Below are 55,699 nucleotides of genomic sequence, written 5' to 3' on the forward strand. Positions count from 1 at the left end.
CCCGCCACGGCGACCCGCTCGGCGCCACCTCGACTCGCCCCAACACCGTCACAGCGCGATCCTCCGTCCGCGCCCCCGTTCGGTTCGAGAGGCTCGCCGAAGTTCAGTCAACTAGCCGCGCGCTGGTGTTCCGCGACGGCGGCCCGGGCAGGGACAACGTGGTGCTGCTGTCACGCAGCGGCAAGGATTTGGCCCGGTACTTCCCCGAGGTACTCGACTCCGTGCGCGACGAACTCGCGCCCCGCTGTGTCCTCGACGGCGAGATCGTCGTCCCCCGGGAGATAGCCGGACGGACACGGCTGGACTGGGAGTCGCTGAGCCAGCGCATCCACCCCGCCGAGTCCCGGGTGCGGATGCTGGCCGAGCAGACCCCGGCGCATTTCATCGGGTTCGACGCGCTGGCCGTCGGGGACAGCTCGCTGATGAAGGAACCGTTCCGGACCCGCCGCGAAGCGCTCGTCGACGCCGTCAACGAAAAGCAGTGGTGCCACGTCACGCGCACCACCGAGGATCCCGCTCTGGGCGCGCAGTGGCTGCAGGAGTTCGAGGGCGCCGGCCTCGACGGCGTGATCGCCAAACGCCTCGACGGGCCCTACCTGCCGGGCAAGCGCGAGATGGTCAAGGTCAAGCACCACCGCGACGCCGACTGCGTCGCCATCGGCTACCGGATCCACAAGAGCGGAGAGGGAATCGGCTCGATCCTGCTCGGCCTGCACCGTGACGACGGTGAACTCCAGATGGTCGGCGGTGCCGCCTCGTTCACGGCGAAGGCGCGGTTGAAGCTGCTGGCCGACCTCGAGCCGCTGCGCATCGGCGACGACGTGCGCGACGGTGAACCCAGCCGGTGGAACTCCGCTGCCGACAAGCGCTGGATCCCGGTGCGGCCCGAGCGGGTCTGCGAGGTGGCCTACGACCAGATGGAAGGCAACTCCGCCAACGGCCGCCGGTTCCGGCACGCCGTGAAGTTCCTGCGGTGGCGGCCCGATCGTGATCCGGCCAGCTGCACCTTCGATCAGCTCGACGTCCCGCTCAACTATGACCTCAACGACGTGCTGGAAAGGTCCTGACATGCCAAGCCCGGCAACCGAAATCGACGTCGACGGGGTCAAAGTCCGGCTCACCAGCCCGGACAAGCCGTACTTCCCGAAGCTCGGAAAGGACGGCACCAAGGGCAAGCTCTTCGAGTACTACCTGGCCGTCGCCGACCGGATGGTGGCACTGCTGCGCGACCGCCCCGTACATCTGCAGCGGTTCCCCGACGGCATCGACGGCGAGGAGATCTACCAGAAGCGGGTGCCGCAGAAGCACCCCGACTACCTCCACACCTGCACCGTCACCTTCCCGTCCGGCCGCACCGCCGACGCGCTGAAGATCACCCACCCGTCGGCGATCGCGTGGGCCGCCCAGATGGGCACGGTGACGCTGCACCCGTGGCAGGTGCGCTGCCCCGACATCGAGCATCCCGATGAGCTGCGTATCGACCTCGACCCACAGCCGGGCACCGGCTTCATCGAAGCCCGCAGCGTCGCGGTGGACGTGCTCAAGCCGCTGCTCGACGAACTCGGTCTGGTCGGCTTTCCGAAGACCTCCGGCGGTCGCGGCGTGCACGTGTTCCTGCGCATCGCGACCGACTGGGACTTCATCGCGGTGCGTCGCGCGGGCATCGCGTTGGCCCGCGAGATCGAGCGGCGCGCCCCGGACGCGGTGACGACGTCGTGGTGGAAGGAAGAGCGGGGCGCGCGGCTGTTCGTCGATTACAACCAGAACGCGCGCGACCGTACATTCGCGTCGGCGTACTCGGCGCGCAAGACCCCGATCGCGACGGTGTCCACACCCCTGACCTGGGAGGAACTGCGGACCGCCGAACCCGACGACTACACGATCCTCACGGTGCCGGATTTCGTGGCGGGTCGCCCCGACCCGTGGGCGGGCATCGACGACACCGCGCAATCGATCGACACGCTGCTGGAGATGGTGAAGGCCGATGAGGAGCGCGGGCTCGGTGACCTGCCGTACCCGCCGAGCTACCCGAAGATGCCCGGTGAGCCGCCACGAGTGCAGCCCAGCAAGAAAGTGGCTGCCAACTGGGATGAGGACGGCAACCGCGTCGGGGAGTAGAGCCGCCGGATACCCTGCTCTGCATGCCGATCGCGACCCTCCGGAAACTGCTCGCCGCTTTGGCGATCGTCGGGATCCTCCTCAGCGGTATCGGCGTCGCGACGATGATGATCTTCGGCAGCCGCGGTCAGCAGCAGGAGGCGGTGACCCCGGTGCGCAAGCCGCCGACCCCGCCACCGCCGTCGGTGCCCACCGACAAGGAGTTCCTGATCGGCGTGGTCGTCACCGCGCAGAACTGCGATCCGGCCGGGCCGTGCTTCTACACGTACACCATCGACCCGAAATACGTTGGGCTGCATCCGTTCCCGGAGTCGCCGTTCACCGTCGAGTACGAAGTGCTTGGTGGGCATCAGCCGCAGCCGGGCAAGTTCACCGTGGCCGGCGACCAGGCCGAGATCCTCAAGGACGTCGTTTTGGAAGGCCCACCCGGAGCGCAGCTGTCGGCGCGGGTCCTGCGGGTCTTCGAGGAGCCGCCGGCCCCCGCCGCCGAACCGCCACCCGGCCCCGCCGCCGAACCGGTGCCTGCGCCATGACGCAGCCGCAGCGCAGCCGGTGGATGCGCAATTTCCATCCCTCGCCCACCGCCCGCATCCGCCTGGTCTGCTTTCCACACGCCGGGGGCTCGGCGAGCTATTACTTCCCGCTGTCGTCGGCGTTGACGCCCGAATTCGACGTGTTCGGCGTGCAGTACCCGGGCCGCCAGGACCGCTACAGTGAGCCATTCGTCGAGACCATCGACGAGCTCGCCGACCAGGCCCATGCCGCGCTGAGCGCACTCCCGGACGCCCCGCTGGCGTTCTTCGGACACAGCATGGGCGCAGTGCTGGCGTTCGAGGTCGCGCGCCGCTGTGAGACCCTGTCCGGCCGGCAGGTGGTGACGGTCTTCGCATCCGGCTCGCGGGCGCCCAGCCGTTACGGCGACGAACGCAACGCCAAGAGCGACACCGACCTCGTCGGCGTGATGCGCGAACTCGGCGGCACCGATCCGCGGGTCCTGGAGAACCCCGAGCTGCTCGCGACGTTCCTGCCCGCGTTCCGCAACGACTATCGGGCGCTGCAGGCCTACCACCGCGGCACTGACATCGGCATCAGCGCGCCGATCGTGGTGATGACGGCGACCGACGACCCGAAGACCAGTGAGACCGATGCCCGGGCGTGGCACGAGCACACGTCAGGCGGCGGCGAGGTCCACACCTTCACCGGGGGTCACTTCTATCTGGAGAAGCAGCCGCAGCGGGTCATCGAGGTCGTCTCCGCGACGCTGCGCTCCGTGGGTTAGCTACGCGCTTACCGCGGTGCGGCTTGCATCGGCTCCACGGGACGCCTGGTCGCCAGCACCGAACCGGCGAGGATCATCGCCAGACCGAGCAGGTGCCGCGCCGTCAGCGGCTCGTTCAGCACGATGACGCCCGCGGCGAGCGCGACGGCCGGGTTGACGTAGGTGATGACCAGCGCGCGAGGCGCCCCGACCTCCCGGATCAACGCGAAGAACAGGATGAACGCCAACGACGTGCAGACCACCGCGAGCAGTGCGACCGCTGTCAGCACTCGCATGCTCGGGATCTCGGCCGGCCAGGTCGCGGCTGCCGGCCCGACATAGATGAGCGCGGCCAGTCCGAGGCAGGCCGCCGTCAGCGGCATCGCCGGCACCTCAGCGAGATAGCGGGCGGCGATCAACGGCGCGATCGCGTAACACACCGCCACCAGCAGCACTTCCGTGACCGGCCATGCGCTGCCGCCGGCGAGCTCCGGACCGGCCAGCACCGCGACGCCCGCCAGTCCGGTCCCCAGCCCCGCCAGTCGCTTGACCGTCAGGGGCTGATCGCCGCCGGTGAGCCTGTCGAGCAGGGCTGCCACGATCGGTGCGGCCGCGATCAGCAGTCCTGTCAGCGAGCTGGTGATGTGCCGCTCGGCGTCCGACAGCAGCAGCCACGCGGCGATGATCTCGAAGAACGCGAAGGCCACCACCGGCCTCCAGTGCGCCAGGACCGGCGCCCACGCACCGCGACGGAGCGTCAGTGGAATCAGTACCAGCGCGCCGACCGCGGTGCGCGCAAAGACGAGTACCGGTACCGAAAGCCCCTCCACCGCAACCTTTATCAGCAGGTAGGGGATACCCCAGATGACACCCATCGCGGTGAACAACAGCCATCCGCGAAGGCTCACCCAGACAGGTTAAGCGGTGGGAACCACCCCGCGCGGTGTCGGCAGCGGCAGATCGTTGTACGTGGCGATGCCCGGCGCCGCCGCGACGACGGCGGGGATCGCGTGGATCGGCGGCATCGCGGTCATGATGTGGCCGAGCACGAAGAAGTCCTCGAGCGTCTTGGCGTTCTCGATCATGTCCTGCGGGGGCAGGAAACCGACCTGCATGTTGACCGTGGGCCGCCCGTCGATGGTGATCTTCCAGCCGTCCCCGTCGAGCTGCCAGTCCGGATCCAGCGTCTGGCCCTTCTTCCACCGGACGTTGATGTCGATCACCGTCTTGCCGTTGGCGATCCCCTGCCAGCTGGCATACACCCCGGCGACGTGACCGGCCGGGATCGTCCACGACGCCATCACCAGATCCTCTGTGGTCTGGGCGTATTCGGACACACACTTGATCTCGTCGAGCTCGATGGCCAGCGCGTCGGCGACCAACTGCACCGCTTCGGCGAACACGGCCGTGCCGTTGGCGGCCATCGGCTGCAGGTTCGGATCGTCGATCGCGGTGCCGAAACCGACGGGCCGCTCGGTGTCGGGGGAGTCGTAGAGGGTGGTGTCGGCCGACTCGGCGATGGTGATCTTGTCGATGCGGTCGCACGCGGTGCCGGCCACGATGGCGAGCAGCTCGGCGAAGCCCGGGCTGACGCCGGAACCGAACAGCGTCGAGCCGCCGCGCTGGCAGGCGTCGGCCAGCTTGTCGCGGCCGTCGCCGAGGTTGCGTCCGGTGATGAAGGACGCCGACGCAACCACGTTGACGCCCGCCTCCAGGATCCGCACAAGCTCGTCGACGTCGATCCACATCGGGTTGTAGACGACGACGTCGGGCTTGAGGGCGAGCAGGGCGTCGACGTTGTTGGTGGCGGTCACCCCCACCGGTTCGATGCCGGCGAGCTCACCGGCATCACGGCCGACCTTGTCGTCCGACCAGGCATAACAGCCGACCAACTCGAGGGTCGGATTGCCGGCTATCGCCGCGACCGAGGACTTTCCGACGTTTCCCGTCGTCCACTGGACGACCCGATATGAGGCAGTGTTGGGCACTCGCTCAGCATAGGGTTCGCGGAGGGTGGACCGGCCCGATTCGGGCCAAATCAGACGGTCGGGGTGAGGACCGCCTTGCCGTCTCGGGTAACCCCCGTGCTGTCGACCCACGTCAGGTCGAGGACGTCGCCGGTGTAGTGCCTGTCGAGCACCGAGGTCAGCGTGTTGGTCGAATCCAGCGGGGTGCCGTCGAGCTCGATGAGGATGTCACCCGCGCGCAACCCGGCCAGGTCGGCCGGCCCGCCCACCATGACTTCCTGGATCAGGACGCCCGGCTCGTCACGCGGCGCGGTACGGACGCCGACGCCGAGCAATGTGGGTGGACCGATGTGGACGCTGTCCGAGCGGATGCCGCCGCGGATCTGGCCGGCCACGCCCATCGCGTCGTTGATCGGGATCGCGAAGCCCTTACCGCCGGGACCCATCCGGAAGTTCACGGACGCCGCGGTGGTGATGCCGACCACCTGGCCGAGATCGTTGACCACGGGGCCGCCGGAATCACCTGCGCGCACCGGGGCGGCGAACTCGAAGAGGCCGGTCAGCTCATCGGAGGTGCCGGTCAGCGTGTCCTCGGCCTGCACGGTCCGCCCGAAACCCGTCAAGGTGCCTACCTCACGGGTCAGTGGCGCCTCGGTCCCCATCGCGTTACCGAGAGCGACCACGGGCTGGCCCGGGACGAGGGCGTAGGCGTCGCCGATGGGCGCCGCCGCAAGTCCGTTGGCGCCGATCAGCTGCAGGACCGCGACATCGCGTTTGCGGTCATATCCGACGAGCTGGGCGGGGTACGCGCGGCCGGCGACCGTTCCGGTGATGCGGTCGGCGCCCTGGACGACGTGGAAGTTGGTCAGCACCTGGCCCGCGGGGTCGAGCACGATCCCGGTACCGAGGCCCACCACCCCCTGATAGTCGACTTCGGTGTCGATGCGGACCACGGCGGGTTCCACCTGCACCGATGCCGCGACGGGATCGCCGGGCGCGGCGACCGCGGGCGTCAGGGGAGCGACCAGGGCAAGGACCGCAGCCAGCGCGATCGGCAGTATGCGGTGTCGGCGAATCATGCCCATACCCATCAATAGTGGCTGCGGCAACGGCTGCTGTCGATGTGAGGGCGGACGGTCAGTCTTCGACGGCGACGCCGCCGCGGGTCCGTTTGCGCCTGCCGAGCACCGCTCCCTTGCCGGTCGGGCGCCGATTCTGCAGTTTGCCGTCGCCGGATTCGGGAGTGTCGGATGCCGGGTCGTCCTCGGCCGTCGGCACGGGCTCCTCGGCGTCGGCGTCGGCGTCAGCGTCAGCGTCAGGAGTCACGCTCTCGGTCTCCGCGTCCGCAGTCTCGGTCTCCTCGACCTCGGCGTCCGCGGTCTCGGCGTCGGCGGTCTCGGTGTCCTCGGCGGCGTCGCTGCGCCCGCGTCGGCTCTTGCGTTTCTTGACCTTGAGCGGTTTCGGCGGCGGGGGAGGCAGCTCGGCGACGAAGGCCAGGTAGAACGCGAGGACGCCCAGCAGGGCGACCGCGGCGGCAGCGCCGTAGATCCCGAACAGCCACTGACCGGCGCTGTCCAGCGAGATCCAGATCTCGGCCACCGCAGCGCCGACGATCAACACGCCGCTCAGGACATGGAGCGCGATCGACGTCGTGCGCAGGTTCAGCGCCATCTGGGGCGTGCCGAACTCGGGACGACGGGTGCGCAGCAGGGTGAACACCACCGGAAGCGCCGCCAGGCCGATCAGCGCGCCGACGACGACGCGCAGCACCGTGCCCAGGGTGGGGGAGGTGTCGCCGACCAGCTCGGGGGTGCGCGGGAGGACGAAGAAGAAATAGAGGACGCCGGCGGCGATGGAGAACGACGCGTGCCAGATCACCGCAACGGTGCGGCCCATACTCCTCCTCGATCGTGGTGCCCGAGGTGCGACCATGCGAGTGGTCAGCCGGTCGCACCTCGGGCGAGTGCGGAGGATAGGGGATTTGAACCCCTGAGGGCTATTAACCCAACCCGCGTTCCAGGCGAGCGCCATAGGCCACTAGGCGAATCCTCCGTCGGCAATGGTAACCGACCCGCCCGGCGGTCCCATAAAGCTCCCGGCGAGCTCCTCGCCGCCGCCCCGGAACCCGGGGGTATTACACTCGCCGTGGACCCCGCGCGGCGTCCATCCTGTGAACTCCCCCAGGGCCGGAAGGCAGCAAGGGTCAATGGGCTCTGGCGGGTGCGCGGGGTCCCCTTACGTTCATCCGGAAGAACGGTGAAAGGCGAGCGGTGTCGTTTCATTCGCTGGGCCGCGACGAATTGCGTGCTCAGCACGACGAGCAGCAGCGCAACTACGCGGAGCTGCAGGCCAAGAACCTCCGCCTCGACCTGACCCGCGGCAAGCCGTCACCCGACCAGCTGGACCTGTCCAACGGCCTGCTGGAACTCCCCGGCGCGGACGCGTTCCGCGACGCCGAGGGCACCGACACCCGCAACTACGGCGGCCTGCACGGTCTGCCCGAGCTCAGGACGATCTTCAGCGAGCTGCTCGGGATTCCGGTGCCGAACCTGATCGCCGGCAACAACGCCAGCCTGGAGTTCATGCACGACGTCGTCGTGTACTCGCTGCTGCACGGCGGCGTCGACTCGCCCCGGCCGTGGATCGACGATCTCCGGAACGGCGCGGGCGTCAAGTTCCTGTGCCCGGCACCCGGCTATGACCGTCACTTCGCGATCACCGAGAGCCTCGGCATCGAGATGGTGCCGGTGCCGCTGCGCGAGGACGGACCGGACGTCGACCTGATCGAGGAGCTCGTCGCCGTCGACCCGGCGATCAAGGGCATGTGGTGTGTGCCCGTCTACTCCAACCCCACCGGGACCACCTATGCATGGGAGACGGTGCGTCGACTCGTCCAAATGGAAACGGCGGCAACCGATTTCCGGCTGATGTGGGACAACGCCTACGCCGTGCACACGCTGACCCACGACTTCGTCAAGCAGGTCGACATTCTCGGCCTGGCCGCAGCGGCCAATCACGCCAACCGGCCGCTGGTCTTCGCGTCCACGTCGAAGATCACCTTCGCCGGTGCCGGCGTCAGCTTCTTCGGCGGTTCGCTGGGCAACATCGCCTGGTATCTGCAGCACGCAGGCAAGAAGTCGATCGGTCCCGACAAGGTGAACCAGCTGCGGCACGCGCGGTTCTTCGGCGACGCCGACGGCGTACGGCTGCACATGCAGCGTCACCAGCAACTTCTGGCGCCCAAGTTCGCGCTCGCGCTGGAGATCCTCGAAGACCGGTTGGGCGACTCCAAGATCGCATCCTGGACCGAACCCAAGGGCGGCTACTTCATCAGCCTGGACGTGCTACCCGGCACCGCCAAGCGCACGGTGGCACTGGCCAAGGACGCGGGCATCGCGGTCACCGAGGCCGGCGCGTCGTTCCCGTACCGAAAAGACCCGGAGGACAAGAACATCCGGATCGCCCCCACCTTCCCTGCGCTCTCGGATCTGCGCGAGGCCATCGACGGACTGGCCACCTGTGCGCTGCTGTCGGCGACCGAGCAGCTGCTCGCTCTGCCGGCCGAGAAGTAGTCGGACACCCTGGGTAGCCTGCATCCGTGGCTCTCTACCGCAAGTACCGGCCGGCGACCTTCGCCGACGTCGTCGGCCAGGAACATGTCACCGAGCCGCTGTCGACGGCCCTCAACTCCGGCCGCATCAACCACGCCTACCTGTTCTCGGGTCCGCGCGGATGCGGCAAGACGTCGTCGGCCAGGATCCTCGCGCGCTCGCTGAACTGTGCCGAAGGCCCGACGGCCACGCCGTGCGGGGTGTGCGACTCCTGCGTGGCGCTGGCGCCGAACGGGCCCGGCAACGTCGACGTCGTCGAGCTCGACGCCGCCAGCCACGGCGGAGTCGACGACACCCGCGAACTTCGTGACCGTGCGTTCTACGCTCCCGCCCAGTCGCGCTATCGCATCTTCATCGTCGACGAAGCGCACATGGTCACCACGGCCGGCTTCAACGCGCTGCTCAAGATCGTCGAGGAGCCGCCCGAGCATCTGATCTTCGTGTTCGCCACCACCGAGCCGGAGAAGGTGCTGCCGACCATCCGGTCGCGCACGCACCACTACCCGTTCCGGCTGCTGGCGCCCAAGACCATGCGCACGCTGATCGAGAAGATCGTCGCCTCCGAGAGCGTCCGGGTCGACGACGCGGTGTATCCGCTCGTCATCCGTGCCGGCGGCGGTTCACCGCGTGACACCCTGTCCGTGCTCGACCAGCTGCTGGCCGGCGCCGAAGACGATCACGTCGCCTACCAGCGCGCGTTGTCACTCCTCGGCGCCACCGACGTCGCGCTGATCGACGAGGCGGTCGACGCGCTCGCGGCCGACGACGCGGCGGCACTGTTCGGCGCGGTGGAGGGGGTGGTCGACGCGGGGCACGATCCGCGCCGCTTCGCCACCGACCTCCTCGAACGGTTCCGCGATCTGATCGTGCTGCAGGCCGTGCCCGACGCGGCGGCCCGCGGCGTGGTCGACGGTCCCGAGGACGTGCTGGAGCGGATGCGCGAGCAGGCTGCCCGGCTCGGCACCGCGACACTGACCCGCTACGCCGAGGTTGTGCACGCCGGCCTCGGGGAGATGCGCGGGGCCACCGCGCCGCGGCTGTTGCTCGAAGTGGTGTGCGCGCGCCTGCTGCTGCCCTCGGCCAGTGACACCGAGGCCGCGCTGCTGCAGCGAGTGGAACGCATCGAGACCCGGCTGGACATGTCGATCCCGGCCAGCGACGAGATCTCCGCCAGCGCTCCGGCCGTTCCGCGCAAGCAGTTCGTCCGCAAGAGCGAGGCCGCTCCGCAGCCGGCACCGTCGGCTCAGGCGCCGGCTCCGGCACGGGCGCCCGAGCCGTCACCCGAGCCGACGCCGGTGCCTGCACGCGAGCCCGACCCGGTGCCCGAGCCGCCCCGCGAAGCCTCCAAACCCGTTGAACCCGAGCCTGTCCCACCCCCACTGCCACCGCCACCGCCGGTTCGGCCTCCGGCCGCACCGGTCGTGGAGGCGCCGGCCACCACACCCGCCGCAGCGGTCGCAACCGGTGAGCCGAGCGCGGCCGCCGTCCGCAGTATGTGGACGACCGTGCGGGAGAAGGTGCGCGAGCGCAGCCGCACCACCGAGGTGATGCTGGCCGGAGCGATCGTCCGGGCCGTCGAGGGTGACACCCTGCTTCTGAGCCATGAATCGGCGCCGCTGGCCAAGCGGCTGTCCGAGCAGCGCAACGCCGACGTCATCCGGGAGGCGCTCAAGGACGCACTCGGCGTCAACTGGAAGATCCGCTGCGACCCTGGCACCGCGCCCGCGTCCGCCGCGGCTCCCGCCCGCGAGCCGCAGCGGGGCCCGGCCGAGCCTCCGCCGCCGCCGGACATCGACGACGAGGAGAGCATGCTGGCCGAGGCAGGCAACTCGGATCCGGCGGCGCCGCGCCGCGATCCCGAGGAAGCGGCGCTGGAACTGTTGCAGAACGAACTGGGGGCGCGCCGCATCGACGGCTGAGCCGTAGGCCGGTCGCGCCTCAGGCTGCTTTCTTCTTCTCCCGCAGCACCAGAACGGGCAGCACGACGGTCGCCAGGGCTGTGACCAGCCAGACCACCACCGTGGCCGCGATCCACGACCCGACGCCGCGGATGCTGAGCCCGTTGGACAGCAGCGACGCGAGCAGCAGCGCCACGAACGTGGACACCAGGCCGATGCCGCCGAGGAAGGCCGACGCGTAGCGGCTGGCCATCTTCAGGAAGAACGGCGACAGAATCCCTTGTGCCACCGTGAAGATCACCACCGCGGTGACGAAGCCCAGCACCGACAGCGACACCCCCGGCACCAGCCAGCCGGCCACCAGTAGCCCGATCGCCGACGATCCGAGAAAGACCGCGACGCGCAGCAGAAAGCGGATCACACGGTGAGCATAGTTGCTACGCGGTCCACCAGGGCCGCAACGGCAAACCGCCGTCCCCGCCACGTTCGTCGAGCTTCACCGCCAGTACCTGATGCAGCTGAATGCTGTTCTGCTCGAAGCCGACCCGCGAGGCAGCCATGTACAGACCCCACACCTTGGCGGTGGGCAGGCCGACCTCTGCGACCGCTTCGTCCCAGTGCTGCACCAGATTCCGGCACCAGTCCCGAAGTGTCAGCGCATAGTGCCGGCGCAGGTTCTCTTCGTGCATCACCTCCAAACCGACGTCCTGGATCTCGGTGATGATCCGGCCCGATCCGGTCAGCTCCCCGTCCGGGAACACATACCGGTCGATGAATCCCCCGGCGGCGGGGCCGGTGCGATTGTTGTGCCGGGTGATGCAGTGGTTGAGCAGTAGGCCGCCCGGGCGCAACTTCGACTTGAGGAACCGGAAGTACGACGGATAGTTGGCGACCCCGATGTGCTCGGTGAGCCCCAGCGAAGACACGGCGTCGAACTGGGACTCGCGCACATCGCGGTAGTCGCTGTGGCGGACCTCGGCGAGGTCACCCAGGCCGTCCCGTTCGATGGCGGCGCGTGCCCACTGCGCCTGCTCCCTGGACAGCGTCACCCCGATCGCCTTGACGCCGTGACGGGCCGCGTAGCGCACCATTCCGCCCCACCCGCAACCCACGTCGAGAAGGCGGTCGCCCGGCTTGAGGCGCAGTTTCTCGAACACCAGCCGATATTTGTTCTCCTGCGCCTCCTCGAGGGTGGCGTCGGGATGCGGGTAGCAGGCGCAGGTGTAGGTCATCGACGGCCCGAGCACCCACTCGTAGAAGGTGTTGGAGACATCGTAATGGTGGTGGATCGCGTCGGCGTCACGGGTCTTGCTGTGCCGCAGTCCTTCTGCGATGCGCCGCCACCGCGGCAGCGCCTCCTGCGGCGGTGGCGCGATCGGTTTCAGGTGCTCGATCCCGATCGATCGGACGACCTGCGCCAGCACCCGGGCGGACGGTCGCTTGAAGTCCAGTTTCTGCACCAGTGCGTTGAGCAGGTCGTACGGGTCGCCAGGGTGCACCCCCTGCAACTGCAGGTCACCGGAGACGTAGGCCCGGGCCAGGCCGAGATCGCCGGGAGCCGTTGCGAGGTACGTGGTCCCGCGGGGGGTCAGCAGGTCCAGCCCGAGCGTGGCGTCGTCCGGGCCCGCGCTGCTGCCGTCGTACGCCGTGAACTTCAGAGGCAGTCGGCCCGAGGCGAAGACCTCCAAGACCTCCGCCAGGGTGAGCTTGCGGTCTCCGTGCAGGCCGGTGTCGGCCGCGCCGTCCCGAAATGTCGTCAACTGTGGCCTCCGTTCTTCGCGTCAACGCTCATTGCCGCCCCACTGCTTTGCCGTACAGGTCCAGGAAACGAGAGTCTGGGTCGTATGTCTTCTTCACCGTCTTGTACGTCTCCCCGCCATAGAGCGAATCAAACTCTTCCGGCGAGTAGTACGCATCGGAATACAGCGATTTGTGACCGTCGAGGTCGCTGACTTTCCGTTCGATCATCCTGTTGGTGTAGCCCTCCTCCGGGCCCACCGGCACCGACGACCAGAAACCCACGTTGACGTAGGTGTGGTGGGGTCGGATCGGATACAGGGGCCAATCGCGGTCGTCGCGGAGCCGCAACGGGCACAACCAGATCGGTTCGATGGGCACGGTGTCGAGAAACCACTGCAGAAACTCGACGGTCCGCTCGATGGGCACCTCGATGTCCTGGACCACCCGCTCGCGCGGGGGTCGGCCGTTGCGCTTCTCGATGCGATCGGCGATACCGAAACGCCGGTCGTAGCCGATCAGCTTCCAGTACACACTGCTGCGCCGGTACCGGCGCGGCCACCAGCGCCGGATCCGCGGGTTCTGCGCGCCGAATGCCCTTGAGCACCAGAACCAGTCGGTGTCCCAGCGCCACAGGTAGTCGTGGATGGTCAGCCGGTCGTGCTTCTCGGCGCCATCGGTCGGGCCGTCGTGCTGAATCGAGCGGTAGTAGATCTGCTTGCCCGTGTAGTCGCTGACCGGGCCCGGTGTCGCGGAGCGCTGCCCCACGCACAGGTAACTCTCCTCGGCACTGAACACGACGCCGTCGAGGTAGTCCACCGGTTCGCCGTTGAGGCCGCCGGTTTCGACGATGCGGTCCATCGCCTCGATGAGAGCCGACAGCGAATGGAAACGGAGGTGGCGCAGCGCGACGAACGGCTTCACCGGTTCCAGCTCGATCTTGAGCCGAACCGAATAGCCCAACGTGCCATAGGAATTCGGAAACGCCCGAAACAGGTCAGGGTTCTCGTCGGGGGAGGCGCGCACGACATCACCGGTGCCGGTGAGGACGTCCATCTCGAGAACCGATTCGTGTGGCAGGCCGTTGCGGAACGAGGCGGACTCGATCCCGAGTCCGGTGACCGCCCCGCCGAGGGTGATCGTCTTCAACTGCGGCACCACCAGCGGCGAAAGTCCATGCGGCAGCGTGGCCGCGACCAGGTCTTCGTAGGTGCACATCCCTGCCACATCGGCGGTGCGTGCCTCCGCGTCGACCGCGATCACGTTCGTCAACCCAGACGTGTCCAGACCCTTGGTCCTGGTTTTCGCGCGGGCACGGAAGAGGTTCGACGTGGGTTTGGCCAGCCGGACCGTGGCGTCTTGGGGAATCGCCCGATAGCTGGCGAGAAGCCGCTGCACGCCGTCGGCGTGAGCAGAACGTGCGTCGGTCGAAGGAACAGACACACATATACGCTAGTCCGAGGTTGCCCCTGATGCGACCGCTCGGAGCTTCTGTGACCGCCTCTTGACAAGGAGTTTGCACTGATGGGACAGGTCAGCGCGACCAGCACGGTCCTGATCGAAGCCGATCCGGCGACGGTGCTGGCAGCCGTCGCCGACTACCAGGCCATGCGCCCCAAGATCCTCTCCGCGCACTACAGCGGATACCGCGTCCTCGAGGGCGGGCAGGGCGCGGGCACCGTGGCCGAGTGGAAGCTGCAGGCCACCAAGTCGCGCTCGCGCAACGTGAAGGCCGACGTCGACGTCGCGGGTCGCACCGTCATCGAGAAGGACGCGAACTCGTCGATGGTGACCAACTGGACCGTCGCACCAGCAGGTCCGGGATCGTCGGTCACCGTCAAGACGTCCTGGCAGGGCGCCGGCGGCATCGGAGGATTCTTCGAGAAGACGTTCGCTCCGCTCGGGCTGCGCAAGATCCAGGCCGAGGTGCTCGGCAACCTCAAGCGCGAGGTGGAGGGCACCATCGGTATCGAAGGGACCCAGGGTTAGCGCTGGCTGCTGAGGAACGCCACGATGCCGCGCACGACGGCGTCGGCGTAACGCTGCCGCCCCTCCGGAGTCTTCATCAGCGCCGAATCCACCGGGCTCTTCATGTTGCCGAGCTCGACCAGGATCGACGGGAACTGCGCGAGGTTGAGCCCGGCGATGTCCGACCGCGGGTTCAGGCCCTGTTGGCCGATGTACGTCGCCGGCGGGATACCCGAACCGGCCAGCTGGTCGCGCATCACCTTGGCGAACTGCACCGACGGGCCCGCCTGCGCGGCGTTGAGCGGCGGCGACGAGTACAGCACGTGGAAACCCCGCCCGGTGGCCGGTCCGCCGTCGGCGTGAATCGAGACCACGGCGTTGGGGCTCAGCGCATTGGCCATCGCGGCCCGCTCGTCGACGCACGGGCCGAGGCCGGTGTCGTCCCCGCGGGACATCGCGGTGCGCACCCCCAGCGCGGTCAGCGCCTGCCGCACCCGCAGCGTGGTGTCCCAGGTGAACGTGTGCTCGGCGAATCCGTCCTCGGTCGAGGTGCCGCTGGCCTGGCAGTCCTTGGTGCCGCCGCGGCCGGTCGGGACCTGCCTGCTGATCGAGGCGTCGTTGGAACCGTTGTGGCCCGGGTCGAGGAAGACGATCATGCCTGCGATGTTGGCGGGCGCTGCCTGCGCAGGGCCGGCGGGGGTGGTCGCGACGAGCATCGCGGCCACCACGGCGGCCCCGACACGCAGGATTGCTGGCATGGGCACGGCGACACGGTAGCCCCGGTGCCGACTAGGCTGGAAGCCCGAAGTGCCGCTTCCGGGCGAGCGCAACCAAGTCGATACCCAGCTGTCATCTATTTGGATACCAACACGGACAGAGGAACAGTCATGCAACCCGGTGGCCAGCCCGATATGTCAGCCCTCCTCGCTCAGGCCCAGCAGGTGCAGCAGCAGCTGATGGAGGCCCAGGAGGCACTCGCCAACGCCGAGGTGAACGGCCAGGCCGGCGGCGGGCTGGTACAGGTCACCATGCGCGGCAGCGGTGAGGTGGTGGCGGTGCGGATCGACCCGAAGGTCGTCGACCCTTCCGATGTGGAGACGCTGCAGGACCTCATTGTCGGCGCGGTCGCCGACGCCGCCAAGCAGGTCACCATCCTGGCCCACGACCGGCTCGGGCCGCTGGCCGGCGGTATGGGTGGTCTCGGCCTGCCGGGGATGTGACTTCTTGTTCGAAGGACCCGTCCAGGATCTGATCGACGAGCTCGGCAAGCTGCCCGGCATCGGACCCAAGAGTGCGCAGCGGATCGCGTTCCACCTGCTGTCGGTCGAGCCGCCGGACATCGACCGGCTCACGGCGGTGCTGAACAAGGTTCGCGACGGCGTGACGTTCTGCGCGGTGTGCGGCAACGTCAGCGACGAGGAACGCTGCCGGATCTGCGGTGACGCGCGCCGGGACGCGTCGCTGATCTGTGTGGTCGAGGAACCCAAGGATGTCCAGGCGGTCGAGCGGACCCGGGAGTTCCGCGGGCGTTACCACGTGCTCGGCGGTGCGCTGGATCCGTTGTCCGGCATCGGACCCGACCAGCTGCGAATTCGCGAGCTGCTCAACAGGATCGGGGAACGGGTCGACGGCGTCGAGGTCGCCGAGGTCATCATCGCGACCGACCCGAACACCGAAGGTGAGGCCACCGCGACGTATCTGGTGCGGATGCTGCGCGACATCCCCGGGCTGACGGTCACCCGCATCGCGTCGGGACTGCCGATGGGCGGGGACCTGGAATTCGCCGACGAGCTCACGCTGGGGCGCGCGTTGGCGGGCCGCCGCGCGATGGCCTGATGCGCGGCTCGCCGCGGTGGCCTGATTCGCGGCTCGCCGCGGTGGTCTGATTCGCGGCTCGCCGCGGTGGCCTGATTCGCGGCTCGCCGCGGGCGCCCGGAAATGTCGGTGGGGCTTGGCACTATGCCGGGCATGGGCGAAGTCATTCTGGGCGGCGAGGCCGTCAGAGCTGGTGTGGTCACCCGGCACGAACTGGCACGCTGGTATACGCCGCTGTACCGCGGCGTGTTCGTCCGCAAGGGCGTTGAGGTCACCCTGCGTGACCGCGCTGTCGGCGCCTGGCTCGCAACCGGGCGCAAAGGGGTGATCGCCGGCCTGGCCGCGGCCGCCCTGCACGGGGCGGCGTGGATCGACGCCGACATCCCGATCGAGGTTGCCGGGGTGAAACGCCGCTCCCACGCGGGGCTGATCACCCGCTCCGAGGTGATCGCCACCGATGAGATCGTCCGCCGTGCAGGCCTTCCGGTCACGTCGCGGACGAGGACGGCGTTCGACCTCGGACGCCAGTTGGACCGGGCGGAGGCCCTGGCGCGTCTGGATGCACTGATGTGGAATCAGCCGTTCTCGATCGACGAGGTGGCGGAGCTGGCCGACCGGCGGCCGCGGGTCCCCGGGGTCGGCCAACTGCGTGACCTGCTGCCCCTGATCGACGGCGGGGCGGCGTCTCCGCGGCAGAGCAGGCTCCGATTGTGGTTGCTGGACTGCGGTTTTCCGCGACCGCAGACGCAGATCCCCGTCCTGGAGGGCTCGCGGCCGGTGGCGTTTCTGGACATGGGCTGGCCGGAGTACCAGGTGGCAGTGGAGTACGACGGTGATCACCACCGCAAGAATCGCGACCAGTACGTCAAGGACATCGCGCGCCTGCGGATGCTCGAGGCCCTGGGCTGGATCGTCATCCGGGTGATCGCCGAGGACCGGCCCGCCCACTGGCTCGAGCGGACCGAGGCGGCGCTGCAGAGCCGGGGCTGTCGGCTCGCCGCCACCGAGCTGCAGCTGTTCGTCAGGACGCTCGCCGCGTAGCTGTGGCCGCCCGCCCCAGCCGCACGGGCAGGTGCCGATAGCCGTGCAGGGTCACCAGGTCACGCGGCTCGGCCGGCGCAGTGAGGTGCAGGTCGGGATAGCGGGTGAACAACTCCCGCAGCGCGGTCGCGCCCTCGATACGCGCCAGCGCCGCGCCGAGACAGACGTGGATGCCGCTGGCGAACGCGAGATGGTCGCGGGCGTTCGCACGGGTGATGTCGAACGTCTGCGGGCGGTCGAACACTTTCGGGTCGCGGTTGGCGCCGCCCAACAGCATCACGATCACCGCCCCCTTGCGGATTCCCACACCCGCGATCTCGGTGTCGCGGTGCGCGGTTCGGGCCGTCATCTGCACCGGGCTGTCGTAGCGCAGGATCTCCTCCACCGCGGATGGCCACAATCCGGGGTCGTCGCGCAGCAGCGCCAACTGGTCGGGGTGGTCGAGCAGCGCGGCGATACCGTTTCCGATGAGGTTCACCGTCGTCTCCACCCCAGCACCGACGAGAAGCGCTGCATTCGAGATCAATTCACGTCCGGACAGACTGCCGTCGAGTGCCAGGCTGCTGAACGGCGTGCCGTCGGCGCCGTTCTGGTGAAGCCGGCGGAAATGCGCGCCGAGGTGGGTGTCGACGTCGACGAGTCCGTCGATCGCTGCGCGGAACGGCCGCCACCCGATACCGATGTCCAGCAGTGCGGCGCCGGTTTCGCCCCATCCGAGAATCCTCGCGCGGTCCTCGTCCGGGACACCGAGCATCCGCGAGATCACCGCGGCGGGCAGTTGCGCCGCATAATCGGCGATCAAGTCCACCTCCCGGCGGCGGCCGAGGTCGTCGAGCAGCTCGGCGGTGAGCTCACCGATCCTGGTGTCCAGCGCCGCGATCGATCTCGGGGTGAAGCTGCGGGAGACCAACTTCCGGTACTCGGTGTGCTGTGGCGGGTCGGTCATCAACATGGCGGGTGGTTCCACGGGGTTCGGCAGCCCCGGGTCGACGCGCCGTATGAGTCCGAGCAGTGCGTCGGGAAGTCCGGTCTCGGACGGGTCTGCCACACCGAAGTCGTTGTCGCGCAGCACTGTCCGGCACACATCGTAGTCCGCGGTCGCCCACACCACCGGGGTCCGCATCAACGGACCCGCGGCCCGGATCTCCTCGATGAGCGCCAGACGGTCACCACGCCCGAGGATGAGCCGAGCCAGCGGCTCCCCGCGTCGCGCCCGCACCGTGAGGAACGCCCGGGGCACGCCGTGCACGGTGGCCCAGCGCAGCCAGACGGCCGGCCGGGACCTCATGCGACGGTCTGGTTGTCGGGGCGAGGGCCGGCGTAGATGTCGACCATGTGCTGCTCGCCCCGATCCAGGGCCCGCACCCGCACCGACCTGCGCGCGGCGGCGTCCAGCAGCGCGCGCAGCCCAGGGTTGGCCGCCGCCAGATCGGCGCGCACCTGATCTGCCGACCGGTCGTCCTGCGCCGCCTGGTCCAGCTTGGCGGCCAGCATGTTGACCCATCGGTGCCGCAGAGACAGCAGCAGCCCCTCCTCGTCACCGAAGAGCCGCTGTACGTCGTCGGAGCCTGCTGCGGAGTTCAGCGCGCCGTCGGGGTCGGTGGTGGCGCGTTCCACCATGTCGGCCATGAACGCCATCCGCTCGTGCAACTGTGACCATGTCATGCTTCGACGCTACGAAGATCTGGGCCGCCGATCGTCGTGCCCGGGTCCGATCTTGAACTCCTACCGTGGTAGGACATCCGTTGCCTACCACGGACTGATGCCGCGGCCGCGGTCGCGCCGATAAGCTGGCCTGATGCTGGCTGCGGTGAGGCGCCAATTCCGGCGATACATGCGCAGGAAGAGCGAGATGATGCCCGGGGGCTTCTCGTGGCCGATCGTCGTGAGCATCGACGTGGCCCTGTTCATCGTCTCTGCGGTCGCCATCCTGCAACGCCCCGAGTCACAGTGGTGGATCGCAATCCTCGGCCTCGCCGTGGCGTACTCGCCGTACCTGGTGTTCTTCGCCGTCGACATCAGTGTGTCGCCGGCCGTCGAGGCGTTGGCGCTGGGACTGGCGTGGATGCTGGCCATTTCGATCTGGCTGTTCGGCATGTCGGCACCGATCGAGGGTGATTTCGCCCCGGTCCTGCTCGGACTGGTCACCGGGGTCATCGGCTCGATGACGTCGATGCGGGGCGGAATGCTGGCCGCCGTGACGGCGGCGGGCATACTCGGCGCCGCGGTCGCGATGGATCGTGTCGACACGCCCTGGCTGTACCTGAGCTTCATCGGGATCGGTTGGCTGGTCGGCTATCTGATGCGGATCCAGCAGGAGTTGCTCCTCGAACAGAGAGAGGCCCAGCAGAAGCTCGCCGAGCATGCGGCGGTCGACGAACGGCGGCGCATCGCGCGCGAGGTGCACGACGTGATCGCGCACTCGCTGACCGTGACCCTGCTGCATGTCACCGGGGCGCGTCGCGGTCTGCAGGAGGACCGCGACGTCGACGAGGCGGTGGAGGCACTGGAGCAGGCCGAACGACTGGGCCGCCAGGCCATGGCCGACATCCGACGCACCGTCGGATTGCTCGACGACGCCGTCGGCAAGGTCACCCCGGAGCCGGGTGTCGGTGACATCGCGATGCTGGTCGACGATTTCGTGCGCGCCGGGCTGGCGGTGAGGTTCGAGTCGAGCGGTCGGCACGACCGGATCTCCGGGGCTGCCGGTCTCGCGCTCTACCGCATCGCGCAGGAATCGCTGGCCAATATCGCCAAGCATGCGCCCGACGCAGTGTCGGAGTTGTCGCTGACGGTCTCGCCGTCCGAGGCGGTGCTGACCGTCACGAACCGGCTGCCGGTACCGGTCGCCGCGGCGAACTGTGCGGACGGGCGCGGGATGCGCGGGATGCGTCAGCGCGTCCAACAGCTCGGCGGCACGGTCAATGCCGGCCCGGACGGTGACGGCTGGGTGGTGCACGCGACGATCCCGCTCGACGACGAATCGTGCGTGTTGCGAGGGTGCGGCGGATGACCGACGGTGTGATCGCCGCGCTGCTGGTTGACGACCAGGAACTGGTCCGCTCGGGGCTGCGCCGGATCTTGCGCCGCAAGGACGGCATCGCCGTGGTGGGGGAGTGCGCCGACGGTGACGAGGTACCTGCCGCGGTCGCGGCGTACCGCCCTGACGTCGTGGTGATGGACCTCCGGATGAAGCGGGTCAACGGGATCGAGGCGACGCGCAGGCTCACCGCCGCCGGTGGGCCGCCCGTGCTGGCGCTGACCACGTTCAGCGACGAGGAGTTGTTGTCTGGTGTATTGCGGGCCGGCGCATCGGGTTTCGTGTTGAAGGATTCACCGGCCGAGGAACTGATCCGCGCGGTACGCGCTGTCGCCCGCGGTGACGGCTTCCTCGACCCGTCGGTCACCGCCCGCGTGCTCGACACCTACCGCACGGCGGCCGAGGAACCCGTCCCCGAGGCCGTCGACGACCTGACGCCACGGGAACTCGACGTGCTGCGGCTGATGGCCAAGGGCCGGTCGAATTCCGAGATCGCCGATGAGCTGGTGATCTCGGGCGTGACCGTCAAGAGCCACATCGGCCGGATCTTCCTCAAGCTGCGGTTGCGTGACCGGGCCGCGGCGATCGTGTATGCGTATCAGAAGGGGATCGTGGCGCCGCGCGCGTGATCAGACCCGACGCGGTGCGGCGAGGCGCTCCCGGCGCAGCTGGCTGACCTCCGGAAGGTGCAGTGGTGCAAGGGGACCCACCACCTTGGCGAGCAGGTGGTCGGCAAGCTGCGGATTGCGGGCCAGGCAGCACCCGTGCAGATAGGTCGCGACGATGCTGCCCTGCACGGCCCCGTCGAACCCGTCGCCCGCCCGGTTGCCCACCCCCTTGGTCACCCGCGCCAGCGGACGGGCATCCGGCCCCAGAACCGTTCCGCCGCGGTGGTTCTCGAAACCGGTCAGTGGATCCGTGAGGCCGTCGACCAGCGGTGTCCCCGCCACCTCACCGATGGCGCGCTCCGACTGCGGGGACGTCGTCACGTCAAGCACTCCGACCCCGTCGACGCGTTCCCCGGCCGAGGTCTCGTACCAGTGGCCCAGCACCTGGATCGCCGCACAGATCGCCAACACCGGCGCACCCCGCGAGATCGCCTGCTGCAGACCGGGGTAGCGGATCAGATGTTTGGTGGCCAGCCGCTGCGCATAGTCCTCCGCGCCGCCGAGCGTGTAGAGGTCCAGTTCGGCGGGCACCGGATCGTCCAGCGTGATCTCCACGATCTCGGCGTCGATTCCGCGCATCCGCAACCGTTGCCGCAGCACCACCGAGTTGCCGCCGTCACCGTAGGTGCCCATCACGTCGGGCAGTACCAGCCCGATCCGCACAGTTGATTCAGACACGGTCGAGCACTCGATTCAGTTGCAGGAACGCCGTGTAGTTGGCCAGCACCTCGACGTGCCCGGGGGGACAGGACGCGATGGCGGCCACCGTGTCGTGCACCAGGGTGTGTTCGACGCCTGCGTAGCCGAGCCGCACGGCGAGGTCGGTGCCGCGCTCGCCGGCCGCCACCACGGGCACCGACTCGAAATGCTCGAAGCGCACGTCCCACAGCCAGGACAGGTCCTCGCCGTCGGGAACCTGGCCGTTGACCGCGATGACCACCCCGGCCGCATCACGGTCCACCATCGACAGTGCTTCCTGCCAGCCGGCGGGGTTCTTGGCCAACAGGATCCGCGCGGTGTGCCCGCCGATCTGCACCGTGCGGTAGCGGCCCGCGACCTCGTCCACGGCGGACACCGCAGCGACCGCGGCAGCCGGGTCGGCGCCCAGGACCACGGCGGCGGCCACGGCCTGCGTGGCGTTGCCCCGGTTCACGGTGCCCGGCAGCGTCAGCGTCATCGGCAGCGTCAGCCCGTCGGGTCCGTGGATGTGGGTGTCGTCGAACCACCAGTCGGGGGTGGGCCGCTTGAAGTCACATCCGGTCGAATACCAGTGCGCCCCGTCGCGGACGATGATCTCGCCCGAGCGCGGGCAGCTGACCGAGTCGCTGGCCCAGCCGCCGCCTGCGGCCACCCACACCACGTCCGGGCTGTCGTAGGCCGCCGAGGTCATCAGCACGTCGTCACAGTTGGCCACGACGACCGCCGACGGATGCCGGGCCAGCCCGGCGCGCAGCGTGCGCTCGATGTGGTTGATCTCACCGACCCGGTCGAGCTGATCGCGGGACAGGTTCAGCAGGACGATCACCGCCGGTGACACCGCATCGCTGACGTGCGGGACGTGCATCTCGTCGACCTCGAGCGCGGCCAGCGGCGCGCCAGGGGCGGCGGCCAGCGCGGCGACCAGCCCGGCGTCCATGTTGGCGCCCTCGGCGTTGGTGGCCACCGGCCCGACCGTGGCCAGCGCGGCCGCGGTCATCCGCGTCGTCGTCGACTTGCCGTTGGTCCCGGTGATGACGACCGTGCGCCGGCCCCGGCCGAGCTGGCCCAGGATCGACCTGTCGAGCGTCATCGCCACCAGGCCGCCGATCATCGCGCCGGCGCCCCGCCCGGTGACGCGGGACGCCCAGCGTGCGCCTGCACCTGCGGCAAGGGCGATTCGTCCGCGCGGGGTGACCATTCCCGGCAGTTTAGAAGAGGGGCCGACACGCGGGGTGATGGAGCAAGGCATGTCAGCCCCCCGTGCCATTCTCGATGTGTGAGTTCAACCGCCGGAAGTCGCTGGGGCAGACCTGCCGACCAGCCCGGCGCGGGCTGGGCCGTGGTCGATGTCGAGACCTCGGGTTTCCGGCCAGGGCAGGCCCGCATCGTCAGCGTCGCGGCGCTGGCCCTCAGCGACGACGGCAACGTCGAGAAGAGCCTCTACAGCCTGCTCGATCCCGGTGTGGATCCCGGACCCACCCATGTGCACGGGTTGACCGCCGAGATGCTGGCCGGCCAACCCGCGTTCGGCGACGTCGTCGGCGACCTGATCGAGGTGCTGCGGGGCCGCACCCTGGTCGCCCACAACGTCGGTTTCGACTACTCGTTCCTGACCGCCGAAGCCGAGATGGTGCACGCCGAACTGCCCGTCGACACGGTGATGTGCACCGTCGAGCTGGCCCGCCGCCTCGATCTCGGCCTGGACAACCTGCGGCTGGAGACGTTGGCCGCGCACTGGGGCGTCACGCAGATGAAGCCGCACGATGCACTCGACGACGCGATGGTGTTGGCTCAGATCCTCAAGCCGGTGCTGGTGCGCGCTCAGGAGCGCCGCAAGTGGCTGCCGGTGCACCCGGTGAGCCGCCGCACGTGGCCCAACGGCCGCATCACCCACGACGAATTCCGGCCGCTCAAGGCGCTCGCCGCCAGGATGCCGTGCGCCTACGCCAACCCGGGAGTCTTCGTGGCCGGCAGACCGCTGGTGCAGGGCATGCGGGTGGCGCTGTCGGCAGAGGTCGGGCACACCCACGAGGAGCTCGTCGAGCGGATCCTGCATGCCGGGTTGGCGTTCACCGAGGTCGTGGACGGGCATACCTCGCTCGTCGTCTGCGACGATCCCGCGCCCGAGCAGGGCAAGGGGTATCAGGCCGGCGGTTTCGGGGTGCCGACGCTCGGCAGTGCCGAGTTCCTGCGGCACCTCGACACGGTGATCGGTGGGTCGGCGATCGAGGAGTTCGCCGACCAGGCGTCCGCCGGAGACCAGTTCACGTTGTTCTGAGCTCGGGTTCAGCCGTGCCTGGCACGCCACGTGCGCGGCGACTCACCGTGGCAGCTGCGGAACTGCCGGGTGAAGTAACCGGGATCGGTCATGCCGACGCGTCTGCCCACCTCCCCGACGGTCAGCTCGGTAGCGAGTAGCAGGGCACGTGCCTCGGCCATCCGGCGCTCGGCGATCCACGAGCCGACGGTACGGCCCGTGCGACGGCGGACGACCGTGGTGAGGTATCCCGCAGTCAGGCCGCACTCGCGGGCGACATCGCGCAGCGTCAGCGGTTCACCGAGCCGACGCTCGATGACGTCGAACACCTGGGCCAGCAGCGGTTCGTTGCTGCGCCGCAGATCGCCGACCACGTCATCGGAGAGACGGGCCAGCTCGATCAGCAGCACAGTCAGGTGCGCCAGCGCCGCTTGAGCGTAACCGTCGCGACGGTCGGTCAACTCCGCCTGCAGGGCGGCGACACCGGCGTCCCAGAACGGGCGCCGGGCGGCGGGGACCTCCAGTCGCAAGATGCCGTCGTGGTGTCCGTGCAGAAAGGGAGACAGCAGCGGATGCGCCCGCCAGGTCGGCCACGGTGAGCGTGCGCCCTCGCCAAGCGCAGCCGGGTCGAAGAACACCGCGACCGCCCCGGTCCGGTCGCCGCCCCGGCCCGGATCCACCGGCAGGCCCGCGGCCACCACATCGACCGACCCGGTCGCCGGTTGGTAGACGAGCACCGGGAACTCGTGGATGTGCGTGGTGCGCACCGGAGGTGCGTCCGGGCCGAGTTCCAGGACGGACACCGGCGCCTGCGGGCGACGGCGCGGATACGCGTACACCGGCGTTCCGTCGCGGCGGCCGGCGAAGACGGCTGTCTCGGACACGAGTCAAAGATAGTCCCGGTCTTGACGAATATCAGCCGACACCCGTTGTCCGCCAATGGTCAGCATGGATCACATGACAGAAAATCCTCCACATCCGGTGGCGCGCACCTGGGGTAATCGTCACGACTACCTGCCCGCCGCCGGTCGCGACTTCTTCCTGCCTGCCTACGACCTTCTGGTCCGGCTGTTGGGAACGTACCCGCTCTACGACGAACTGGTCACCCAGGCCGAGCTGGCCGGCGAGCTCGACGTCCTCGAAATCGGCTGTGGCACAGGGAACCTCACCGCGCGTGCACTGCGTGCGGCGCCGTCGGCCCGGATCACGGCCACCGACCCCGACCCCCGGGCGGTCACCAGGGCGCGGCGGAAGGCCGCCGGCGAAGGCCCCGTCCGGTTCGAGACCGCCTATGCCCAGGAGTTGCCGTTCGCCGACGCATCCTTCGATCGGGTGCTCTCGTCACTGATGCTGCATCACCTCGACGACGGCACGAAGGTGTCTGCCCTCGCCGAGGCGTGGCGCGTGCTGAGGCCGGGCGGCCGGCTGCACATCGTCGACGTCGGCGGTGCAGATCAACCCGAGGGCCTGATGTCGCGGCTCACCGGCCACCGCCATGCCGCGGCCGGCGCACGGCTGCCCCAACTCGTCGAGGCCGCCGGGTTCGACACCACTGTGGTCGCGACCCGCCGGCTTCGGGTGTTCGGGCCGGTGTCGTTCATCCGGGCGACGCGGCCGGGTGAGTGAGCGATGTCCTACAGTGCTCGACGTGTGCACTCGCGTGGTTTACCTAGGCACGAATGATCGTGTGGTCACCGGCCGTTCGATGGACTGGAAGGTTGAGATCGGCACCAACCTGTGGGTGCTGCCCCGCGGCATCCGCAGGGCCGGGCAGGCCGGACCCGACTCGCTGGAATGGACGGCCAAGTACGGCAGCGTGGTCGCCACCGCCTACGACATCTGCAGCACCGACGGCGTCAACGAGGCGGGGCTGGCCGCCAACCTGCTGTGGCTGGCCGAATCGCAGTACCCGGCCGACGACGCAGGCGGCCCGGCCGTCGCGCTGTCACTGTGGGCGCAGTACGTGCTCGACAACTTCGCCACCGTCGCCGAGGCGGTCGCCGCGCTGACCGCCAACCCGTTGCGGGTGGCCACCGCCGAAGTGCCCGGACAGCAGCGGATGGCCACCCTGCACCTGGCGATGTCGGACGCGAGCGGGGACAGCGCCATCGTCGAGTACATCGACGGCAGGCAGACCATCCACCACGACCGCAGCCACCAGGTGATGACGAACTCGCCGACGTTCGACAAGCAGCTGGCCATCACCGAGTACTGGGAGGAGATCGGTGGCACGGTGATGCTGCCTGGCACCAACCGCGCCGCCGACCGCTTCGTGCGGGCGGCGTTCTACATCAACGCGGTGCCCAAGTGCGACGACCCGGTGCTCGCCGTCGCCGCGGTGTTCAGCGTCGTGCGCAACGTCTCCACCCCGTACGGCATCGCGACCTCGGACGAACCCAACATCTCTTCGACCCGATGGCGCACGGTGGTCGATCACAAATCCCTGCGCTACTTCTTCGAATCCGCCTTGTCGCCGAACACCTTCTGGGTGGACCTGAAGAACCTGGACTTCAGCGTGGACGCGCCGGTCCGCCGACTGGAGCTGGGCGAGGGCGAGAAGACAATCTACGCCGGGGACACCAGCGCGCAGTTCCAGCCCGCGGAGCCGTTCGCGTTCCTCGCGGTTCCTTAACGCAACAGGCTCGGCCGGGTGCGCATCGCCCGGTTCACCGCCGACACCACCGCACGCAGCGATGCGGTGGTGATCGACGTCGCGATACCGACACCCCACACGGTCTTTCCGTCGATCTCGGCCTCCACATAGGCCGCGGCCGCGGCCTCCTCACCGGCCGACATCGCGTGCTCGGAGTAGTCCAGCACGTTGACGTGGAACCCGACCGCGCCGATCGCGTCGACGAAGGCCGCGAGCGGGCCGTTGCCGGCGCCGACGATCTCGTGCTCCTCGCCGTTGACCTTCACCACCGCGGTGATGGTGTCGGTGCCGCCATCCACCTCGGACGCGTCGACTTTCTGCCGGATCCGCTCCAGCGGGGTGATGGGCGCCAGGTACTCGTCGTAGAACGCGTCCCACATCTCCTTGGGCGACACCTCGCCGCCCTCGCCGTCGGTGATCTGCTGGATCGCCTGGGAGAACTCGATCTGCAGCCGCCGCGGCAGCGCCAGCCCGTGGTCGGCCTTCATGATGTAGGCGACGCCGCCCTTGCCGGACTGCGAGTTCACCCGGATCACGGCCTCGTAGGTGCGGCCGACGTCCTTCGGGTCGATCGGCAGATAGGGAACCTGCCACACGATGTCATCGACATCGGAATCCTGCTCGTCGGCGGAGATCTTCATCGCGTCCAGACCCTTGTTGATGGCGTCCTGGTGGCTGCCGGAGAACGCGGTGTAGACCAGATCGCCGCCGTAGGGGTGCCTTTCGTGCACGCCCAGCTGGTTGCAGTACTCCACGGTGCGACGGATCTCGTCGATGTTGGAGAAGTCGATCTGCGGGTCCACCCCGCGGGAGAACAGATTCAGCCCCAGCGTCACCAGGCACACGTTGCCGGTGCGCTCACCGTTGCCGAACAGGCAGCCCTCGATGCGGTCCGCGCCGGCCTGATATCCCAATTCGGCTGCGGCAACCGCGGTTCCGCGGTCGTTGTGCGGGTGCAGACTCAAGATGATCGAGCCGCGGCGAGCCAGATTGCGGCTCATCCACTCGATGGAGTCGGCGTAGACGTTGGGGGTGGCCATCTCGACGGTCGCAGGCAGGTTGACGATCAGCGGCCAGTCCGGCGTCGGCTCGATGACCTCGCTGACCGCATTGCAGACGTCCAGGGCGTACTCCAGCTCGGTGCCGGTGTAGGACTCGGGGGAGTACTCGTAGCGCCACCGCGTGCCGGGGTGCTTGCCCGCCTCCTCCAGGCACTTGCGGGCGCCGTCGGTGGCGATCTTCTTGATCTCGTCGCGGTCGGCGCGGAACACCACCCGGCGCTGCAGGATCGACGTCGAGTTGTAGAAGTGCACGATCACGTTCGGTGCGCCGTCGCAGGCCTCGAAGGTCCGCTCGATCAGCTCGTCGCGGCACTGGGTCAGGACCTGGATGGTGACGTCGTCGGGGATGGCGCCCTGCTCGATGATCTCGCGGACGAAGTCGTAGTCGGTCTGGCTGGCCGACGGGAAGCCGACCTCGATCTCCTTGTAGCCCATCTTGACCAGCAGATCGAACATGCGACGTTTGCGGGCCGGACTCATCGGGTCGATCAGCGCCTGGTTGCCGTCGCGCAGATCCACCGCGCACCACAGCGGCGCGGTGTCGATGACCTTGTCGGGCCAGGTGCGGTCGAAAGGCGCAGCAGGCGCTCCGCCTGGAACTTCTGCGGCGAAGTTGCGGTAGCGGCTGACCGGCATCGACGAGCCGCGCTGGGTGTTCCAGGACGGTTGGCCGGGATTGGGCGGACCCGCCGGCGTGGTGATCGTGCGTACCGAGCTGTAGGCATCGGCGCTGGGGCTGTAGTTCTCAGTCATTTCGGTGCTCCGGAAAAGGTCTAGGGGACTTCAGACCGGCGCATCGCGAAACACCCGCGACGGGAGGCCGGTCTGGTCAGACCCCGTCGCGGCGTCCGAGAAGGAGCACCCGCTGCACGGTCCTGACTGTACTCCCGCAGGCCCGCGCGACAAAACCTGGGTTGTCCGGGCTCACACCTGGGAGTCGGGGAAGGCGATCACCGACAGGAACCGGATGGGCACCTCGACGAGGTCGACGGGGCCGTGCGCGCCCTCGCCGTCGATCTGCAGCGAGTCGCCGGGATGCAGGCGATACACCGTCCGGCTGTGGCTGTAGTCCATGACGCCTTCGAGCATGTAGATGAACTCGGTGCCGGGATGCTGGAACAGCGGATACGTCTGGCTCTTCCCCGACAGCGTGACCTCAAGGCACTCCAGCCGCTTGTGCTCGCCCCGCAGCGACCCCAGCAGCTGGTACTCGTGGCCCTCGCGGGTGCCTTCCCGCACGATGCGTGCACCCGTGCCGGCCTTGACGAAGGCGGCCGGGCGTTCCACGTCGGCCCCGCGGAACAGGCTGGTCACCGGCACGTCGAAGCCCTTGGCCAGCAGCGCCAGCGTGGACAGGCTGCAGGAGGTCTGGGCGTTCTCGATCTTGCTCATCATGGCCTTCGAGATGCCGACCCTGGCGGCGGTCTCGGCGACCGTCAGCCCCTGCTGCAGCCGCAGCAGTCGCACGTTGCGGCCGATCGCGGCCTCGATCTCGAGTTCCTCGACCGGTGCTGCGGGGTCGCGGTCCCGGGCCGTGCCGGAGGTGTTGCGGAGCAGCGGGCCGGGATCGGCCGGATCTTCTGGGAGGGCCACGGTCTCTGTCTAGCGCATCTGCCCCGCGCCGACGTAGGGGTAGGGCGTCTTGAGCGGGTCGTCCTCGGCGAAGCGGGAGAACCGGAAGTCCGATGCGGGGATGCGGGAGTCGCTGCTGTGGCCGTCGACGACGATGTCGGCGACCAGTCGGCCCACCGCGGGTGCGATCTTGAAACCGTGCCCGCTGAACCCGGCGGCGATGACGAGCCCGTCCAGGGGGGCGACCGAGATGATCGGGTTCCAGTCGGGGGTGACGTCGTAGCAGCCGGCGTAGCTGCCGGAGATCGCGGCGTCGGGGAAGCCGGGGAACCGGGTGCCGACCTTGTCGACGGTGAGGTCGACGAAGCCGTCGGTGGCCCGGTTCAGATAGTCGTCGGGGTCGGCCGGATCGATTGCGTCATAGCCGGGCAGGTCGCTGTTGCCGAACAGGATCTCGCCGCCGACTTCGGGCCGCACGTACTGCAGCGACACCAGGTCGGAGAAGACGGGCACCTTCCCCACCTCTACACCCGGGTCGATCAGCACGATCTGTTCGCGGATCACCCGGATCGGCACGTCGATGCCGTAGCGCGCCAGGAACGGACGGGTCCACACGCCCGTGGCGACGACCACGGTGCCCGCAAAGATCTCGCTGCCGTCGGCGGTCCGCACTCCGGTCACCCGGTCGCCGTCGACGAGCAGGTCCGTCACCGCGGTGCCCTGCCGAACCCGTGCGCCGGCGGCGCGCGCCGCCGTGGAGAACGCCTGCGCGGTCTGGTAGGCGTCGCCGTACCCGCCGCGGGCTTCCCAGCCGAACGCCGCGAACGGTGTCAGGTCGGCGAACGGCCACAGCTTCGCGACCTCGTCCTTGTCGATCTCCTCGGTGTCCACCCCGACGGCGCGTTGCGCGGCAAGGCTTTTGCGCAGCGACTCGACGTTCTGTTCGCCGACGCCGACGACGTAGCCGGTCTGGCGGAACCCGATGTCGGTACCGAAGATGTCCTCACCGTTCTCGAAGACCTCGAGCCCGTCGGCGGCCATCGCGGCCAGCGAGCTCACCCCGTAGTGGCAGCGGACGATGCCGCTGGACTTACCGGTCATCCCGGAGCCGACGGTGTTGCGTTCGGCCACCACGACGTCGGTCACCCCGCGACGGCTCAGCGCCCATGCGGCCGCGGCGCCCTCCAGGCCGCCGCCGACGATGACGACATCGGCTGTCTCGGTCACCAGGCTCCTCCGTTGCGACCGGGGATCCAGTCCGTGCCCGCCAACGGAATACGGGCCATCGCCGCTGCTTCGATGCTGACCGCGACCAGGTCGTCGGGTTCCAGGTGGCACACGTGCGACTTACCGCAGGCGCGGGCGATGGTCTGCGCCTCCATCGTCAGCACGCGCAGGTAGTTCGCCAGCCGGTGGCCGCCTGCGATCGGATCGAAACGCGCTGCCAGCTCGGGGTCCTGCGTGCTGATGCCGGCAGGATCCCTGCCGTCCTGGAAGTCGTCGAAGAAACCCGCTGCGCTGCCCAGCTTCTCGTACTCGGCGGCGTAGCGCGGATGGTTGTCGCCGAGTGCGATCAGCGCCGCGGTGCCGATCGCGACGGCGTCGGCGCCCAGCGCCAGTGCCTTGGCGACGTCCGCGCCGTTGCGGATGCCGCCGGAGACGATCAACTGAACTTTCCTGTGCACACCCAGTTCCTGCAGCGCCTGCACCGCCTGCGGGATCGCGGCCAGCGTCGGGATCCCGACGTGCTCGATGAACACCTCCTGGGTGGCCGCGGTGCCGCCCTGCATGCCGTCGACCACCACGACGTCAGCGCCGGCGTGGACGGCGAGTTTCACGTCGTAGTAGGTGCGGCTGGCACCGACCTTGACGTAGATCGGCTTCTCCCAGTCGGTGATCTCCCGCAGCTCGTTGATCTTGATGGTGAGGTCGTCGGGGCCGGTCCAGTCGGGATGGCGGCAGGCCGAGCGCTGGTCGATCCCCTCGGGAAGGGTGCGCATCCCCGCGACGCGTTCGGAGATCTTCTGCCCCAACAGCATTCCGCCGCCGCCGGGCTTGGCGCCCTGCCCGAGCACGATCTCGATGGCGTCGGCCTTGCGCAGGTCCTCGGGATTCATCCCGTACCGCGACGGCAGGTACTGATAGACGAGGTACTTGCTCTGCCCGCGCTCCTCCGGCGTCATCCCGCCGTCGCCGGTGGTCGTCGACGTGCCGACCTCGCTGGCGCCGCGGCCGAGCGCCTCCTTGGCGGGCCCGGACAGTGCGCCGAAGCTCATCCCGGCGATGGTGACCGGGATATCCAGGTGCAGAGGGTGTTTGGCGAACCGGTCACCGAGCACGACGTCGGTGGCGCAGCGCTCGCGGTACCCCTCCAGCGGATAGCGTGACATCGACGCGCCGAGGAACAGCAGGTCGTCGAAGTGGGGGAGTGGACGCTTGGCGCCCCAGCCGCGGATGTCGTAGATCCCGGTGTCGGCCGCCCGCTGGATGGCCGCGATGGTGGCGCGGTCGAAGGTCGCCGATTCACGCAGCCCCAGCCGCGCGCGGTCGTCAGAACTGTAGCTCATCAGTAGGCACTCGCATTGTCGACGTGGAAGTGGTACAGGGAACGGGCCGATCCGTAGCGGGTGTAGGAGCGTGTGTCGTCACCCTCGAATCCGGCTGCCTTCAGCAGCTTTTCAAGCTCGCTGTGGTGTTCGTCGCGCATCGGCTTGGCCACGCAGTCGGCACCCAGCGATGCGACGTCACCGCGGACGTAGATACGGGCCTCGTAGATCGAATCGCCCAGCGCCTCGCCCGCGTCGCCGCGGACGACCAGACGTCCGGCCTGCGCCATGAACGCGCTCATGTGCCCGACGTCTCCGCCGACGACGATGTCGACACCCTTCATCGAGATTCCGCAGCGGGCCGCGGCGTTGCCCTCGATGACCAGCAGGCCGCCGTGTGCGGTGGCGCCGGCCGACTGGGAGGCATCACCTTTCACCCACACCGAGCCGCTCATCATGTTCTCGGCGACACCGGTTCCGGCGTTGCCGTTGATGATCACGTCGGCGTGCTGGTTCATCCCTGCGGCGTAGTAGCCGACGTGTCCGTCGATCGTCACCTTGACCGGTGCGGACAGTCCGACGGCGACGTTGTGCGCGCCTGCGGGATGCTCGATCAGGAAGTCGCCGGTGAGGTCCGCCGCGTGCAGTGCGGTGTTGACCTCACGCAGCGGGGTCGTCCGCAGGTCGAACGTCCTCATTTGCTCCACGCGTACACCACCTCGGGTTCGGGTTCCCAGATCCGGGCCTCTTCGACACCGGGAAGTCCTGCCAGGGCGCGGTATTCACTGGCCATCGCGACCCACTCGTCGGTTTCGGCGATCACCGCCGGCTTGCACGCGATCGCGTCGCGCACCACCGCGAACGAGTCGCGGTTGGAGACCAGCAGCGTGTAGAAACCGTCGAACGTTGCGCAGAGTTCCTTCAGAGCGCCCTCGACGTCACGGCCCTCGGTCAGAAGTCTGGCGATGAAACGGGCACCCACCTCGGTGTCGTTCTCGCTGTCGAAGGGCACCCCCGCAGCACGGAGCTCGCGCCGGATGGTGGCGTGGTTGGCGAACGATCCGTTGTGCACCATGCACTGCCCGGCGCCCACGGCGTACGGGTGGCAGCCCGCGGGCGTCACGGCGGACTCGGTGGCCATGCGGGTGTGTCCCACTCCCTGCCAGCCCTGCGCCTTGGCCAGGCCCCACCGCTCGGTCAGCGCCCGCGGATGCCCGACCCCTTTGAGAACTGCCATGTCCGAACCGAATCCGGCGACCAGGGCGTCGGGGTACGCCGAGCGTAACGCCGCCAGCAGGACCTCGGAGTCCACGTCCGCGGACAGCACGTAGCTGACGTCGACGCCGACGCCGGAGACGTCACCACCGAGCGCCGCGGCGACGGCCGCGGCGACCTGATCGGCGTCCTCGGTCCGGCCGGTGCCGAGGTCGGCCACGGAGACGCACCCGCGGCCGGCCGGCGACCAGGTCGGGTCGCCGTAGACGGCGACTCCGGCCGAGTCGCTGCCGCGATCACCCATCTCGCAGAGCATGCCGGTCAGCAGCTCCCCGAGGCGGGGATAGAGTTCGGGTGTCCGCAGATGCAGCCCGACGATCCCGCACATCGCTGAATTCCTTTCCTGTCGTGACGGATACGGCGCTCAGAAGGCCGTGAGGTAGTTGTCGAGCTCCCAGGCGCCGACCGTGCTGTGGTAGGCGAAGAACTCCTCGCGCTTGATGTTGGCGAAGTACGCCGCGACTCCTTCGCCCGCGGCGTTGAGCGCACCCGTCACCACCGCGTCGCCCTCGAAATCCTCGACGGCGTGCAGCAGCGTCAACGGCAGAGCCCGGGTGCTGACGCCCTGACCGACGGCGCCCGGGTCGGTGCTGCGCTTGATGCCGTCCAGGCCGGCACCGAGAGCGGCGGCGATCGCCAGATACGGGTTGGCCGAGCCGTCGCCGCCGCGCATCTCGATGCGGTCGGAGTCGGGAACGCGGATGTAGTGCGTGCGGTCGTTGCCGCCGTAGGTGGGTAGCCGCGGCGCCCACGAGGCGCCCGAGGACGTCGCGACCGCACCGGTTCGCTTGTAGGAGTTCACCGTCGGCGCGACCACAGCCTGCAGCGCGCACGCGTGCTCGAGGATGCCGCCGATGAAGCCGTAGGCGGTGTCGGACAGTCCGAGGCCCCGTTCGTCCTCCTCGGCCGGGAACACCGGGGCGCCGCCGCTGGTCAGCGACAGGTGGAAGTGCAGGCCGTTGCCGGTTTTGTCGCCGAACGGCTTCGGCATGAAGGTGGCGATCATGCCGCGCTCGGCGGCGATCATCGAGAGCAGGTAGCGCAGCGTGATCACCCGGTCGGCGGTGGTCAGGGCGTCGGCGAACTTGAAGTTCTGCTCGAACTGGCCGTTGCCGTCCTCGTGGTCGTTGGCGTAGTTGGACCAGCCCAGTTGGTTCATCGCGGTCGAGACGGCGGCCAGGTGGTCATACATCCGGGTGACGCCGCGGGCGTCGTAGCACGGCTGGGCGGCGGTGTCGGCGGTGTCGGCGACCGCGATGCTGCCGTCGTCGTTGCGCGACAGCAGGAAGTACTCGACCTCGGCGCCCACCCACGGCTCGAAACCGGCGTCCGAGCACCGCTCGATGAGGGATTTCAGGATGACCCGCGGCGCGAAAGGCCATGGCTCGCCATTGACGTGGGGATCACAGTGCACGATCGCCAGACCCTCTTTGATGAACGGGATCGGGGTGAACGACGCCGGATCCGGGATGGCCATCAGGTCGGGATCCTTGGGTTCCTGGCCCATCGCGCCGACGGCGTAGCCGGCGAAGCCGACCCCTTCGGTCGAGAGCAGGTCGACCGCCTCGACGGGGACCAGCTTGGCGCAGGGCTTTCCGCGCAGGTCGACGAACAGCGCGAGGATGAACTTCGTTCCGTGTTGCTCGGCCAGGGTGGCGAGATCTTCAGCCATGTTCGTTCCTTGTCTCGTGTTGTGAATCAAAGTATCACCGTGTGAAACATCCCGCACGGCGAAACGGCCGGCGCGGACCCGGGGGCCCGCACCGGCCGCTTGCTCAGCTCAGGCGGGCTGAATCTCGTAGGACGCCTCGCGGTGGAAGGCGGCGTCGATGCCCTTCTCCTCGTCGTCCGGCGAAATACGAATGCCCACAGTCTTTTTCAGGATGAAGGCGATGGCGAAGGCGACTGCGAACGAGTACGCCATCACCGCGCCCGCGGCGATTGCCTGCTTCCACAACTGGTCGATGCCGCCGCCGTAGAACAGGCCGTTGGTGGCGTTGGGCATGGTTTCGCTGGCCAGGAATCCGATGAGCAGGGTGCCGACCACACCGCCGACCAGGTGCACGCCGACGACGTCGAGCGAGTCGTCGTAGCCGAAGCGCTCCTTGAGGCCCACCGCGTACACGCAGATGGCACCGGCGATGGCGCCGAGGATGATCGCGCCGACCGGGGTGACCGCACCGCAGGCGGGTGTGATGGCGACCAGGCCGGTGATCGCACCCGACGCCGCGCCGACACCGGTGACGTGGCCGTCCTTGATCTTCTCGACCGCGATCCAGGCCAACGTCGCGGCGCACGTCGCGACGAACGTCGTCACCATGACGATCGCTGCGGAGTTGCCCGCGGCCAGCGCGGAACCGCCGTTGAAGGCGTACCAGCCGGCCCACAGCAGCCCCGCGCCGAGCAGGGTCAGCGGAACGTTGTGGGGCTTGCGCAGCTGGCCCCAGTTCTTGGACTTGCCGAGCACGATCGCCACCGCCAGGGCCGCGGCGCCGGCGTTGATGTGGACCGCGGTGCCGCCGGCGAAGTCGATGGCGCCGAGCTTGTTGGCGATCCAGCCGCCGACCGAGTCCTCGGTGACCACGCCGTCGAACGCGAACACCCAGTGCGCGACCGGGAAGTACACCAGCACCGCCCACAGCGTCGCGAAGCCCATCCACGCTCCGAACTTCATCCGGTCGGCCACCGCGCCGGAGATCAGCGCGACGGTGATCGCGGCGAACAGTGCCTGGAACAGCGAGAACAAGCTGATCGGCAAGCCGTCGATCGTGGTCATCGGCTCGGTCAGGTTCTTCATGCCTGCGAACTCGGTGAAGCTGCCGACGAACCCGCCGTAGCTGCTGCCGAAGGTCATCGAGAAGCCGAACAGCACCCACAGCACGCCCACGAGTGCGGCGGAGCCGAACGTCATCATCATCATGTTGGTCGAGCTCTTGACGGACACCATGCCGCCGTAGAACAACGCGAGGCCGGGGATCATCAGCGTGAGGCCGATGATGCAACACAGCATGAACGCGGTCGTCCCTGTATCCATAGACGGTTCTCCTGCGAGTGTGCGGCTCCGAAGCGGAGCCGTTCACCGACAGTTACCGACGTTTCTGTTACGTCGACGGTCACGCCGCGTTTCGTCGCGGTAAACCCCCTTCCGCGGCGAACACTGCGAACTTGCTGTGACGGAGGCGAACTCAGCCGCGCAACCGCGCCGCCGGCGCACGCCGACCCGGGCCGGCGAGTTCGCCGACGGCGCACGCCATTTCCAGTTGTGCGCTCATCGGTCGATCAGCTCCCCGAACCGCCGCAGGTACAACGGCCAGCCCGCGTCGCCGCCCACCCCGTCGGCGACGGAGCGCCACCCCTCGCCGTGGCGGTCGAGGTGGCGATGCTCGAGTTCGACACGGGTGCGGTCGGGCGTTTCGGGGATGAACCGCACCTCGACCTCGCTGGTTCTCGACGCGTCGGACTCGACCTGCCATGTCGGCCCGATGTCCCAACTGAACACCACCCGCGACGGCGGTTCGAAGTCCAGCACGCGCGCCCACCGGCACCGGCTACCGTCCTCGCCGACGTCGTAGATGTGGCCGCCCACTCTGGGTTCGAAGACCGTCTCGACGATCGGGACGGCGAGCAGGTTGTGTTCGCGGGGCTTGAAGTCCCCGAACTGGGCGGTGAAGACGGTGAAGGCGCGCTCAACGGGTGCGTTCACCACGATGTGCCGCCGGATGGGCTCGATCATCGTTCCTCCTGGGTGGGTTGTTCGACGATGTCCTTGAAGTCGACAAGTGCCTGCGTCCAGAACCGGTCGAGCTCGGCGCGCAACGTCTCCAGGCCTTCCGGGTTCAACTGGTAGACGCGACGTGTCCCGTGAGCCCGGTCGCTGACCAGGCCCGCGGACTTGAGGACTTTCAGATGCTGTGACACCGCGGGCCGGCTGATGGGCAGGTCGCGGGCCAGTTCGCCGACGGCGCACGGGCCGGTGGCCAGTCGTCGCATGATCGAGCGCCTGGTGCCGTCGGCGATCGCGTGCCAGGGATCGGCTGCTTGGTAAGTAGTCACTAACCGTAAGTTACCACTTACGGAGTCCAGTTGAGAACCACTTCGCTCAGCGGAAGCCGGTGCCGGGGCAGACGGTCACGCTCGGCGATCTCCGGAGCCACGTCGGCGTAGTCGCCGAGCCGGCCCACCGCGATCACCACCACCGGGCGCAGGCCGTCCGGCAGCGCGAACGCCTCGCTGGCTCCCGCCACGTCGAACCCGGCCATCGGGTGTGCGATCAGGCCCCGGGAGACGGCCTCGATGGTGATGTTGGCCATAGCGGCGCCCCCATCGACGGCGGCGTAGCGCTGCGTCCGGTCGTCCTCCCCGTCGTCGGTACACAGCAGGATCAGCGCACTCGCCGCCTTGGCGTAGCTGTTCCCGCGCCGCAGCAGCCCGGCGATCGTCGTGAACGGCGCGTCTCCCCGCAGGCCCACCACGAACCGCACCGGCTGCCGCCGCCCCCACGTCGGGGCCCATCGCGCGGCCTCCAGCAGCGCGACCAGGTCATCCCGGTCCAGGTCGGCTCCGGGGTCGAATGCGCGGGGGCTCCAGCGCTCGGCGATGGGGGGATGGATCGGGACCGAGGTGTCGGCCAACCGATCGGTGGGCGCGGCGGGCACGCCCTGCACGCTACCGGCGGGAAAAACCACGTGCGCGCAGCCTTTATCCTTTATGGGATCTCCCCAACCTCCGGAAGGGTTCTGCAGTGGCGCTCGTCGTACAGAAATACGGCGGATCCTCGGTGTCGGACGCCGAGCGGATCCGCCGTGTGGCCGAGCGCATCGTCGAGACGAAGAAGGCCGGCAACGACGTCGTCGTGGTCGTCTCGGCGATGGGCGACACCACCGACGAACTGCTCGACCTGGCCAAGCAGGTGTCCCCGGCGCCGCCGGCGCGGGAGCTCGACATGCTGCTGACCGCGGGTGAACGCATCTCCAACGCGCTGGTCGCCATGGCCATCGAGTCGCTGGGCGCCGAGGCCCGCAGCTTCACCGGCTCGCAGGCCGGCGTCGTCACCACGGGCACCCACGGCAACGCCAAGATCATCGACGTCACCCCCACCAGGCTGCGGGCCGCGCTCGACGAGGGCCAGATCGTGCTGGTGGCCGGCTTCCAGGGCGTCAGCCAGGACACCAAGGACGTCACCACGTTGGGCCGCGGCGGCTCGGACACCACCGCCGTCGCGGTGGCCGCCGCGCTGAAGGCCGACGTGTGCGAGATCTACACCGACGTCGACGGCATCTTCACCGCTGACCCGCGCATCGTTCCGAACGCCCGGCGGCTGGACACGGTCTCCTTCGAGGAGATGCTGGAGATGGCCGCCGCCGGAGCCAAGGTGCTGATGCTGCGCTGCGTCGAGTACGCGCGCCGTTTCGACCTGCCCATCCACGTCCGGTCGTCGTACTCCGACAATCCGGGCACCATCGTCAAAGGATCGATCGAGGACATCCCCATGGAAGACGCCATCCTCACCGGAGTAGCCCACGACCGCGGCGAAGCGAAGGTGACCGTCGTCGGGTTGCCCGACGTTCCCGGCTACGCCGCCCAGGTGTTCCGCGCGGTCGCCGACGCCGACGTCAACATCGACATGGTGCTGCAGAACATCTCGAAGGTCGAGGACGGCAAGACCGACATCACCTTCACCTGCTCGCGCGAAAGCGGGCCGGGCGCGGTGGAGAAGCTGACCGCGTTGCAGGACGAAATCGGTTTCACCCGTGTGCTTTACGACGACCACATCGGCAAGGTGTCGCTGATCGGCGCCGGGATGCGGTCGCACCCCGGTGTGACGGCGACGTTCTGTGAGGCGCTGGCCGACGCGGGCATCAACATCGATCTCATCTCCACCTCCGAGATCCGGATCTCGGTCCTGATCAAGGACACCGAGCTCGACAGGGCCGTCGAGGCGCTGCACGACGCATTCGGGCTCGGCGGCGACGAAGAGGCCGTGGTCTACGCGGGGACAGGGCGGTAGCTATGGTGCGCATAGGAGTCGTCGGCGCGACCGGTCAGGTCGGCCAGGTGATGCGAACCCTGTTGGCGGAGCGTGATTTTCCAGCCACCGGGGTACGGTTCTTCGCCTCGGCACGGTCGGCGGGAAAGAAGCTGGGGTTCCGCGGCCAGGAGATCGAGGTCGAGGACGCATCGACAGCCGACCCGTCCGGACTGGACATCGCGCTGTTCTCGGCCGGCGCGACGATGTCGCGGGTGCAGGCGCCGCGGTTCGCCGGCGCCGGCGCCGTGGTGATCGACAACTCGTCGGCGTGGCGCAAGGATCCCGACGTGCCGTTGGTGGTCTCCGAGGTCAACTTCGAACGCGACGCGGGTAATCGCCCCAAGGGCATCATCGCCAACCCGAACTGCACGACCATGGCCGCGATGCCGGTGCTCAAGCCGCTGCACGACGAGGCCGGGCTGACCCGTCTGATCGTGTCGAGCTACCAGGCGGTGTCCGGGAGCGGGCTGGCCGGGGTCGAGGAGCTCGCCGGGCAGGCGCGGGCGGTGATCGACGGGGTCGAGCAGCTGGTGCACGACGGTTCGGCGCTGCAGTTTCCGCCGCCGAACAAGTACGTGGCGCCGATCGCGTTCAACGTCGTCCCGTTGGCCGGGTCGCTGGTAGACGACGGTTCCGGTGAGACCGACGAGGACCAGAAGCTGCGCAACGAGAGCCGCAAGATCCTCGGCATCCCGGAGCTGGCCGTCAGTGGCACCTGCGTGCGGGTTCCGGTGTTCACCGGGCACTCGCTGTCGATCAATGCCGAGTTCTCCCAGCCGCTTTCGGTGGCGCGTGCCAAGGAGATTCTCGCCGGCGCTGCCGGCGTGACGCTGGTGGACGTGCCCACGCCGCTGGCCGCGGCGGGTGCGGACGACTCGCTGGTCGGCCGGATCCGCCGGGATCCCGGTGTGCCCGACGATCGGGGCCTTGCGCTGTTCGTCTCGGGTGACAACCTGCGAAAGGGTGCGGCGCTCAACACCATCCAGATCGCCGAACTGCTGGCCGCCCAGCTCTAGTCTTGCGCCGAAATTGCATTCCAGCAGGCCTCTTCTCGATCTTTGTCTGCTGGAATGCAATTTCGGCGATGCCGGGGGCCGCCAATGCGACGCCTGCTCCTGAGCTGCCGCCGTTGCTGCCCGGACAGGTGCTGCGACTCGGGCCCGCGGCCGGGACGGGAACCCCGACAGCCGACTACGGCATCGGCGCGACCGACCTGTGTGAGTTCATGGAGTTCCCGAGCGGGATCCTGCAGGTGTGCGGCGACAGCTTCGCGGGGCAGGGTGTCGGGTTCGGGGGCTGGTTCTCGCCGATCGCCCTGCACGTGGTCGGGGAGTCGCTCGACGATCCCGCCGGGGTGCGCTACGACGGGGTGACGGGCGTCGACACCCCGCTGCTGGCCGACCCGGCACCGGCGGGCGCGTCGCAGTTGCCCGCGGGGGTGATCGAGATCAACCGCGAGAACTGGATGATGGTGACGACCACCAAGGACCTGCGCCCGCAGACCTCGCGTCTCGTGAAAGCGGTTGCCGGGCAAGGCAACTGGGAAACCATCGTCGGATCGGAACGCGATGCCGGCTACGCAGGCGGCAGGCAGTCGCAGATCAGCGGCTACTACGACCCGATCCCCACGGCGGAGTCACCGCGCGGCTGGGTGTACATCGTGGCCAACAACTTCGATCGCAGCGGACCCGCCGTGCTCTACCGGGCCACGCCGGCATCGTTCACCGATCGGGCCACCTGGCAGGGGTGGACGGGTGTCGCGTGGGGTGGCGAGCCGGTGCCGCTGTGGCCCGACAGGGTCGGCGAGATGAGCGTGCGCCAGATCGACGGGCAGACCGTGCTGTCGTACTTCAATGCCACCACCGGGAACATGGAGATCCGGGTGGCCGCCGACCCGACGCAGCTGGGGACGGCGCCCGTCACCACCGTCGTCGTCGCGGCGCCGTGGCCGGACCGCGTGGAGGACCTGCCCCCGCCGCACGACAACCGGCTCGCCCAGCCGTACGGCGGCTACATCTCGCCGGGCTCCACCCCGGATGCGGTGCGGGTGTTCGTCAGCCAGTGGAACACCACGCCGCGGGGTGGTTCGCCGTACCGCGTCATCCAGTTCGCGGTGAACCCGATCAAGCCCGCTTGACGATGCGGGTGGGTGCATCGGGGTTTGACAAGGACGGGTGCAGGACATGATGGCGGTAGTGGAACCGCCGACGGAGTAGGAGAGGCCGATGACCGTTCTGTTCATCGCGGACAGGTCCAAGCGTGCGAGCGCGGGACTCTCGGGTCTGTCGATGGTGGCCGGCGAGGGCGTCGAGTACTCCAGCGATCCGCCTTTCCTCTTCAACCGCATGCCCGCCGAGGGCAGGAGGGTGGCTCTTGTCAGCGGTGGAGGCGCCGGCCACGAACCGATGCACGGCGGATTCGTCGGCCGCGGCGGTCTGGACGCGGCCTGTCCGGGCGAGATCTTCACCTCCCCGCACAACCGTCAGATCTATGCGGCGTGCGGGAAGGTCGCACTGCCCGACGGTGTGCTGCAGATCGTGAAGAACTACACCGGCGACGTTCTCAACTTCTCCATCGCGGCCGAGCGGCTGCGTGCCGACGGCATCCCGGTGGAACAGGTGCTCGTGGACGACGACTGGGGCTCGCGCGACGCGGGAAAGGTGGGCCGCCGGGGCACCGCAGCGACGGTGATCGTGGAGAAGATCCTCGGCGCCGCCGCCGATGCGGGACGGTCGCTGGCGGAGTTGGCCGAGCTCGGGCGTGACATCGTCGCCAGGTCACGCACGGTTGCGGTCGCATCCGAGGCCCACCGCAGCCCCGGTGACGGCGACCGTGCCTTCGAAGTGTCGCCGGGGTCGCTCGAGTTCGGGGTCGGCATCCACGGTGAACCGGCGCGGGAGAGCATCGAGGTGTCGGATCTCGACGGGCTGGTCGACAGGATGGTCGACGCGCTGACAGAGGACCTGTCGGCGCCTCACGGCGTCGTGGTGCTCGTCAACGGTCTCGGCGGCACCGGTCAGTTGGAACTGCTGCACTTCGGCGACGCCGCGGCCCGGGCGCTGGCGCACCGGGACCTCGCCGTGCGCAGTCTCGTCGCCGGCGCCTACTGCACGGCGCTGGACATGCGGGGCGTCAGCCTCACGGTCGTCGACGCCGATCCCGAATGGTTGGAGCACTGGTTCGCCGATCACGGCACTCCGGGACTGCCGCGCCCGAAGGCCTTCTGCTGGGCCAACGACGTAAGCGACGCCGGCGACGGCGGGGGCGTCACCGACGGAGCGTCACCGTGGTTGCACGAGTTCGCGGACCGGACCGAGCGCCTTCGCCACCGGTTCAATGCTCTCGATCAGGCGGCCGGCGACGGGGACTTCGGCGACAACCTCGCCGCGGGCGTGTCCCACGCCGTGCGGCGTGGAGACGTCGACGACGGCCTGGTGGCCGACCTCGGACACCTTGCGTCGGCGTTCCTCGACGATGTCGGTGGGTCCAGCGGCCCGCTGTTGGGATTGGTCTTCGACGGCGTCTACTCCCGCGCCGAAGACGCACGCGGCGACGGACTCGCGGGGGCGGTGCTCGCCGGTATCGGCGACGCATTGACCGCGGTGCAGCGGGCCGGCGGCGCCCAACGCGGCGACAGGACTCTGGTCGACGCCCTGGCTGCCGTCGTCGATGATGCCGAACGTCGCGGGGTCGAGGCGCTCGACGACGCGTCGGTGCTGGCCGCCATCGAGGCGGCCGCTTCCACCGCCGACATGGTTGCGGGCCGGGGGCGGGCAGCCTATGTGGGCGAACGCGCGATCGGCCATCCGGACGCCGGCGCGGTCGCCATCGCCTGGTTGTGCGCCACGCTGTGGCGGGCCGTCAACGGTGAGCGTTCCTCCTCGGTGGATGCGGCACTGGAGGATCTGCTCCCGGAGGAGTGATCCGTCAAGTCCTGGTTCTCGTCGGAGTGACGTGATCGGTGCGGAACACCGCAGAGCGCATAGCTGATTCACAGCTGGGACCTAACGTCAGCTGTGGATCGGGGTGAATCATCAGCGCCATGAGTGAAGCAACGCCGCCTCGAGAAGAGTCAGAACCCGTCACCGCGCCTGTCGGAACTCCGCCGCCGCCGGTCCCACCGCAGACGGTCTATGTCCAGCAGCCGTCCGGTCGCCTCAACAAGGCGGCCCTCTGGGTCGGCATCGTTGCCGGCTCGGTCTTCATCGTGGCGGCCATCTTCGGCGCCGGGGTCTTCGTCGGCAAGAACATCGGCGACGGGCCGCGCAATCACCACATCGGGGTGATGCACCACGGCCCGATGATGTCCCCGATGGGGCCGCAGGGCGGATTCCAGCGCGGACCCGGCTCTGCGGGGCCCTTCGGGCCGGGCGGGCCGGTGATGGAATCCCCGCGTCAGCCCGCAGGCCCCGCGGCCCCCACCGCGCCGCCGCGGCCCTGATCGTCTTCCCGGGATGGTTTGAGCGGCATCCGGGTACCCCGCCCCAGGAGGACGGCGGCCCAGCCCGGATGCCGCCCATCGTGAGGAGAAGACATGGCTGACAAGTTCACGACGACCGACGCCGGTGCGCCGATCCCCAGCCTCGAGCATTCACTGACCGTCGGTCCGGACGGCCCCATCCTGCTGCAGGACCATTACCTGATCGAGCAGATGGCCAACTTCAACCGCGAACGCATTCCGGAGCGTCAGCCCCACGCCAAGGGCGGCGGCGCGTTCGGGCAGTTCGAGGTGACCCAGGACGTCAGCGGCTACACAAAGGCGGCGTTCCTGCAGCCCGGCGCGAAAACCGATATGGTCGCCCGTTTTTCGACGGTGGCGGGGGAGCGGGGCAGCCCGGACACCTGGCGCGACCCGCGCGGTTTCGCGCTGAAGTTCTACACGTCCGAGGGCAACTTCGACATGGTCGGCAACAACACCCCGGTCTTCTTCATGCGGGACCCGATGAAGTTCCAGAACTTCATCCGCAGCCAGAAGCGGATGCAGGCCACCAACCTGCGCGACCACCATATGCAGTGGGATTTCTGGACGTTGTCACCGGAATCCGCGCACCAGGTCACCTGGTTGATGGGCGACCGCGGCATCCCGAAGACGTGGCGACACATGAACGGCTACTCCAGCCACACCTACAGCTGGCTCAACGCCGCTGACGAGCTGTTCTGGGTGAAGTACCACTTCAAGACCGATCAGGGCGTCGACTTTCTCACCCAGCAGGACGCCGACCGGCTGGCCGGCGAGGACGGCGACTACCACCAGCGCGACCTCTACACCGCCATCGAGGACGGCAACTTCCCGAGCTGGACGCTGCACGTACAGATCATGCCGTTCGAGGACGCCAAAACCTACCGCTTCAACCCGTTCGACCTGACGAAGGTGTGGCCGCACGGGGACTACCCGCTGCACGAGGTCGGCAGAATGACGTTGAACCGCAACGTCGTCGACTACCACGCACAGATGGAGCAGGCGGCCTTCGAGCCGAACAACATCGTGCCCGGCACCGGCCTGAGTCCGGACAAGATGCTTCTTGCTCGCGGGTTCTCCTACTCGGACGCGCACCGCGCGCGACTCGGCGTGAACTACAAGCAGATTCCCGTCAACGAGCCGCAGGTCGAGGTCAACGCGTACTCCAAGGACGGCGCCATGCGGATCCGCAACGTCACCGACCCCGTCTATGCGCCCAACTCGATGGGCGGTCCGCACGCCGACCCGAGGCGCGCCTCCGAAGTGCACTGGGCGTCCGACGGTGACATGGTCCGGCAGGCCTATGCGCTGCGTGCCGACGACGACGACTTCGGTCAGGCCGGAACCCTCGTCCGTGAGGTGCTCGATGACGAGGCTCGGGACCGGTTGGCGCACAACATCATCGGCCATGTCTCGAAGGGTGTGCGCGAGCCCGTGCTGTCGAGGGTGTTCGAGTACTGGCGCAATGTCGATGCCGACCTGGGCAAGAAGGTCGAGGAGGGCGTGCGTAACGGTGGCGGCTAGGGTTTCGCGTCAACCAGCGGTGGTCGTGGTGCGCAGGTAGGCGACCATCGCCACAGCGGCTTCCCTGATCAGTCGCGGATCGCCGTCGGGTTCTCTGCGGAAGGCGAAGCGCAGGAGATAGTCGAGGATCTCGATGGCCACCGAGCAGTGATAGACCTCGGTGCTCGCCGTCTCGGCCGGTGCCACCCTGCGCATCGCCTCCCACAGCTTGTTCGCGATATAGAGGTTGGCACGCTCGTCGGCGGCGACGGCGACAGGTGAGAGGTGGCCGTTGAGCCACAGTTCGCGCACGGCCGGCGTTCGGTAGTAGTCGCTGTAGACCGAGATGGCCCGCCGGGCGACCTCTTCCCAGTTCGCGTACTCATCCTCCGCGAACTCGTCTGCCATCTGCGTCGACTTCTCCATATAGCTGAGCGCGAGAGTCTCCATCGCCATCTCGGGGTTGGTGAAGTAGGCGTAGAACGCACCTTTGCTGACCTCTGCGTGCTCGACAAGCAGCATCGGCGATTCCACGGCTCGCTCGTATCCCACGGTGGCGAGCAGATTCTCGGCAGCGTCGAGAATGCGCTGCACCGTCTGTCGGCTGCGCCGTTGGGCGGGCAGCCTGCGCATGGTCTCGGCCATGAAACCCGACTCTAGTCGGATTTACCCACTCGTTACCCACCGACCCGTCCTCGAAACAGACTTCAGTTCAGACTCGAGTCGTAATTGGCGGGTCGTGCGACCCGTATGAACTTCGCCGAGGAGCGTCTGTGACCGAACTCAACCACCTGCCGCCGACTGCCAGCCCCGATGAGATCACCGCCTGTATGCGGCGCGACGGCTACGTGATCATCGACAATCTGGTCGGTCCCGAGACGATGGACCGCATCAACGATGAGTTGACGCCGTACGTCGAGACCACCGCGTACGGTAACGACAACTTCCTCGGACTACGCACCCGCCGCACCGGTTCGCTGATCGCCCGGTCCGAAACGTCGCGTGGTCTCGTCGCGCATCCGACGATTCTCGCTGTGGCAGGTGACTACCTCAGTCACGCGTCGGCATTCCAGCTCCATCTGACCCAGGTCATCTCGATCGGGCCGGGCTCACCGGCCCAGGCGATCCACCGCGACGAACTGGCCTGGGACTTCTTCCATTTCCCTGCCGACTACCAGGTGCAGTGCAACACGTTGTGGGCGATGAGCGACTACACCGCGGAGATGGGAGCCACCCGGGTGGTCCCGGGTAGTCACCTATTGGGCCCGGACGAGAAGTTCAGCCAGGAGGAATCGCTTCCCGCCGAGATGGAGAAGGGATCGGTGCTGCTCTACAACGGGAAGATCTATCACGGCGGTGGCGCGAACACCACCGAGGACAAGATCCGGCAGGCGCTCAACATCACGTACGCGGTCGGGTGGGTGCGACAGGAGGAGAACCAGTACCTGTCCACACCGATCGAAGTCGCCAGGACCCTCGACGACGATCTGCTCAAACTGATGGGTTACCAGTTGGGCTGCTTCGCCATCGGATACGTGGGCGATGTGAAGGACCCGATGTCGGTGATCCGCGACGACGCCACGGGGATGCTGTCGATCGACGCCATGCAGGACGCCGTCGAGCGAGCCGGCTCAGCCAACACGCTGATGAACCTCATCACCGACACGGCAGGGCATCGCGCGTGACCAGGGCCGAGACAGGCAGCGACACAGACGATCTCGCACACGACAGTGTCACCCTGGCCGAAGCGACGTTCGTCTCGATCGCCACGATGGCGCCGGGCGTGGGTGCCGCGTTCGCGGTCATCGGTGGTGCTGCGTTCGCCGGCGGCGCCCTACCGGCCTCCGTGGTGTTCGCGTTGTTCGGCTGTGTGTGCGTCGCCGTGGCGATCGGTCAGTTGGCCAAACGTGTGACGTCAGCGGCGGGGATGCCGTCCTACCTGGCCGCAGCCTTTCACGGCGGGGCCGGCTTTCTGTCGGGTTGGGGCACCCTGCTCGTCTACGCCGCTGCGCTGCCCTATCTCGCACTGTTGGTCGGCAACCTGGTCGGCGGCGCCATCGGCGGCGCGCTCGGCCTCGGATACACGGCGTGGTGGATCATCGGTGCGCTGGGCTGCATCGCCTTGGCACTGGTGATGAACTACCTTGGCGCACAGTTCGGTACGCGGGTCGGGATGATGCTCGGCGCGCTGGAGATCGTCGTCATGCTGGTGCTCTCGATATGGATGATCGTCGCCGCCGGCGAGCGCAACACGTTGTCGGTGTTCTGGACCACGCACGCGACCGTGGACGGATTCGCCGGCATCAGCGGCATCATCGCCGGCGCGGTGTACGCGTTTCTGGCCTTCATCGGCTTCGATGCCGCGGCGCCCCTCGCCGAGGAGGCCAAGGACCCCAAACATACGATCAAGTGGGCGGTTATCGGATCCGTGGTGCTGGTGGGGATCTTCTTCGTCATCACCACCTATGCCTCTGCGGTCTACTTCGGTCCCGGGAGCTACTCGGACTTTCTGTCCTACGGTGACGGCGATCCGTGGATGGAAATCACCCGCACCTTCTGGGGAATCGGCTGGGTGATCCTGCTGATCACCCTGCTCAGTTCCGGACTGGCGTCGGCCAACGGCGCCGGTATGGCCGCCACCCGGGTGGCGTGGGCACTGGGCCGGGCCGGCACCCTGCCGCGGGCACTGAAACACACTCATGCCCGGTTCCGGTCACCCGTCGTGGCCATCGCGGTGATCTTCACCGCAGCCACCGCGGTCACACTCGCCGTCGGCCTGAGCTACGGGCCGGTCACCGGCTTCATGGTCACCGGGACCGTGCTGACCGTCGGCGTGCTGCCGATCTACATGGCGGTGTGCGTAGCCTGCCCGGTGTACTACCTGCGCTTCCGGCGTTCGGAATTCCGGGTGCTGACACATCTGGTGGTGCCGATGGTGGGGCTGGCGTTCCTGTTCCCGACGTTCTGCGCCGGAGCGGGCATCACGGCATTCAGTTTCGTTGCGCCACTGTCCTATCCGCTCAACATGGCCGGGTACTTCGTGGCGGCCTGGTGGGTGATCGGGATCGTGGCGCTCGCGGTGATCGCGGTCCGTCACCCGCAACGCCTGGACCCGAGCCGAATCCTCGCGGCGCCGTCGATCGACGAGGAGTTGGCTGAACTACCCGATGGTACGAACGACAAGGAGGAGGCCCTGCTGTGAGCGCCCAAGCCGAAGTGAACGCCAACAGCATCGACCGCGGTATCCCGGACATCGGCTACGTGGACAAGGAGGTGTTCGAGGACATCGGCATCGTACAGACTGCCGTTGCGGGTGACACCGTCTACGTCTCGGGCATCGCGCCGCTCACCGGTGGTGCCGAATTGAGCCTCGTGGCAACGACCTTCGAGGATCAGCTGCGGTTCGTCCTCGAGGTGCTCGACCGTTCGCTGCAATCCGTCGGGGCCAACCGCTGCGATCTGGTGGCGTGGACCGTCTACACCACGGACATGGCTGCCCTGACGGCATGCGCGCCGCTTCTCAAGGACTGGGTCGGCGTGCATCCACCGACGAGCACCTGGGTCACCGTGTCCGGATTCATCCATCCCGAGCAGCAACTCGAGCTGACCGCCATCGCCGTGCGTTGACCACGGCGGGTCGGGATTCCGATCGCGGCCCTAGCGGCCGGTCGGATTCTGACCCGGGTACGGCAGCAGCGCCATCTCGCGGGCGGTCTTGACGGCCGTGGTGACCTGGCGCTGCTGCTGTACGGTCAGGCCGGTCACCGACCGCGAGCGGATCTTGCCGCGCTCGGAGATGAACTGCCGCAGTGTCGAGGTGTCCTTGTAGTCGACGCGCTCGATCCCCAGGCTCTTCAACAGGTTTCGGCGCTTCTTGGCCGGTGCGGCCTCGCGCCGCCGCGCCGTCACCAGCTCGACTTCCGGACGCCGGGCAGCTGGCCCTGGTGAGCGAGTTCGCGGACCCGTACCCGCGACAGCCCGAACTTGCGCAGATGGCCGCGTGGTCGGCCGTCGACGGAGTCGCGGTTGCGGACCCGCACGGGGCTCGCGTCGCGGGGCTGGCGGTTGAGCTCCGACTGCGCCGCCACCCGAGCCTCGGGCGTCGTCGACGGCGACTTGATGATCGCCTTCAACTCGGCCCTGCGCTCGGCGTGGCGGGCCACGATCTCGCGGCGCCGCTCGTTCTGCACGATCTTGGACTTCTTGGCCATCAGCGCTCCTCGCGGAAGTCGACGTGCCGCCGTACCACCGGGTCGTACTTGCGCAGCGTGATCCGGTCGGGGTCGTTTCTGCGGTTCTTGCGGGTGATGTAGGTGTATCCGGTGCCCGCCGTGGAGCGCAGCTTCACCAGCGGACGAATCTCGTTGCGTGCCATCAGATCTTCTGCCCTTCCCGGCGGAGGCGGGCCACCACCGATTCGATGCCGTCGCGGTCGATGACCTTGATGCCCTTGGCGCTGACCCGCAGCGTCACCCGGCGCCCCTCGGACGGCAGGTAATAGGTCTTGGTCTGGATGTTGGGGTTCCACCGGCGGCGGGTGCGGCGATGCGAATGCGACACCGCATTACCGAAACCCGGCGCTCGGCCGGTGACCTGGCAGTGCGCGGACACGACACTCCTCCTTATTGGAAATCGTTTTCGACAAGCGACTGCCGAGACTGTAGCGTGAACGCCGTCCTATTGGAAATCATTCCCATTAAGGGGGCATTGCCGATGCGCACTCCAGTCGTGGTCGTGGCCGGACAGAGCGACACCGACGGCATCACCGGTGTCCTCCTGGACGGTGCCGGAACGGTTCTGGTGGAGCACCGGTTCGACGGGCACGTGGTGCACCGCAGCACGACAGTGGTGCAGGGCGGGCTGCTCGACACCGCAGACGAGGTGCTGGAGCTGACGAACTGCTGCCTGTCCTGCACCGTGCGCGAGGACCTGCTCTCGCACCTGCGCCGGCTGCACCGCAGACCCGACGTCAAACGCATCGCCGTGCGGCTCGGTCCGTGGATGGAACCCGAACAGGTCTGCTTCGCCATCACCCGGTCGCCCGCGGCACGCGACGTGGCGATCGCGGCCGTCGTCACCGCCGTCGACACCTCGACGTGGTTGCGCCAGGCGCTCGGCGACGACGAACTCGACGACGGACGGACCGTCGCCCAGGTGGTCGTCGGCCAGGTCGAGTTCGCCGACGTCGTCGTCCTCACCGGCCCCGACCCCGACGTCGTTGCCGTCACCCGCAGGCTGGCGCCCAGGGCTCGCGTCGCCGTCGGCGCGCAACGGCTCGGCGTCGCGCTCGCCGATCTGGACCCCGATGCGCGCCGCGGCCGCAGCGACGATCCACACGCCTCGCTGTTGTCCGGTCAACCCCCGCTCGAGGCGGCAGGACCGGTCCGCCTTGTCGAATTCCAATCCCGCCGCCCGTTTCATCCCCTGCGCCTGCACGCCGCCGTCGATCTGCTGCTGGACGGCGTGATCCGCAGCCGGGGCCGGTTGTGGCTGGCCAACCGTCCGGGCCATGCCCTGTGGCTGGAGACGGCCGGCGGCGGACTGCGTGTCACGCGGACGGGAAAGTGGCTGGCCGCCATGACTTCCCGTGAGATCGCCTACGTCGGACCGGAGCGGCGGGCGATGGCGGACCTGATCTGGGGGTATCCGCACGGAGATCGGCACACGTCGATGACGGTCCTGGTGTGCGGGGCCGAACCGGCCGACATCATCGATGCGTTGCAGGGCGCGCTGCTCACCGACGCCGAGATGCAGCGCCCGCAGGACTGGGGCCGCTACGAGGACCCGTTCCACGACACGCTCGAAGGGGATGCCGACGAGGCCCGGCTGGCATGATCGGGTGAATGAGCAGCGAAGTCGTCCACAGTGCGGAGTCCAGCTCACGGCGCCGGTCTGACGCGACGCGCGTTGCCGCCGGCATCGCGATCGCGGCGTTGTCGGTGGGGGTGGCGGCCCCGGCGTCGGCGCGGCCCTCGGACCCCGGTGTCGTCAACTACGCGGTGCTGAGCAAGGGCTCGGTCGGCAACATCGTCGGCGCCCGCCTGGGCTTCGAGTCGACGTTCACCGATCCGTTCCAGGCCTTCTACGTCGACAACCCGGCCTGCAACAACTGGGCCGACATCGGCCTGCCAGAGGTCTACAACGACCCGGACCTGGCGGCGTTCAGCGGGGCGGTCGCGCAGGAGTCCCCCACCGATGCCAGGCACTTCGTCAAGCAGGCAGTCGGGGTCTTCGCCACCACCGACGCCGCCAACCGGGCGTTGCACCGTCTCGTCGACCGCACCGTCGGGTGCAACGGCCAGACCACGGCCATGCATCTGGACAACTTCACCACCCAGGTGTGGACCTTCACCGCCGGCCCCACCACGGCGACCGACGCGAACTGGGTCAAGCAGGAGGCCGGCACCGACCGGCGCTGTTTCGTGACGACACGGCTGCGGGAGAACGTGTTGCTGCAGGCCAAGGTGTGCCAGTCGGGCAACGGCGGTCCGGCCGTCGACGTGTTGGCCGGCGCCATGCAGAACACCCTGGGGCAGTAGCTGCGCGGACACGTCATCCGGACGTCACCGAAAAAATCTCGGGATTTTGTCGGTCCCCTCTGGAAGATGGGTAGAGACGCAGCGATCGTTCCAGACCCGGAGGGGGCGGCTGATGGCCTGCACCATGACGTCCGACGGTGTCGTCGAACAGCGTTTCGACCCACTGAGCAGCGCGGAAGCCGCCGCGCAACACATCGTCGACGGCTGTCTGATCGACGGGCCGGTCGGGCAGGTGGGCCTGGAGGTCGAGGCCCACTGTTTCGACCTGACCGATCCATCGCGACGGCCCGGCTGGGACGAGCTGACCGCGACGATCACCGCGCTGCCGCCGTTGCCGGGCGGCAGCGTCGTCACCGTCGAGCCGGGCGGCGCGGTGGAACTGTCAGGGCCACCGTTGGCAGAACCGGCGAGCGCGATATCGGCGATGGCCGCCGACCACACCGTGTTGCGGGCGGCGTTCGCGCGGGCCGGGCTCGGGCTGGTGCTGGTCGGGGCCGACCCGCTGCGTCCGGCCGCACGCGTCAACCCGGGCCCGCGATACCAGGCCATGGAGGCGTTCTTCCGCGCCAGCGACAGCGGCGACGCCGGCGCGGCGATGATGACGTCGACCGCGTCGGTCCAGGTCAACCTCGAGGCCGGCCCGCGGGCCGGGTGGGCCGACCGGGTGCGGTTGGCGCATGCGCTCGGCCCCACGATGATCGCCATCGCCGCGAACTCACCCGTTCTCGGCGGCGACTTCACCGGCTGGCAGTCCACCCGGCAGCTGGTGTGGAGTCGACTGGACTCGGCCCGCTGCGGACCGATCCTGGGCGCCAGCGGAGACGACCCGGCCAGCGACTGGGCCCGGTACGCGCTGCGGGCGCCGGTGATGCTGGTCCACAGCCCCGACCCGACCCCGGTCACGCAGTGGGTGCCGTTCGCCGACTGGGCCGACGGGCGGGTGCTGCTCGATGACCGCCCGCCCACCCTCGCCGACCTGGACTACCACCTGACCACCCTGTTTCCACCGGTGCGGCCCCGCGGGTTCCTGGAAGTGCGCTATCTCGACAGTGTCCCGGACGCCACGTGGCCGGCGGTGGTGTACACGCTTGCCACCCTGCTCGACGATCCGGCCGCCGCCGACGTCGCCGCCGAGGCCACCGAAGAGGTGGCCACCGCGTGGGACCGCGCGGCCCAGCTCGGACTGCGGGACCGCAGGCTGCACGCCGCCGCCACCCGGTGCGTGCAGGCCGCCGCCGACCGCGCGCCGAGGGCGCTCGAGGAATCGATGGGACATCTCGTGCGTTCGGTGGAGCAGGGCCGCAGCCCGGCCGACGACTTCGCCGACCGGGTGGTGGCACACGGGATCGCGGACGCGGTCACCGAACTGGCACAAGGGGAGTTGTGACGACACGCGAGGCGCTTGCCTGCGAGCTGACCGAGGCCAGGGACCGCACGCTGCGGCTCGTCGCGTTCGACGACGCCGAACTGCGGCGCCAGTACGACCCGTTGATGAGCCCGCTGGTCTGGGACCTCGCCCACATCGGCCAGCAGGAAGAGCTGTGGCTGCTGCGGGGCGGCAACCCCGACCGGCCCGGCCTGCTGCCGCCGCAGGTGGACCAGCTCTACGACGCGTTCGTGCACTCCCGTGCCAGCCGCGCCGACCTGCCGCTGTTGCCGCCGACCGACGCCCGCAACTACTGCGCGACCGTGCGGGGCAAGGTGCTCGACGCGCTGGACGCGTTGCCCGACGGGCACCCCGACGCCTTCACGTTCGGGCTCGTCGTCAGCCACGAGAACCAGCACGACGAGACGATGCTGCAGGCGCTGAGCCTGCGGTCCGGTGCCCCACTGCTCGACCGTGGCACATCGCTGCCGCCGGGCCGCCCTCAGACCGCAGGCACCTCGGTGCGGGTTCCCGCCGGCGAGTTCGTGCTGGGTGTCGACGCGGTGACCGAGCCGTACTCGCTGGACAACGAACGCCCCGCCCACGTCGTCGACGTGCCCGCGTTCCGGATCGGCCGCGTGCCGGTGACCAACGCGGAGTGGCGCCAGTTCGTCGACGACGGCGGCTACCACCGACGCCAGTGGTGGTCGGATGCGGGCTGGGCACACCGCAGGCAGGCGGGCCTGACCGCGCCGCTGTACTGGAACGGGGACGGCAGCCGCACCCGCTTCGGGTACGTCGAGGAGATTCCCGGCGAGGAACCCGTTCAGCACGTCACCTACTACGAAGCCGAGGCGTATGCGGCGTGGGCGGGGGCGCGCCTGCCCACCGAGGTGGAGTGGGAGAAGGCCTGCGCCTGGGACCCCGAAACCAACTCCCGGCGCCGATATCCCTGGGGCGCAACCGAACCCACCGCCGAGGTGGCCAACCTCGGTGGCCGGTCCCTGCGTCCGGCGCCCGTCGGGGCGTACCCGCAGAGTGCGTCGGCCTACGGGGCCGAGCAGATGCTCGGCGACGTGTGGGAGTGGACGAGCTCACCGTTGCGGCCGTGGCCCGGCTTCACACCGATGGTCTACGAGCGGTACTCACAGCCGTTCTTCGACGGCACCGGCACGGGCGAGTACCGGGTCCTGCGCGGCGGATCCTGGGCCGTCGCGCCCAACATCCTGCGCCCCAGCTTCCGCAACTGGGACCATCCGATCCGCAGGCAGATCTTCTCCGGCGTGCGCCTTGCTTGGGACGATGTGGGGGCACCTCCCGCTTGCGGGGGACCGCTTACGCGAAGAGTAGATGGATATGTGTAGGCACCTGGGCTGGCTCGGCGACCCCGTCTCGGTCGCCTCGCTGATACTGGAACCGCCGTCGGGGCTGCTGGTGCAGTCGTATTCGCCGCGCCGCCAGAAGCATGGATTGATGAACGCCGACGGGTGGGGCGTCGGCTTCTTCGACGGGGCGGTGGCCCGGCGCTGGCGCAGCGCGGCCCCGCTGTGGGGTGACGCGTCATTCGCCTCCGTCGCGCCGGCGCTGCGCAGCGGGTGTGTGGTGGCCGCCGTGCGGTCGGCCAGCGTCGGCATGCCCATCGAGGCGTCGGCCTCGGCGCCGTTCACCGACGGCACCTGGCTGCTGTCCCACAACGGGCTCGTCGACCGCGCAGTGCTGCCTTCGTCCCCGCGCGCCGAGTCCACCAACGACAGCGCGCTGCTGGCGGCGCTGATCTTCGACCGCGGCATCGACGAGCTCGGCGCCACCATCGCCGGCGTGGCTGCCGAGGACCCGAACGCCCGGCTGAACATCCTGGCCGGCAACGGAACTCGTCTTCTGGCGACCACCTGGGGCGACACGCTGTCGGTGTTGCGCCGTGACGACGGCGTGGTGGTGGCCAGCGAACCCTACGACGACGACCCCGCCTGGCAGGAAGTCCCGGACCGCCACCTCGTCGAGGTCGACGGGGCGCACGTGCACCTGAGACCGCTGAAAGGATCGTGATGACGTTCTCGCTGGAGAACTACCTGGCCGCCGACGCCGCGGACGAGGCGCTGCGCCGCGACGTCCGGCACGGCTTGACCCAACATCCGAAAACGCTTCCGCCGAAATGGTTCTACGACTCGGTGGGCAGCGACCTGTTCGACCAGATCACCCGGCTGCCGGAGTATTACCCGACCCGCGCGGAAGCGCAGATCCTGCATGCACGCGCCGCGGAGATCGCCGCGGCGTCGGGAGCCGACACGCTCGTCGAACTCGGCAGCGGAACGTCGGAGAAGACGCGCGCCCTGCTCGACGCCATGCGCGACCGGGGGACACTGCGGCGATTCATCCCGTTCGACGTCGACGCGAGCGTGCTCAAGGATGCGGGTGCGTCGATCGAGGCGGAGTATCCCGGGGTTCAGATCGAGGCCGTGTGCGGCGATTTCGAGGAGCACCTGGGCAAGATCCCCGCCGTGGGACGGCGTCTGGTGGCATTCCTGGGTTCGACGATCGGCAACCTGACCCCGGGTCCGCGCGCGGAGTTCCTGGCCTCGGTGGCCGAACTGATGCAGCCCGGCGACACCCTGCTGCTCGG

The 55,699-nt window shown here is 68.7% G+C and carries 59 protein-coding genes, 1 tRNA gene and 1 other RNA gene (1 of these 61 cut by a window edge); 31 read left to right on the plus strand and 30 right to left on the minus strand.

Features of this window, described 5'->3' with window-relative positions:
• From BN976_RS24915 to BN976_RS24930, 4 genes are all read left to right on the plus strand, one after another.
• Window positions 1-1,067: ATP-dependent DNA ligase (locus tag BN976_RS24915; protein ID WP_235622126.1), on the plus strand; the 1,067-nt coding region annotated here is incomplete at its 5' end.
• A gap of 1 nt (window position 1,068) precedes the next feature.
• The gene (gene ligD, locus BN976_RS24920) at window positions 1,069-2,118 is read left to right on the plus strand and encodes a non-homologous end-joining DNA ligase (RefSeq protein ID WP_011782661.1); all 1,050 of its coding nucleotides are present in this window, start codon (window positions 1,069-1,071) and stop codon (window positions 2,116-2,118) included.
• 23 nt (window positions 2,119-2,141) lie between these two features.
• The gene (locus BN976_RS24925) at window positions 2,142-2,651 is read left to right on the plus strand and encodes a hypothetical protein (protein ID WP_036375079.1); all 510 of its coding nucleotides are present in this window, start codon (window positions 2,142-2,144) and stop codon (window positions 2,649-2,651) included.
• Window positions 2,648-3,397: a thioesterase II family protein gene (locus BN976_RS24930; RefSeq protein ID WP_011782659.1), complete on the plus strand. Its 750-nt coding sequence runs from the start codon at window positions 2,648-2,650 to the stop codon at window positions 3,395-3,397. Before BN976_RS24925 ends, BN976_RS24930 begins: the two co-directional genes overlap by 4 nt.
• An 8-nt stretch (window positions 3,398-3,405) precedes the next feature.
• On the opposite strand, the gene BN976_RS24935 is transcribed toward BN976_RS24930, so the two are convergent.
• From BN976_RS24935 to BN976_RS24955, 5 genes are all read right to left on the minus strand, one after another.
• The gene (locus tag BN976_RS24935) at window positions 3,406-4,284 is read right to left on the minus strand and encodes a DMT family transporter (protein ID WP_011782658.1); all 879 of its coding nucleotides are present in this window, start codon (window positions 4,282-4,284) and stop codon (window positions 3,406-3,408) included.
• A 9-nt stretch (window positions 4,285-4,293) separates the two neighbouring features.
• Window positions 4,294-5,364: an NAD(P)H-dependent amine dehydrogenase family protein gene (locus BN976_RS24940; protein WP_011782657.1), complete on the minus strand. Its 1,071-nt coding sequence runs from the start codon at window positions 5,362-5,364 to the stop codon at window positions 4,294-4,296.
• Window positions 5,365-5,414: 50 nt separating this feature from the next.
• The gene (locus BN976_RS24945; RefSeq protein WP_036375082.1) at window positions 5,415-6,428 is read right to left on the minus strand and encodes a S1C family serine protease; all 1,014 of its coding nucleotides are present in this window, start codon (window positions 6,426-6,428) and stop codon (window positions 5,415-5,417) included.
• A gap of 52 nt (window positions 6,429-6,480) precedes the next feature.
• Window positions 6,481-7,239 (minus strand): lipid uptake coordinator LucA, encoded by a 759-nt coding sequence (locus BN976_RS24950; RefSeq protein WP_011782655.1) that lies wholly within the window; start codon window positions 7,237-7,239, stop codon window positions 6,481-6,483.
• 70 nt (window positions 7,240-7,309) lie between these two features.
• Window positions 7,310-7,395: transfer RNA gene (locus BN976_RS24955), tRNA-Ser, on the minus strand.
• A gap of 92 nt (window positions 7,396-7,487) precedes the next feature.
• On the opposite strand from BN976_RS24955, the gene ffs reads away from it, so the two are divergent.
• The 3 genes from ffs (at window position 7,488) to BN976_RS24965 (ending at window position 10,873) form a co-directional block, all read left to right on the plus strand.
• An RNA gene (gene ffs, locus BN976_RS32915) (signal recognition particle sRNA small type) lies at window positions 7,488-7,582 on the plus strand.
• A gap of 31 nt (window positions 7,583-7,613) precedes the next feature.
• Complete coding sequence (locus BN976_RS24960; RefSeq protein WP_011782654.1) at window positions 7,614-8,915, plus strand: aspartate aminotransferase type Ic; 1,302 nt, start codon at window positions 7,614-7,616, stop codon at window positions 8,913-8,915.
• 26 nt (window positions 8,916-8,941) lie between these two features.
• Entirely contained in the window at window positions 8,942-10,873 is a 1,932-nt protein-coding gene (locus tag BN976_RS24965) for a DNA polymerase III subunits gamma/tau (protein ID WP_011782653.1), read from the plus strand.
• A gap of 19 nt (window positions 10,874-10,892) precedes the next feature.
• On the opposite strand, the gene BN976_RS24970 is transcribed toward BN976_RS24965, so the two are convergent.
• The 3 genes from BN976_RS24970 to BN976_RS24980 are packed head-to-tail and all read right to left on the minus strand — an operon-like array spanning window position 10,893 to window position 14,032.
• Window positions 10,893-11,273, minus strand: coding sequence for a phage holin family protein (locus BN976_RS24970; RefSeq protein WP_011782652.1), 381 nt, complete (start codon window positions 11,271-11,273; stop codon window positions 10,893-10,895).
• A 16-nt stretch (window positions 11,274-11,289) separates the two neighbouring features.
• Window positions 11,290-12,612, minus strand: coding sequence for a class I SAM-dependent methyltransferase (locus tag BN976_RS24975; protein WP_011782651.1), 1,323 nt, complete (start codon window positions 12,610-12,612; stop codon window positions 11,290-11,292).
• A gap of 28 nt (window positions 12,613-12,640) precedes the next feature.
• Window positions 12,641-14,032 carry an FAD-binding oxidoreductase gene (locus BN976_RS24980; protein WP_011782650.1) on the minus strand — a complete coding sequence of 464 codons (1,392 nt, stop codon included), beginning with the start codon at window positions 14,030-14,032 and terminating at the stop codon, window positions 12,641-12,643.
• An 81-nt stretch (window positions 14,033-14,113) separates the two neighbouring features.
• Here BN976_RS24980 and BN976_RS24985 point away from each other — a divergent pair, with 81 nt between their 5' ends.
• Window positions 14,114-14,578 carry an SRPBCC family protein gene (locus BN976_RS24985; protein WP_011782649.1) on the plus strand — a complete coding sequence of 155 codons (465 nt, stop codon included), beginning with the start codon at window positions 14,114-14,116 and terminating at the stop codon, window positions 14,576-14,578.
• On the opposite strand, the gene BN976_RS24990 is transcribed toward BN976_RS24985, so the two are convergent.
• Window positions 14,575-15,315 carry an Rv3717 family N-acetylmuramoyl-L-alanine amidase gene (locus BN976_RS24990; RefSeq protein ID WP_011782648.1) on the minus strand — a complete coding sequence of 247 codons (741 nt, stop codon included), beginning with the start codon at window positions 15,313-15,315 and terminating at the stop codon, window positions 14,575-14,577. The two genes, BN976_RS24985 and BN976_RS24990, sit on opposite strands and share 4 nt — an antisense overlap.
• Before the next feature lie 129 nt (window positions 15,316-15,444).
• On the opposite strand from BN976_RS24990, the gene BN976_RS24995 reads away from it, so the two are divergent.
• From BN976_RS24995 to BN976_RS25005, 3 genes are all read left to right on the plus strand, one after another.
• Complete coding sequence (locus tag BN976_RS24995; protein ID WP_011782647.1) at window positions 15,445-15,777, plus strand: YbaB/EbfC family nucleoid-associated protein; 333 nt, start codon at window positions 15,445-15,447, stop codon at window positions 15,775-15,777.
• Window positions 15,778-15,781: 4 nt separating this feature from the next.
• Window positions 15,782-16,393, plus strand: coding sequence for a recombination mediator RecR (recR, locus tag BN976_RS25000; protein WP_011782646.1), 612 nt, complete (start codon window positions 15,782-15,784; stop codon window positions 16,391-16,393).
• Window positions 16,394-16,525: 132 nt separating this feature from the next.
• Window positions 16,526-17,413 (plus strand): type IV toxin-antitoxin system AbiEi family antitoxin, encoded by an 888-nt coding sequence (locus BN976_RS25005; RefSeq protein ID WP_036375087.1) that lies wholly within the window; start codon window positions 16,526-16,528, stop codon window positions 17,411-17,413.
• Here the strand turns inward: BN976_RS25005 and BN976_RS25010 are convergent.
• Together BN976_RS25010 and BN976_RS25015 are read right to left on the minus strand one after the other, a co-directional pair.
• Window positions 17,394-18,701, minus strand: coding sequence for a cytochrome P450 (locus tag BN976_RS25010; protein ID WP_011782644.1), 1,308 nt, complete (start codon window positions 18,699-18,701; stop codon window positions 17,394-17,396). The genes BN976_RS25005 and BN976_RS25010 overlap by 20 nt on opposite strands.
• Window positions 18,698-19,078, minus strand: coding sequence for a hypothetical protein (locus tag BN976_RS25015; protein ID WP_011782643.1), 381 nt, complete (start codon window positions 19,076-19,078; stop codon window positions 18,698-18,700). The genes BN976_RS25010 and BN976_RS25015 overlap by 4 nt, the downstream gene beginning before the upstream one ends.
• A 133-nt stretch (window positions 19,079-19,211) precedes the next feature.
• Here BN976_RS25015 and BN976_RS25020 point away from each other — a divergent pair, with 133 nt between their 5' ends.
• Both BN976_RS25020 and BN976_RS25025 read left to right on the plus strand, forming a co-directional pair.
• Window positions 19,212-20,426 carry a sensor histidine kinase gene (locus tag BN976_RS25020; RefSeq protein ID WP_036375091.1) on the plus strand — a complete coding sequence of 405 codons (1,215 nt, stop codon included), beginning with the start codon at window positions 19,212-19,214 and terminating at the stop codon, window positions 20,424-20,426.
• Window positions 20,423-21,082, plus strand: coding sequence for a response regulator transcription factor (locus tag BN976_RS25025; protein WP_011782641.1), 660 nt, complete (start codon window positions 20,423-20,425; stop codon window positions 21,080-21,082). The genes BN976_RS25020 and BN976_RS25025 overlap by 4 nt, the downstream gene beginning before the upstream one ends.
• On the opposite strand, the gene BN976_RS25030 is transcribed toward BN976_RS25025, so the two are convergent.
• Both BN976_RS25030 and BN976_RS25035 read right to left on the minus strand, forming a co-directional pair.
• Complete coding sequence (locus BN976_RS25030; protein WP_011782640.1) at window positions 21,083-21,799, minus strand: type 1 glutamine amidotransferase; 717 nt, start codon at window positions 21,797-21,799, stop codon at window positions 21,083-21,085.
• A complete protein-coding gene (locus tag BN976_RS25035; RefSeq protein ID WP_036375094.1) occupies window positions 21,792-23,018 on the minus strand; it encodes a Mur ligase family protein in 1,227 nt (408 codons plus the stop codon). Before BN976_RS25035 ends, BN976_RS25030 begins: the two co-directional genes overlap by 8 nt.
• 78 nt (window positions 23,019-23,096) lie before the next feature.
• Here BN976_RS25035 and BN976_RS25040 point away from each other — a divergent pair, with 78 nt between their 5' ends.
• On the plus strand, window positions 23,097-24,098 hold the full coding sequence (locus BN976_RS25040; protein WP_011782638.1) for a DEDDh family exonuclease: 1,002 nt from the start codon (window positions 23,097-23,099) through the stop codon (window positions 24,096-24,098).
• An 8-nt stretch (window positions 24,099-24,106) separates the two neighbouring features.
• Here BN976_RS25040 and BN976_RS25045 read toward each other — a convergent pair whose 3' ends face one another.
• Window positions 24,107-24,961 (minus strand): helix-turn-helix transcriptional regulator, encoded by an 855-nt coding sequence (locus BN976_RS25045; RefSeq protein ID WP_011782637.1) that lies wholly within the window; start codon window positions 24,959-24,961, stop codon window positions 24,107-24,109.
• Window positions 24,962-25,034: 73 nt separating this feature from the next.
• On the opposite strand from BN976_RS25045, the gene BN976_RS25050 reads away from it, so the two are divergent.
• Together BN976_RS25050 and BN976_RS25055 are read left to right on the plus strand one after the other, a co-directional pair.
• Window positions 25,035-25,703 carry a class I SAM-dependent methyltransferase gene (locus BN976_RS25050; protein ID WP_036375494.1) on the plus strand — a complete coding sequence of 223 codons (669 nt, stop codon included), beginning with the start codon at window positions 25,035-25,037 and terminating at the stop codon, window positions 25,701-25,703.
• A 22-nt stretch (window positions 25,704-25,725) separates the two neighbouring features.
• Entirely contained in the window at window positions 25,726-26,709 is a 984-nt protein-coding gene (locus BN976_RS25055; RefSeq protein ID WP_036375497.1) for a bile salt hydrolase, read from the plus strand.
• Here BN976_RS25055 and leuA read toward each other — a convergent pair.
• The 11 genes from leuA to BN976_RS25110 form a co-directional block, all read right to left on the minus strand.
• Window positions 26,706-28,544: a 2-isopropylmalate synthase gene (leuA, locus tag BN976_RS25060; protein WP_011782634.1), complete on the minus strand. Its 1,839-nt coding sequence runs from the start codon at window positions 28,542-28,544 to the stop codon at window positions 26,706-26,708. The two genes, BN976_RS25055 and leuA, sit on opposite strands and share 4 nt — an antisense overlap.
• Before the next feature lie 171 nt (window positions 28,545-28,715).
• Window positions 28,716-29,384 (minus strand): helix-turn-helix domain-containing protein, encoded by a 669-nt coding sequence (locus BN976_RS25065; RefSeq protein WP_011782633.1) that lies wholly within the window; start codon window positions 29,382-29,384, stop codon window positions 28,716-28,718.
• Between the two features lie 9 nt (window positions 29,385-29,393).
• Window positions 29,394-30,590, minus strand: coding sequence for an NAD(P)/FAD-dependent oxidoreductase (locus BN976_RS25070; protein WP_011782632.1), 1,197 nt, complete (start codon window positions 30,588-30,590; stop codon window positions 29,394-29,396).
• The gene (locus BN976_RS25075) at window positions 30,587-31,930 is read right to left on the minus strand and encodes an FMN-binding glutamate synthase family protein (protein WP_011782631.1); all 1,344 of its coding nucleotides are present in this window, start codon (window positions 31,928-31,930) and stop codon (window positions 30,587-30,589) included. The genes BN976_RS25070 and BN976_RS25075 overlap by 4 nt, the downstream gene beginning before the upstream one ends.
• The gene (locus BN976_RS25080) at window positions 31,930-32,607 is read right to left on the minus strand and encodes a GltB/FmdC/FwdC-like GXGXG domain-containing protein (RefSeq protein WP_036375098.1); all 678 of its coding nucleotides are present in this window, start codon (window positions 32,605-32,607) and stop codon (window positions 31,930-31,932) included. Before BN976_RS25080 ends, BN976_RS25075 begins: the two co-directional genes overlap by 1 nt.
• Window positions 32,604-33,512, minus strand: coding sequence for a class II glutamine amidotransferase domain-containing protein (locus BN976_RS25085; RefSeq protein ID WP_011782629.1), 909 nt, complete (start codon window positions 33,510-33,512; stop codon window positions 32,604-32,606). The genes BN976_RS25080 and BN976_RS25085 overlap by 4 nt, the downstream gene beginning before the upstream one ends.
• Before the next feature lie 36 nt (window positions 33,513-33,548).
• Entirely contained in the window at window positions 33,549-34,856 is a 1,308-nt protein-coding gene (gene glnT / locus BN976_RS25090; protein ID WP_011782628.1) for a type III glutamate--ammonia ligase, read from the minus strand.
• Between the two features lie 108 nt (window positions 34,857-34,964).
• Window positions 34,965-36,218: an ammonium transporter gene (locus BN976_RS25095; RefSeq protein ID WP_011782627.1), complete on the minus strand. Its 1,254-nt coding sequence runs from the start codon at window positions 36,216-36,218 to the stop codon at window positions 34,965-34,967.
• A 234-nt stretch (window positions 36,219-36,452) separates the two neighbouring features.
• The gene (locus tag BN976_RS25100) at window positions 36,453-36,917 is read right to left on the minus strand and encodes an SRPBCC family protein (protein WP_011782626.1); all 465 of its coding nucleotides are present in this window, start codon (window positions 36,915-36,917) and stop codon (window positions 36,453-36,455) included.
• A complete protein-coding gene (locus BN976_RS25105; protein ID WP_011782625.1) occupies window positions 36,914-37,237 on the minus strand; it encodes an ArsR/SmtB family transcription factor in 324 nt (107 codons plus the stop codon). The genes BN976_RS25100 and BN976_RS25105 overlap by 4 nt, the downstream gene beginning before the upstream one ends.
• Window positions 37,238-37,254: 17 nt before the next feature.
• A complete protein-coding gene (locus tag BN976_RS25110) occupies window positions 37,255-37,839 on the minus strand; it encodes a nitroreductase family protein (protein ID WP_011782624.1) in 585 nt (194 codons plus the stop codon).
• 86 nt (window positions 37,840-37,925) lie between these two features.
• Here BN976_RS25110 and BN976_RS25115 point away from each other — a divergent pair, with 86 nt between their 5' ends.
• The 6 genes from BN976_RS25115 to BN976_RS25140 all read left to right on the plus strand — a co-directional run bounded on the left by BN976_RS25115 (window position 37,926) and on the right by BN976_RS25140 (window position 45,195).
• On the plus strand, window positions 37,926-39,191 hold the full coding sequence (locus BN976_RS25115) for an aspartate kinase (RefSeq protein WP_011782623.1): 1,266 nt from the start codon (window positions 37,926-37,928) through the stop codon (window positions 39,189-39,191).
• Window positions 39,192-39,193: 2 nt separating this feature from the next.
• Complete coding sequence (locus BN976_RS25120; RefSeq protein WP_011782622.1) at window positions 39,194-40,228, plus strand: aspartate-semialdehyde dehydrogenase; 1,035 nt, start codon at window positions 39,194-39,196, stop codon at window positions 40,226-40,228.
• Between the two features lie 68 nt (window positions 40,229-40,296).
• Window positions 40,297-41,349 (plus strand): DUF4185 domain-containing protein, encoded by a 1,053-nt coding sequence (locus BN976_RS25125; RefSeq protein ID WP_051558554.1) that lies wholly within the window; start codon window positions 40,297-40,299, stop codon window positions 41,347-41,349.
• An 88-nt stretch (window positions 41,350-41,437) separates the two neighbouring features.
• A complete protein-coding gene (locus BN976_RS33315; RefSeq protein ID WP_051558555.1) occupies window positions 41,438-43,135 on the plus strand; it encodes a dihydroxyacetone kinase subunit DhaK in 1,698 nt (565 codons plus the stop codon).
• A gap of 119 nt (window positions 43,136-43,254) precedes the next feature.
• Window positions 43,255-43,653, plus strand: coding sequence for a hypothetical protein (locus tag BN976_RS25135; protein ID WP_036375104.1), 399 nt, complete (start codon window positions 43,255-43,257; stop codon window positions 43,651-43,653).
• 93 nt (window positions 43,654-43,746) lie between these two features.
• Complete coding sequence (locus BN976_RS25140; protein ID WP_036375107.1) at window positions 43,747-45,195, plus strand: catalase; 1,449 nt, start codon at window positions 43,747-43,749, stop codon at window positions 45,193-45,195.
• Between the two features lie 9 nt (window positions 45,196-45,204).
• Here BN976_RS25140 and BN976_RS25145 read toward each other — a convergent pair whose 3' ends face one another.
• Complete coding sequence (locus tag BN976_RS25145) at window positions 45,205-45,819, minus strand: TetR/AcrR family transcriptional regulator (RefSeq protein WP_036375111.1); 615 nt, start codon at window positions 45,817-45,819, stop codon at window positions 45,205-45,207.
• A 128-nt stretch (window positions 45,820-45,947) separates the two neighbouring features.
• Here BN976_RS25145 and BN976_RS25150 point away from each other — a divergent pair, with 128 nt between their 5' ends.
• Genes BN976_RS25150 through BN976_RS25160 form a run of 3 tightly spaced genes read left to right on the plus strand, consistent with a single transcriptional unit; the run spans window position 45,948 to window position 48,801 of the window.
• Window positions 45,948-46,859, plus strand: a complete 912-nt coding sequence (locus BN976_RS25150; protein ID WP_199559009.1) for a phytanoyl-CoA dioxygenase family protein — start codon at window positions 45,948-45,950, stop codon at window positions 46,857-46,859.
• Complete coding sequence (locus BN976_RS25155) at window positions 46,856-48,376, plus strand: APC family permease (RefSeq protein WP_051558556.1); 1,521 nt, start codon at window positions 46,856-46,858, stop codon at window positions 48,374-48,376. The genes BN976_RS25150 and BN976_RS25155 overlap by 4 nt, the downstream gene beginning before the upstream one ends.
• Entirely contained in the window at window positions 48,373-48,801 is a 429-nt protein-coding gene (locus BN976_RS25160) for a RidA family protein (RefSeq protein WP_051558557.1), read from the plus strand. Before BN976_RS25155 ends, BN976_RS25160 begins: the two co-directional genes overlap by 4 nt.
• A gap of 30 nt (window positions 48,802-48,831) precedes the next feature.
• Here the strand turns inward: BN976_RS25160 and rpsR are convergent, their stop codons facing one another.
• From rpsR to rpmB, 4 genes are read right to left on the minus strand one after another with little or no spacing between them, the layout of a single operon-like run.
• Window positions 48,832-49,083, minus strand: a complete 252-nt coding sequence (gene rpsR / locus BN976_RS25165) for a 30S ribosomal protein S18 (protein WP_011782616.1) — start codon at window positions 49,081-49,083, stop codon at window positions 48,832-48,834.
• Entirely contained in the window at window positions 49,080-49,385 is a 306-nt protein-coding gene (gene rpsN / locus BN976_RS25170) for a 30S ribosomal protein S14 (protein ID WP_011782615.1), read from the minus strand. The genes rpsR and rpsN overlap by 4 nt, the downstream gene beginning before the upstream one ends.
• Complete coding sequence (gene rpmG / locus BN976_RS25175; RefSeq protein WP_011782614.1) at window positions 49,385-49,549, minus strand: 50S ribosomal protein L33; 165 nt, start codon at window positions 49,547-49,549, stop codon at window positions 49,385-49,387. Before rpmG ends, rpsN begins: the two co-directional genes overlap by 1 nt.
• Window positions 49,549-49,785, minus strand: a complete 237-nt coding sequence (gene rpmB / locus BN976_RS25180) for a 50S ribosomal protein L28 (RefSeq protein ID WP_036375114.1) — start codon at window positions 49,783-49,785, stop codon at window positions 49,549-49,551. The genes rpmG and rpmB overlap by 1 nt, the downstream gene beginning before the upstream one ends.
• Window positions 49,786-49,887: 102 nt before the next feature.
• On the opposite strand from rpmB, the gene mrf reads away from it, so the two are divergent.
• The 6 genes from mrf to egtD all read left to right on the plus strand — a co-directional run.
• Window positions 49,888-51,009: a ribosome hibernation factor-recruiting GTPase MRF gene (gene mrf / locus BN976_RS25185; RefSeq protein ID WP_036375117.1), complete on the plus strand. Its 1,122-nt coding sequence runs from the start codon at window positions 49,888-49,890 to the stop codon at window positions 51,007-51,009.
• 8 nt (window positions 51,010-51,017) lie between these two features.
• Window positions 51,018-51,713, plus strand: coding sequence for a sensor domain-containing protein (locus BN976_RS25190; protein ID WP_011782611.1), 696 nt, complete (start codon window positions 51,018-51,020; stop codon window positions 51,711-51,713).
• Between the two features lie 112 nt (window positions 51,714-51,825).
• On the plus strand, window positions 51,826-53,100 hold the full coding sequence (egtA, locus tag BN976_RS25195) for an ergothioneine biosynthesis glutamate--cysteine ligase EgtA (RefSeq protein WP_011782610.1): 1,275 nt from the start codon (window positions 51,826-51,828) through the stop codon (window positions 53,098-53,100).
• A complete protein-coding gene (gene egtB, locus BN976_RS25200; protein ID WP_036375120.1) occupies window positions 53,097-54,443 on the plus strand; it encodes an ergothioneine biosynthesis protein EgtB in 1,347 nt (448 codons plus the stop codon). The genes egtA and egtB overlap by 4 nt, the downstream gene beginning before the upstream one ends.
• Window positions 54,436-55,125, plus strand: coding sequence for an ergothioneine biosynthesis protein EgtC (egtC, locus tag BN976_RS25205; protein WP_036375123.1), 690 nt, complete (start codon window positions 54,436-54,438; stop codon window positions 55,123-55,125). Before egtB ends, egtC begins: the two co-directional genes overlap by 8 nt.
• A protein-coding gene (egtD, locus tag BN976_RS25210) for an L-histidine N(alpha)-methyltransferase (protein ID WP_036375127.1) crosses the window boundary here: on the plus strand, window positions 55,125-55,699 show its 5' portion. 391 nt of this gene lie beyond the right edge of the window; only the first 575 of its 966 coding nucleotides appear in the window; the start codon lies at window positions 55,125-55,127; its stop codon lies off the right edge, out of view. The genes egtC and egtD overlap by 1 nt, the downstream gene beginning before the upstream one ends.

The sequence above is a fragment of the Mycolicibacterium austroafricanum genome (assembly GCF_000612725.1).
GTDB classification, from domain to species: Bacteria; Actinomycetota; Actinomycetes; order Mycobacteriales; family Mycobacteriaceae; genus Mycobacterium; species Mycobacterium austroafricanum.

What these genes read in the sequence shown, in the direction of transcription:
- BN976_RS25100 (WP_011782626.1), bottom strand. Translation starts at nt 36,917, where the DNA reads ATGATCGAGCCCATCCGGCGGCACATCGTGGTGAACGCACCCGTTGAG.
- rpmG (WP_011782614.1), bottom strand. Translation starts at nt 49,549, where the DNA reads ATGGCACGCAACGAGATTCGTCCGCTGGTGAAGCTGCGCTCCACGGCG.
- BN976_RS24995 (WP_011782647.1), top strand. Translation starts at nt 15,445, where the DNA reads ATGCAACCCGGTGGCCAGCCCGATATGTCAGCCCTCCTCGCTCAGGCC.
- BN976_RS25080 (WP_036375098.1), bottom strand. Translation starts at nt 32,607, where the DNA reads ATGAGGACGTTCGACCTGCGGACGACCCCGCTGCGTGAGGTCAACACC.
- BN976_RS25005 (WP_036375087.1), top strand. Translation starts at nt 16,526, where the DNA reads ATGGGCGAAGTCATTCTGGGCGGCGAGGCCGTCAGAGCTGGTGTGGTC.
- BN976_RS25015 (WP_011782643.1), bottom strand. Translation starts at nt 19,078, where the DNA reads ATGACATGGTCACAGTTGCACGAGCGGATGGCGTTCATGGCCGACATG.
- mrf (WP_036375117.1), top strand. Translation starts at nt 49,888, where the DNA reads ATGCGCACTCCAGTCGTGGTCGTGGCCGGACAGAGCGACACCGACGGC.
- BN976_RS24950 (WP_011782655.1), bottom strand. Translation starts at nt 7,239, where the DNA reads ATGGGCCGCACCGTTGCGGTGATCTGGCACGCGTCGTTCTCCATCGCC.
- BN976_RS24925 (WP_036375079.1), top strand. Translation starts at nt 2,142, where the DNA reads ATGCCGATCGCGACCCTCCGGAAACTGCTCGCCGCTTTGGCGATCGTC.
- glnT (WP_011782628.1), bottom strand. Translation starts at nt 34,856, where the DNA reads ATGGCTGAAGATCTCGCCACCCTGGCCGAGCAACACGGAACGAAGTTC.
- BN976_RS24990 (WP_011782648.1), bottom strand. Translation starts at nt 15,315, where the DNA reads ATGCCAGCAATCCTGCGTGTCGGGGCCGCCGTGGTGGCCGCGATGCTC.
- egtC (WP_036375123.1), top strand. Translation starts at nt 54,436, where the DNA reads ATGTGTAGGCACCTGGGCTGGCTCGGCGACCCCGTCTCGGTCGCCTCG.
- BN976_RS25050 (WP_036375494.1), top strand. Translation starts at nt 25,035, where the DNA reads ATGACAGAAAATCCTCCACATCCGGTGGCGCGCACCTGGGGTAATCGT.
- BN976_RS25145 (WP_036375111.1), bottom strand. Translation starts at nt 45,819, where the DNA reads ATGGCCGAGACCATGCGCAGGCTGCCCGCCCAACGGCGCAGCCGACAG.
- BN976_RS25190 (WP_011782611.1), top strand. Translation starts at nt 51,018, where the DNA reads ATGAGCAGCGAAGTCGTCCACAGTGCGGAGTCCAGCTCACGGCGCCGG.
- BN976_RS25140 (WP_036375107.1), top strand. Translation starts at nt 43,747, where the DNA reads ATGGCTGACAAGTTCACGACGACCGACGCCGGTGCGCCGATCCCCAGC.
- BN976_RS25085 (WP_011782629.1), bottom strand. Translation starts at nt 33,512, where the DNA reads ATGTGCGGGATCGTCGGGCTGCATCTGCGGACACCCGAACTCTATCCC.
- BN976_RS24945 (WP_036375082.1), bottom strand. Translation starts at nt 6,428, where the DNA reads ATGGGCATGATTCGCCGACACCGCATACTGCCGATCGCGCTGGCTGCG.
- ligD (WP_011782661.1), top strand. Translation starts at nt 1,069, where the DNA reads ATGCCAAGCCCGGCAACCGAAATCGACGTCGACGGGGTCAAAGTCCGG.
- rpsN (WP_011782615.1), bottom strand. Translation starts at nt 49,385, where the DNA reads ATGGCCAAGAAGTCCAAGATCGTGCAGAACGAGCGGCGCCGCGAGATC.
- egtA (WP_011782610.1), top strand. Translation starts at nt 51,826, where the DNA reads ATGGCCTGCACCATGACGTCCGACGGTGTCGTCGAACAGCGTTTCGAC.
- BN976_RS25120 (WP_011782622.1), top strand. Translation starts at nt 39,194, where the DNA reads ATGGTGCGCATAGGAGTCGTCGGCGCGACCGGTCAGGTCGGCCAGGTG.
- BN976_RS25035 (WP_036375094.1), bottom strand. Translation starts at nt 23,018, where the DNA reads ATGGTCACCCCGCGCGGACGAATCGCCCTTGCCGCAGGTGCAGGCGCA.
- BN976_RS25020 (WP_036375091.1), top strand. Translation starts at nt 19,212, where the DNA reads ATGCTGGCTGCGGTGAGGCGCCAATTCCGGCGATACATGCGCAGGAAG.
- BN976_RS33315 (WP_051558555.1), top strand. Translation starts at nt 41,438, where the DNA reads ATGACCGTTCTGTTCATCGCGGACAGGTCCAAGCGTGCGAGCGCGGGA.
- leuA (WP_011782634.1), bottom strand. Translation starts at nt 28,544, where the DNA reads ATGACTGAGAACTACAGCCCCAGCGCCGATGCCTACAGCTCGGTACGC.
- BN976_RS25010 (WP_011782644.1), bottom strand. Translation starts at nt 18,701, where the DNA reads ATGAGGTCCCGGCCGGCCGTCTGGCTGCGCTGGGCCACCGTGCACGGC.
- BN976_RS25095 (WP_011782627.1), bottom strand. Translation starts at nt 36,218, where the DNA reads ATGGATACAGGGACGACCGCGTTCATGCTGTGTTGCATCATCGGCCTC.
- BN976_RS25075 (WP_011782631.1), bottom strand. Translation starts at nt 31,930, where the DNA reads ATGAGCTACAGTTCTGACGACCGCGCGCGGCTGGGGCTGCGTGAATCG.
- BN976_RS25025 (WP_011782641.1), top strand. Translation starts at nt 20,423, where the DNA reads ATGACCGACGGTGTGATCGCCGCGCTGCTGGTTGACGACCAGGAACTG.
- BN976_RS24930 (WP_011782659.1), top strand. Translation starts at nt 2,648, where the DNA reads ATGACGCAGCCGCAGCGCAGCCGGTGGATGCGCAATTTCCATCCCTCG.
- BN976_RS25135 (WP_036375104.1), top strand. Translation starts at nt 43,255, where the DNA reads ATGAGTGAAGCAACGCCGCCTCGAGAAGAGTCAGAACCCGTCACCGCG.
- BN976_RS25125 (WP_051558554.1), top strand. Translation starts at nt 40,297, where the DNA reads ATGCCGGGGGCCGCCAATGCGACGCCTGCTCCTGAGCTGCCGCCGTTG.
- BN976_RS24985 (WP_011782649.1), top strand. Translation starts at nt 14,114, where the DNA reads ATGGGACAGGTCAGCGCGACCAGCACGGTCCTGATCGAAGCCGATCCG.